The organism is Tropicibacter alexandrii, from assembly GCF_003667315.2.
In the GTDB taxonomy this organism is placed as follows: domain Bacteria; phylum Pseudomonadota; class Alphaproteobacteria; order Rhodobacterales; family Rhodobacteraceae; genus Tropicibacter; species Tropicibacter alexandrii.
In genome coordinates this window covers 224573-282243 of the sequence record NZ_RCTZ02000005.1, presented here as the reverse complement: position 1 = coordinate 282243, position 57671 = coordinate 224573, and the positions used below count along the sequence as shown (strand labels likewise).

Here is a 57671-nt window from a genome sequence, read left to right as displayed (position 1 = left end):
TCCCCACCTCGAAGTCACGGATGATGTCGCGCCCGGCGCCGACCGGGCTTTCGCTGGGTTCGTCGAAAACGAAATAGTCAACGTTGCCATCGCCGGGAAAGCTCGTGCCGCTGACGGGGCCGCCGATCAGGATGTCGCGCCCCTTGCCGCCCGCCAGCGTGTCGGACCCGGTCCCGCCGCGCAGTTGGTCGTTGTCGGACCCGCCCACCAGCACATCGTCATCAGCGCCCCCGTCCAGTACGTCGCGCCCGCCGCTGCCGCGCAAGCTGTCCTCGCCCGCGCCGCCCTGAAGATTGTCGACACCGTTGCCGCCGATCATCGTATCATCGCCGCCCAGCCCAACCGCCACGTTCGATCCCGCGCCCATCTCCAGCCGGTTGGCGCCGGTCGAACCAACAAATCGGTCGTTGAAATCCCCGCCGACGAGGTTCTCGATCCCTTGCAGGTCGTCCGTGCCGCCCGCGCCGGTATATTGCCCGCCGCTGGTGACGAGGCTGACGGTGATCCCGCCGCCGAAGCCGGTGTAATAGGCGGTATCCACTCCGTCGCCGCCGATGATCGTATCGTCGCCATAGCCGCCAGTCAGGTGATCGTTGCCAAGACCGCCTTCCAGAAGGTCCTGCGAAAAACCACCATCCAGCGTGTCGTCCCCCTCGCCCCCGGTCAGCGTATCGGCCCCGCCCTGCCCGGACAGCTCATGCCCCAGCAGCATGCCCGATGCCGTTATCGTATCGCCAAAGGCCGTTCCCAGCACGGTCTCGAAGTCATCCACACTCCCGGTAAAGCCACCTTGGCTAAAGTCTTGGTTGGCGAGATCGACCGTCACCGCACCGGTGACGTTCGAGAAATCGATCGTGTCATTGCCATGCCAGCCGTCGAACCTGGAATTGTTGGCTGAGATCGTGTCGATCACGACCAAATCGTCGCCGTCCCCAAGATTGACATAGGACCAAATATCGATCCCGGTCACGGTATCGTTTCCGCCATCCGCATATATCTCGACTCGTCCCTGCGGGAACCCGGCGACATCGACCAGATCATCAGTCTCATTGTCGAAGCTTAGAGACTGGACGAAGCTCAAAGTGAGCGCGCGTTCGTTCGTGCTCGCTGTTCCTGCGGCCAGATCGACGGTCCAGCCGCTTTCCGTCGGACTGCTGGCGATGTAGGTCGTGACAAGATAGCCGCTACCGCCGTTGATCGTGTCGTCGCCGCCATTCGCTTCGAGAAATACACGTCCCGGACTGTTGACGTTGATGATGTCGTTGCCTTCGCCGGGATAGACGAAATCATGATCCAACCCCGACCCGTTGGACACGGTGATCGTGTCATCTCCGCCCAAGCCGTTGATCGTGTCGATGCTGGTATTGTCGGACGTCAGGCTGTCATTGCCGGATGTTCCATCGATAATGGGCATGAGGAAATTCCTTTGAAAAAATCAATATAATTTGGGCTAAAAAGCGCACCAAGCCGCTGAAATTCTGCCAAAGGCACAGGGGATCGGTCAACCTCGGGTCAAAACTGCCCTTACGTCAAGCGGTCCGCCACGCGGTGGCCTTGCGCTCCCAGCGCTGCACGATCAGGTATTCGATGGCCAGCATCACGGCGGTGAAGCTCAGTGCGTAGGCCATGACCGTGGCGGTATCGAACATCTGGAAATACAGGTGAATCTGGAAACCCACACCATTGCCACGCCCGAGGAATTCCACCACCAGCACAATCTTCCAGATGACGGCGAGCCCGTTGCGGGTGCTGGCGGCCACGAACGGCCCCAGCTGCGGCCAGATCACGTGCCGCAACCGCGCCAGCCACGACATGCGATAGACCTGGGCCATATCGGCCACCTGCCGGTCAAGCGCGCGCACGCCCTCGCGGATGGTGACCGTGACCATGGCGGTCTTGTTCAGCGACACGGCGACCACCGCGGCAACCTCGTTCAGACCGATCCAAAGGTAGCACAGAACGATGATCACCAGCGCCGGCAGGTTCAGCATCACCGTGACCCAAGGGTCGGCCCACCGGTTCAGCCGTGGCGACAGGCCAAGCGCCAGTCCCAACGCGCAGCCCACCGCCATGGCCAGACAGAAGGCCAGCACGACGCGCCACAGAGTCCAGCCCATGTGGAACCACAACTTGCCGCTTGCGCTTTCGCGCAGCACCACCTGCCCCACTTCCCACGGGCCGGGCAGCACCGACGGATCATTGCCCAGCCATGCCGCAACGGTCCAAAGCGCCAGCAAGGCCAGCAGCGACAAGGCCGTGACAGGTGTCTTCATCTGCGCTCCTCCTGACGGCAGGCTAGCCGCAAACCGCGCGCGACCCAAGCGCGGCGACCTGCCACCAAGGTCGCATTTCGCGCCGGAGCATCGCTGTTAATTTGCCCAAATGAGAGCACGTTTCTTGGCCAGTTTGTGGCTCTGGCTTGCCAGTGCCGTCGGTCTTTGCGCCGAAACCATCTCGGAAGCCGAGATGGCACAACTGGTGCGCGCGCCCATGTCGCTGGGCAAGCAGATCAGCGACGACGGCGTCTACGAGTTGCTCAATTCGGGTGGCGCCCATGCGGGATACGTTTTCCAGACGGAACCGATGGCGCCCCTGCCCGGCTTTTCCGGCGCGCCGATCAACATGCTGGTGGTGCTGGATCTGGATGGACGGTTTCTGGATGTCCTTCTGCTCGACCACAACGAGCCGATCTTTGTTTCGGGGCTTGGGCAAGCGCCCTTTCATGCCTTCATGGAGCAGTATCGCGGCCATTCGATCAGTTCGCCCATGGTGGTCGGCACACCTTATGGCGGTGGCTCCGAGGGGAGCGGGCTGGTCTATCTCGACGGCGTGACGAAGGCTACCGCCAGCGTGCGCATCGCCCATGAATCGATCCTTGCCGCCGCGCTGAGCGTGGCGCGCGAAAAGATGGGGGGCGTTGCCTCCGGCCCGCCCAGCTTTCCCGATCCGGCGGTCGACGAGGCGCTGAGCTTTCAGGATTTGCGCGATCAAGGGCTTATTACGCACAAAACGCTGACAAACGCGGAAATCGATGCACGATTTGCGGGCACGACATGGGAAGATGACGATCCCGAGGCGCGCGATTATCCCGACGAGGTCTATCTCGACCTTTGGGTGGCCGATCTCGGGCCGCAGAGCATCGCCCGGGCACTGTTGTCCGAGGATACGCTGGCCGAACTGGACCGGTTCAAGGAGATCAGCACCTTCGACGAGCCTATCCTCGTGATCGAGACGGCCCGGCATGGGTTGGTTTCGCCCGATTTCGTGCGCAACACGGCGCCTGACTGGCTGGGCGCGCAACAGAACGGCTTTCCGATTGCCCTGCGCGATGCCGACCTGTTCGTCGAACTGTCCGATGACGTCCCGGAGGCCTTGCAGGACGGCGTCGCCATGATCCTGCGCACGGATCGCCGTCTGGGGTTCGATCCGGCAAGCCCTTGGACGATGACGGTGCAAGCCGTGCGCGAACACGGCATGTTCCAGCCAGAAATAGGCTCGGTCACCATCGAGGCGCAGATCAGCACCGACGAACGCTTTTTCACCCGCCCCGGAGAGGTCGAGCGTCTGACCCCGTTCGAGGAGGCGATCCGCAACCGGCAAGCCGATCTCTACGTGCTGGCGGCGTTCCTTGCGGTCCTGCTGCCCACCCTGCTCTTTGTGCAATCCCGTCTGGCCAGTCTGCCGGTCTACACGCCGGTCCGGCTTGGGATTCTGGCATTCGTGCTGGGCTTCGTGGGCTGGTGGGGACAGGGTCAGCTGTCCATCGTCACACCGCTGGCGGCCTTGCAGACCAGCCTCGCTGGGGGCAGCTTTGCCTTCCTGCTCTACGATCCGTTTTCGCTGCTGATCTGGGCGGCCGTTCTGGCAGGTTTCGTGCTATGGGGGCGCGGTTTGTTCTGCGGTTGGCTCTGCCCGTTCGGCGCATTGCAGGAGTTCGCGCATCATATCGGGCGTTTCCTGCATCTTCCGCGCATCGAGCCGTCGCGCGCTTGGGATCAACGCCTGAAGGCGGTCAAATACGTGGCGCTGGCCGGGTTGGTCGCGGTCACGGTGTTTGCGCCGCAACACATGGACAAGGCCGCCGAGATCGAGCCCTTCAAGACGGCCATCACCACCTTCTTCGTGCGCGAATGGTACTATGTCGCCTACGCGGCGCTGTGGCTGGTGCTGGGGACCATGGTCTTCAAAGGCTTCTGCCGCTACCTCTGTCCGTTGGGGGCGCTGATGGCCATTGGCGGCGCGCTGCGTCTGCGGCGCTGGATTCCGCGCCGGGTCGAATGTGGGTCACCCTGTCAACTGTGCCGGGTGAAATGCAACTACGGCGCAATCAAGCGCACTGGCGAAATCCAGTATGACGAATGTTTCCAGTGCCTTGACTGCGTGACCATCCATGATGACGAAACCCGGTGCGTGCCCTTGATCCTGAAAACCCGCGAAGGGAGCCGGGCGCGCCGCACGGGGCATCCAAACGAGGTGCCTGCCGAATGAATCGTCGCCGCTTTCTGCAACTGAGCGCCGCCTTCGCCTGCGCGCCCCACCTCGCTACCGCGTCGACATGGCGGGGCCGTGCCTTGGGCGGAGAGGTCAGTCTGACCTTGCACGGCCCAAAAGACGCCGTTGCCCCTGTTCTGGACGCCCTGCCGGACTGGCTGGATGCGTTCGAGCAGGAATTCAGCCTCTACCGCCCGGATTCTGCCCTGACGCGCCTCAACGCCATAGGGTTTCATGCGGGAACTGCCCGTTTTCATACACTCATGGATCACGTCCAGAAAGCCTATGACCTCACGGGGGGCCTGTTCGATCCGACCGTGCAACCGCTTTGGAACGCGCTTGCGCAGGGGCAAGATCCCGTTATTCCCCGAACCTTGATTGGCTGGGACAAGGTGACCCACACACCGCAAGCGATTCAGCTTGCACAGCATCAGAAGCTGACCCTCAACGGCATCGCCCAAGGCTATGCGACCGACCTTTTGCGCGGGCAGCTGATGTCCCGCGGATTTGACAAGGCCTTGATCAATATCGGGGAATTCAGTGCTTTGGGCGGGCCGTTCCGGCTCGGTATCTCGGATCCGACGCAGGGACTGGTTGGCCAGCGCAGCCTCGACAACCGCGCGATCGCAACCTCGTCGCCGGAGGCGCTGCGGCTGGGCCGAACGGGGCATATCCTGTCGCCGGACGGCCGTCCTGCCCTGTGGTCCACCGTGGCAATCGAAGCCGACACCGCCACGCTCGCCGACGCGCTTTCGACCGCCGGTGTCTTCATGTCGCTTGACGAACTCGCGACGCTCAAGTCACGGGCGAACCTCCACCGCATCACCGTCGTCGATGCGGTCGGGAACCTGCGCACGCTCTGAATTTCGACACTCCCGAAATTGGCAACAAAAAACCCCCGGCCGCCAGGACCGGGGGTCATTTCAGATGTCTTCAGTTCAGCCGTTGGCTTGCGCCACCGCCCGCTTGGTCAAGACCGCCACCAGATGAGCACGGTAAGCGCCCGAGCCATGCAGGTCGTTGATCATGCCATCGGCGGACACGGACAGGCCATCCAGCGCCTCGGGCGCGAAGTTGCCATTCAGCGCCTCTTCGGCGGCGGTCCAGCGATGCACGCCCTCTTCGGAGGCGCCGGTCACGGCGACGCGCACGCCATCGGCCCCCTTGGACACAAACACGCCAACCAGCGCAAAGCGCGAGGCGGGCTGTTCGAACTTGATATAGGCGGCCTTCTCGGGGATCGGCAGCTTGACCGAGGTGATGATCTCACCCTCGTCCAACGCAGTGGTGAACATGCCCTGGAAATAGTCGTCTGCCGCGATCTCGCGAGTGTTGGTCACGATGGTCGCGCCAGTGCCTAGCGCCGCTGCCGGGTAGCAGGCCGCCGGGTCATTGTTGGCCAGCGAGCCACCGATGGTGCCGCGATTGCGCACCGCCGGATCACCGATATTGCCCGCCAGTGCCGCCAGCGCCGGAAAGCTCTCCGCCGCCTCGCTGGCCACGGTGGCGTGGGTGGTGCCGCCGCCAATATTGACCGCGCCGTCCTCGACGCAGACACCCTTCATCTCGGCAATGCCGGACAGGCTGACCAGCACCGACGGCGAAGCCAGACGCTGTTTCAACGTGGGGATCAGGGTCTGGCCACCGCCAAGCGCCTGCGCTTCGTCCTTGCCCAGAGCCGCGACCGCATCGGCCAGCGTCGTCGGGCGTTCAAAATCGAATGCGTACATTCTCTTGTCCTCCTTGGGCCAAAGACCCGATCAGGGTTTCTTCTGGCCCCAAATACCGTGGGGGTCCGGGGGCAAAGCCCCCGAACGCGCTCTCAACTCAGCCGTTCATCGCAGCCCAGACGCGCGACGGCGACAGCGGCATGTCGATATGCTCGACCTTGTGGCCCGCGCTGTTCAGCGCGTCCAGTACCGCGTTCACCAGTGCCGGCGGCGACCCGATGGCCCCGGCCTCGCCGCAGCCCTTCACCCCAAGCGGGTTGTGGGTGCAGGGCGTCGCGTTGGAATGGTCCACCTTGTAGAAAGGCACATCCGACGCGCGCGGCATCGCGTAATCCATGTAGGACGCGCTCAGCAGCTGGCCGTTTTCATCGTAGGCGCAGTTTTCTAGCAGCGCCTGACCAATGCCCTGTGCCAGACCGCCATGGACCTGACCTTCGACGATCATCGGGTTGACCACATTGCCGAAGTCATCCGCCGCGGCGAAATCCAGCACGGTGACCTTGCCGGTCTCCGGGTCGACCTCGACCTCGCAGGCATAGGCGCCCGAGGGGTAGGTGAAGTTGGCCGGATCGTAGAATGCCGTTTCCTCCAGACCCGGCTCGATATCTTCGAGCGGGTAGTTGTGCGGCACGTAGGCGGCAAGGGTCACGTCACCCCAAGCAACCGACTTGTCGGTGCCTGCCACGCTGAACTGACCGTCCTTCAGCTCGATATCGGCTTCGGACGCTTCCAGCAGGTGGGCGGCGATCTTCTTGGACTTGTTGATGATCTTCTCGGTGGCGCGAACCATGGCAGAGCCGCAGACCGCCAGCGAGCGCGAGCCATAGGTGCCCATGCCGAAGGGGATCTTCGAGCTGTCGCCATGCACGATGTCGATCATGCTTTCGTCAATGCCCAGCATCTCCGCGACAACCTGCGGGAACACCGTCTCGTGGCCCTGACCGTGGCTGTGCGCCCCGACCATCACCGAGATCGAGCCCGTGGCGTTCACCCGGACCGTCGCCGCATCGTACAGACCGGCGCGTGCGCCGAGCTGACCGACAAGGTTCGACGGCGCGATGCCGCAGGCCTCGATATAGCAGTTCACACCCAGACCGCGCAGCTTGCCGCGCGCCTCGGACTCCTTGCGGCGCGCCTCGAACCCGTCGCGGTCGATCATCTTGACCAGCGTGTCCATCGTCGCGTCGTAATCGCCGGTGTCATATTCCACCGCGACCGGGGTCGAATAGGGGAAGGACCGGATGAAGTTCTTGCGACGCAGTTCGATCGGGTCGACGCCCAACTCGCGCGCGGCCTTGTCGATCACGCGCTCCAGCTGGAAGGTCGCCTCGGGGCGGCCCGCGCCGCGATAGGCGTCCACCGGAACGGTCGTGGTGAACACGGCCTTGACGTTCACCTGCACCGCCGGGGTGGTGTAGTTGCCCGCCATCAGCGTGCCATGCAGCCAAGTCGGAACCGAGGATGCGAAGGTCGACAGGTAGGCGCCCATATTGGCGTAGGTGTCGGTGCGCAGGCCGATGAACTTGTTATCCGCGTCCAGCGCCAATTCGATCTTGGTCACGTGATCGCGGCCATGGGCGTCAGACATGAACGCCTCGGAGCGGGACGAGGTCCACTTGACCGGGCGATTGAGCTGGCGCGAGGCAAAGGTGACGAAGGCTTCTTCGGCGTAGTGGAAGATCTTGGTGCCGAAACCGCCGCCCACATCGGGGGCCACGACGCGCAGCTTGTGCTCGGGGATACCCAGCACGAAGGCGCCCATCAGCAGGCGGATGACGTGCGGGTTCTGCGAGGTAGTATAGAGCGTCGATTCATCGTTGGCGCGGTTGTACTCGCCCACGGCGACGCGCGGCTCCATCGGGTTGGCCACGAGGCGCTGGTTCTTCAGTTCCAGCGTGGTGACATGCGCGGCCTTGGAAAACGCCTCGTCGATGGCAGCCTGATCGGACCCGAACTGCCAGTCATAGCAGAGGTTGTTGTCCAGATCGTCATGCACCTTGGCAGCGCCGGATTCCAGAGCGACCTTCATGTCGACGACGGCAGGCAGTTCCTCGATGTCCAGATCGATGGCCTCGGCGGCGTTGCGCGCCTCTTCGAGGCTTTCGGCCACGATGGCGGCAATCGGATCGCCCACATGGCGAACCTTGCCCTGTGCCAGAACCGGGTGGGCCGGCTCCTTCATCGGTTCGCCGTGCTTGTCGGTGACCTGCCACCCGCAGGGCAGACCGCCCACGCCTTCGAAATCGGCGCCGGTGAAGATGCGCACGACGCCGGGCATGTCAGCCGCGGCGGAGGTGTCGATCTTGTTGATCTTCCCGTGCGCCACGTCGGAGCGCAGGAAATAGACATAGGTCTGACCGTAGACATTGATGTCGTCGGTGTAGTTGCCGGCGCCCGTCAGAAAGCGCACGTCCTCGCGGCGCTTCGGGCTTGCGCCGATGCCATGATCCTTCGGCATTGTGTTTCCTCCCTAAGAGATTTCGTGTCAGGCGCGCGCGGCACACGCGCACCCGGTTCGTTCAATCGTCATCCTCAGCCGAACCAGTCCCCCGGTTGGCGTTTGCGAATCTTGTGCGGCATTCGGACCAAGGGCGTCCAAAGGCCGTCCACAACCACGTTGAGTTCCGGCAGCCATGTGAAATACCCGGGCACCTTCACCATTTCGCCGCCCCGGACCGATTTGTGCGTCAGCGCGGAATAGCTGAAGGCGACATAGGAACAGTCGCCGATATCCAGCGCCTTGCGTCCCCTGAGCCGGAACTCGACGCGCCCCGGGCCGGACTCCGAAAAGGTGTCGGTCATGAGGCCGGTCGCGTTGTCCATCTGCCGGTAGCGAACGCTGCCCTCGAACGAAAAGGGTTCGTTCAGGTCCAGCGTGCGCAGTGCCGACAGATCGGCATCGAAGGTCCACCAAGCGATATGGCTGCCTGCCGTTTCGACAACGACAATGCCTTGCGGCTCGAAAATGGTCTCTCGTGTTCCGTATCCGTCCGTTCCCGAGGCGCTCAGGAAGCGTGCCCCGCGCCACATGCGCTGATCCGGCAAGCGCCGGACATGGTAGGACGAATACCGCTCTTCGTCGATCAGGACGAAGCCGTGGTCCAGATCGGCACGGGTCGGGCAGTCGCCCGCCATCACCGCCCCGGAGACAAGGCCCGCCGCCACGACAAAGAAGGCACGGAACACAGAGCGCACCGGCGTTACTCGGCCGCGATGGAGCTGACGTCCTGACCGGAGGCTGCCATGATCGCCTTGACGATGTTGTGGTAGCCGGTGCAGCGGCAGATATTGCCTTCGAGGTAGTGGCGTACCTCGGCCTCGGTGGGCTTGGGGTTGTCTTTCAGCAAGGACGCCGCCGCCATCACCATGCCCGGTGTGCAGAACCCGCACTGAAGGCCGTGATGGTCCTGAAAGGCCTGCTGGATCGCGCTCAACGTGCCATCTGCGGCGGCCTGCGCCTCGATCGTGGTCACTTCGGCACCGTCGGCCTCGCCTGCGAACATGGTGCAGGCTTTGACAAGCTCACCGTTCACATGGATGTTGCATGCCCCGCATTGCGAGGTGTCGCAGCCCACATGTGTCCCGGTCAGGCGCAGCTCGTCGCGGAGGAACTCCACCATCAGCGTGTTGCCCTTGACCGACTTGGTGACGGATTTGCCGTTCACCTTCATCGTCACTTCTGCCATTTCAATCCTCCCTGGATATCACTTTGTCACCTGCCCCGGGCCTGACCCGGGGCCTCTAGCTTTGGTCCGGCCTCAGCCGGTGATCTTTTTGAACCAGCCCTTCTTCTCGGGCTCGGCCTGCGCTGTTTCAGCTTCGCCCGTCTCGGAGGGGCCTTCAACAGCTTCCTGAAAATTCTGGAAGAACTGGTCGGCCATTTTCTTGGCAAAGCCGTCGATGATGCGGCTGCCCAGCTGCGCCAGCTTGCCGCCGACCTTGGCCTCGACATCATAATGCAGCAGCGTGCCCTCTTCGGCCTCTTCGAGCCGCACCACCGCGCCGCCCTTGGCAAAGCCAGCCGCGCCGCCCTTGCCCTCGCCTTCCAGCTTGACGGTGTTGGGCGGGTCCATTTCCGACAGGGTCACCTGCCCTTTGAAGGTCGCCTTCACCGGGCCGACCTTTTGCGTCACCGTCGCCTCGAATCCCTCGTCGGCCGATCCGGACATCTCGGTGCAGCCGGGCACGCATTGCTTGAGAACCTCCGGGTCCAGGATCGCCGCAAAGACCACCTCGCGCGGGGCCTTGATCGTGCGGGAATCGCTCATCTGCATGGGTGTCGTCCTTTCCTTGATGCGCAGCCTAGGCGCGCCGCCCCCCTCGGGACTATTAGACCAATGGCGTAATTGCCGTTTGCGCCCGACCCGGCCTTACCATTGCGGCGGCGTGTGGGTCAGACCGTATGTCGCGAAGATGTCGGCGATGCGACCATCGGCCAGACCTGCCGCTATGGCATCGCCCACTTCGTAGGACAGGGGCCGGTACGCGAAATGCACCGCTGTCCCCAAGGGCCATTTCGCCCTCGCCAAGCCGGGCAGCGGCGGTTCATGGATATCCACGCCCTCGCCCGCGAAATATTCCAGCTGCGCCCTTGGCCCCATGGCAGCCATGGTTTCCCCGGCGTTCAGCGCCTCCATCGCCTGCATCATCGTCGGATACCGTCGCACACCTGCCGCCGTCTGGCCACCGGCAAAGCTGGTCAGGTAGAAATCTGACAGCGAGTCGTTCTCGACCGCAACCGTATCGAAGCGGAAATAGGCCGGAACGGGCTTTTCCTCGGGATAGGCGTCGATCCGATAGGCAATGGCGATGCGTTCCTCTTGGTATTGACCCGGAAAGACCGCCTGCTCGACCCGGCATTTGAAGCTGCTGTCATAAGGGATGCGCATCATCACGTTCGAGACGGCGCCGCCGACGACCGGACCCTTCCAAATGTTGTTGCGCAGATCAGCCTCAAGGTTCTCGCCTGCCGCGACCAGCTTGAAGCGGGCCTCGACACCGATGAACTCGGCGATCAGCCGGGCGATGTCCACATCGACACCGGTGACCTTCCCGCCCTCATCGAAGGAATAAGGCGGGAAATCCTCGTAGAGCGCGAAGGTCATGTAGCCGCGTTCGCGGATCTGGTCGATGTCCTGCCCGACGATGTCGCGCGAGGCGTTCTGCGGCTTGGGCTGCGGCACGTAATCCGCACAGGGATCCGCCGCAGCCACGGGCGAGGTCAGCGCCAAAGCCGCCGCACCCGCCACCAAGAGCGTTCGCACGCTCTTGCAAATTTCTTCGACGAAATTTGCCCGCCCGGTCATGACCGTCTCACTCCCTCTTGCGCCAAGGTCAGTGTGCAGCCGACAGGCCGATGGTCAAGGCCTCGGCCGCGTGGCGCGTGCCGTCCCCCGTCCCGTCGAGCAACGCCGCCGCGCGGCTGGCCGCCGAATCCGCCACCGGCGCACCAGAGACCGTCTCGATCCCGTCGGCGATCTCCTGAAGGCGGACCTTCAAGGCATCCACATCGCCGTCACCGGCCACCAGTTGATCGCGGATGCCCTTCAACTCGTCCGACACCTCGGCCATGCTGTCATCGTCGGGGCGGGTCTCGACATAGGTGCGGATCGCCCACGCGGCCTCCTGCCCCAGAAGCTCGCCGAAGGCCGGCATCTTGGTCGTACCGTTCTGGGTATAGCCGTGACGGAAGCGTTCGATGAACCACTCGTCACCATATTCCTCGGCCTCGAGATAGCGCAGATCGGGCGCCAACCCGCCCGAGATCACCTCGAGCCCGTGGCAGCGCGCGCAGTTCTGGTTGTAGCCGGAGGCGCCGATCTCCACCGCCGTCGCCCAGACGTCTTCACCCGCAGCCTCGGCGCGGTAGGGGTTCTCGGTCAGCCATTCCTCGCCCACCGCGGGCAGGCCGGTCGTGTCGACGGCTTGGGGCGCCACGTCGCCATGGGCCATCAGCATCACCGGCACGGCGGCCGCGAGGATCGTCAGCATCGGGGTCTTCATCACGGGGTCTCCTCCCAGTTTCGGGTGTCTGTCGCGTTGACCCTTGTCTAGGCCAATGCCGCGCCGGGGTGCCATTGGACTTTCGTGGGGAAACCGGCGGCACGAGACAGACCATGGTCGTATTGAGCGCCGCTGCCCCGCACCCCACCTTGCTGCCGGGAGGACGAAGATGCGTATACTGACGGCAGCGCTGCTGGCGGGCGTGATGGCCCTTCCCGCGGCGGCACAGGAAATCTCGGTGATCTACCTGCGGCAGGCGGTTGCGCCGCCGCCGACCCTGTCCAACCTCGACCCCGTTCCCGAAGATCTTGGCTGGCGTGGTGCCGAACTGGGTTTGGCCGACAACGCCACCACGGGGCGGTTTCTGGGCCAGACCTGGACCCTCGAAGAGGTCACCGTGCCCGAGGGCGGCGATTTTCCCGCCGCCGCCGCCCGCGCGCTCGAACGCACGCCCTATCTCGTTCTCGACGCGCCCGCGACGCTGCAAACCGCCGCCGCCGACCTGCCGCAGGCCACAGGCGCGCTGCTGTTCAACGCTTCTGCCCCGGACACCCTGCTGCGCGCCAGCGGATGCCGCGCCAACCTGCTGCACACCCTGCCGTCACGGGCGATGAAGGCGGACGCGCTCATGCAGTTCTTCACCGCCCGCCGCTGGACCGACATTGCCCTGATCGAGGGCGAGGCCGCCGATGATCGCGCCTTTGCCACGGCGCTCGACGCCTCGGCCCGCAAGTTCGGACTGAAGATCGGCGCGCGCAAGACCTGGGCCTTCGATGCCGACATGCGGCGCAACGCGTCGCAAGAGGTGCCCCTGTTCACGCAGGATCTGGGCGACTACGATGTGCTTCTGGTCGCCGACGAGGCCAACGACTTTGCTCGCTACATCCCGTTCAACACATGGCGTCCGCGCCCCGTGGCCGGGTCCGAAGGCCTGACCGCCCATGCCTGGGACCGCGTGGTCGAACAATGGGGCGCGGCGCAATTGCAATCCCGCTTCGAGGATCTGGCAGATCGCCCCATGCAGGATATCGACTACGCCGCGTGGGCCGCCCTGCGCTCCTTGGGCGAGGCCGCCACCCGCACGAAATCCGACGACCCGGCCACCCTGCGCAGCTACATCCTCGGGCCGGATTTCGAACTGGCTGGCTTCAAGGGCCGCCCCCAGACCTTCCGCAGCTGGAACGGGCAGATGCGCCAGCCGATGCCGCTCACCCATCGCGGCGCGCTGGTGGCGCAGGCCCCGCTCGAAGGCTTCCTGCACCAGCGCACCGAACTCGACACGCTCGGCCTCGACCAACCCGAAAGCGGCTGCTCGGCCTTCGAGTGACCCTTGCTTCTTTGGTCTCCAAAAACCTCGGGGAGCGCGAGGGGCTGGCCCCTCGCTCCGACATCTCAACAAGGACCGCCATCATGAAACTGACCACCGCCCTTGCCACGCTGCTGATGATGACCCCGGCCTATGCCGACGAAATCTGGGTGACGAACGAAAAGGACGACACGATCAGCGTGATCGACATCGAAACCCTCGAAGTCACCCGCACCATCCCAACCGGCGAACGCCCGCGCGGCATCACCTTTTCTAAGGACTATTCCGTCGTCTATATCTGCGCCTCCGACAGCGACGCCGTGCAGGTGATGGACCCGGTCTCGGGCGAAATCCTGCACGACCTGCCCTCTGGCGAGGACCCGGAACAATTCGTCCTGCATCCGGACAACAGGCATCTCTACATCGCCAACGAGGATGACGCGATCACCACCGTGGTCGATGTCAAAACCCGGACGGTGGTCGAACAGATCGACGTGGGCATCGAACCCGAGGGCATGGCCGTCAGCCCCGACGGCAAGATCGTCATCACCACATCCGAGACCACCAACATGGCGCATTGGATCGACACCGACGAAAAGGCGATCTTTGCCAATACGCTGGTCGATAGCCGCCCGCGCCACGCCGAATTCCTGAAGGGCGGGACGGAATTGTGGGTCAGCTCTGAGATCGGCGGCACGATCTCGGTCTTCGACGTGGAAACGCAGGCGGAAAAGGCCAAGATTTCCTTCAAGTTGCCCAATATCCACCCCGACCGCGTCCAACCGGTGGGGTTCGAACTCGGCCCCGATGAAACCCATGCCTATGTGGCGCTCGGCCCGTCCAACCATGTCGCCGTGGTCAATGCCGAGACTTTCGAGGTCGAGGACTACATCCTCGTCGGCCGTCGCGTCTGGCACATGGATTTCAATGCGGACAAGTCGCTGCTGTTCACCACGAACGGGATCTCCGGCGACGTGACGGTGATCGACACCGCCACGAACAAGCCGATCAAGAGCATCAAGGTCGGGCGCTTCCCCTGGGGCGCGGCCTTCCGCCCGACGAACTGAACGCACGAGGAGAGAGACCGATGATGAAACCCCTGATCGCCGCGATGATGATGGCCGCCCTGCCCTTTGCCGCGGTGGCCGATGACGACGACGATGCCCCGCGCTTTGGCATGGCCGGGCTGCTGTCTGCCAAGAACAAAGAAGACCTGCCGCCGGTCATCCTGTCGGCGGGCATGCCCCTGTCGGACGCCCCTTGGGTGCTGAAATCCGGCACCTATTACGAATTCGAGATACAGGGCGATGGCAGCCAGGAACTGGCGCTGATCGGCCCGGAATTCTTCCGCGCCATCTGGATCGACGAGATCGTCGTCGAGGGTCTGGAAATCCGTCCGCTGGGTCTGGATTCGGTCGAATTCGACGAGGCGGGCGAGATGGAGATCGGCTTTATCGCGCTCAAGCCGGGCAGCTACTACCTGAAGGTTCCGGGCACGACCGGCGAAACCCAGCGGCTCGACATCACCATCGAATAGCGCCGCCTGCCACGGCAGAGACAAAGGCTTTTCGAAAAGCCTTGGCCGCGAAAATGCGAATTTTCGCCTCGAAGCCGCGTCGGACAAGGCGCTTCGAAGCGACTTTTCGCCCGAACGAAAAACCGCGCCGAGGCTTGCTCGGCGCGGTTCTTCATTGGAGTAGGATGGGTGATCACCCATCCTACCCAAGATCACCCGGGACAGCGCGCGGTTTCCATGCCGGGGAAACATTCCGGCCCCATCTGCATGTCCGGGATCCACAGCGACAGCTGCGGGATATACGTGACCATGATCAGGAACACGAAAAGCACTGCAAGGAAGGGCAGCGCCGCGCGCACCACGTTCATCATCGGCATCCCCGCCACACCCGAGGTGACGAACAGGTTCAAGCCAACTGGCGGCGTGATCATCCCGATTTCCATGTTCACCACCATGATGATGCCCAGATGGATCGGGTCGATGCCCAGTTCCAGCGCGATCGGGAAGACCAGCGGTGCGACGATCACGATCAGGCCCGAGGGCTCCATGAACTGACCGCCGATCAGCAGGATCACGTTCACCACGATCAGGAACATCACCGGACCAAGCCCCGCATCCAGCATCGCCGTGGCGATCTTTTGCGGGATCTGCTCGTCGGTCAGCACGTGCTTGAGGATCAGCGCGTTGGCGATGATGAACATCAGCGTCACGGTCAGCTTGCCCGCCTCGAACAGCGTGTTCTTGGTGTCGCGGTGGAAGAAGGCCGTGACCAGCGCGATGGGCTTGTCCAGCAGGTTGATCTTGCGCCCGTTCTTTTCCTCGTTCAGCGGCCCCATGTCGCGATAGACGAAACACGCCACGAGGAACGCATAGACAGAGGCCACGGCAGCCGCTTCGGTCGGCGTGAAGATCGCGCCGGTGACACCGGGGATGCCGTAGATCCCGATCATGATGATCGCGATCAGCATCAGGCCCCAGAACGCATCGGCAAAGCTCGATGCGATCTCGCCCCAGCCCTTCCATTCGCCCTTGGGCATGCCGCGCAGATGCGCCATGACATAGATCGTCACCATCAGCATCGTGCCCGCCAGCAGGCCCGGGATGATGCCCGCAAGGAACATCCGGCCAACAGACACATCCGTGGCCGAGGCATAGACCACCATCACGATGGATGGCGGGATCAGGATTCCCAAGGTGCCCGCATTGGCTATGACGCCGGCTGCGAACTCCTTGGTATAGCCCGCCTGCCGCATGGCCGCGATCACGATCGAGCCAATGGCCACCACCGTCGCCGGAGACGAGCCCGACAGCGCGGCAAAGATCATGCAGGCAAACACGCCCGAGATCGCCAGACCGCCGCGCAGATGCCCCACGCAGGCGATGGAAAACCGGATGATCCGCTGCGCCACACCGCCCGTGGACATGAAAGACGAGGCAAGGATGAAGAACGGGATCGCCAGCAGGGTGTAATGCCCGGCCATCGCCTGAAACAGCGATTGCGCGACCGAGGCCAGCGAGGCATCCGACAGCACCAGCAGGAACAGCGTCGACGCCAGCCCAAGCGAGATCGCGATGGGCACGCCGATCAGCATCAGGCTGATGACGAGGATAAACAGGATTGCGACTTCCATGCGCTCAGTCCTCGCGGTTCATGTGCTTGACGTCATCGATGGCGTCTTCGGCTTCGTGGGAGGCGATCAGGCCTTGGGCCTCGCCGGTCCAGATGCGGATCGTGGCCTGCACCAACCGGAACAGCAACAGCGCCATGCCGATGGGCAGGATCGCATAGGGGATGAAGCGCGGGATCTTCTCGTAGTGTTCGCCCTCGTTCATCAAGGGTTCGAGAAAACGCAGCCACTCCGGCATGGGCGTTTCCAGAACCTCGTACCAGCCGCGATAGGAGGTGCGCCGCATCTCCTCGAAGCCGGTCGGGAACCAGCGCCCGGTCGTCTGTGGCAGATTGGCAAAGTTGGCCCAGTAGTCCCAGGCCCCCTTCAGCAGCAGCACCGCGTAGATCAGGCACAAAGCGGCGGCGATCAGGGCCAGCGTCTTGCGCACATGCGGCGGGAAGACGTTGACCAGTGCATCGACGCCCAGATGGGCCGTGACCTTGACAGCATAGGAGATGCCGAACAGCACCAGCCAGGCAAAGAGGAACAGCGTCACCTCCAGCCCCCAAGTGAGGCCGGTGTTGAAGCCGTAGCGCAGCACGACATTGACAAAGGTGATGATCGTCATGGCGCCGAGGATCAGCGCGATCAGGGTCTCTTCCAGCTCGTTGACCGCTTGGCCAAGCATGGATGAGGGCGGTTTCGTGGACATGTCCCCCTCCCGGGCAATGCGACCGTAGGACCGAAAGGCACGCCCTTCCGGCCCGCGGGCGCAAAAGTTTTCGAAAACTTTTGGCAAAGTCCTTCGAAGGACTTTGCACCTCGCACCCCAACGGTGCGTGCCCGGCCCCTGACAGGGACCGGGCCTCTTCAAATCAGAAGTTGGCGTTGATCGACTGCGCGGCGTCGATGTTTTCCTGACCAACGTCCTCTTTGAACTGGTCCCAGACCGGCATCATCGCATCGACCCAGGCCTGACGCTGTTCGGCGTCCAGCTCGCGGATGGTCGACCCGGCATCCAGGATCGCCTGGCGCGCATCAGAATCGACCTGGCCCACGGCGGCGTTGCGCTCGGTGGTGACCTCTTCGAGGATGGTGGCCAACTGGGTGCGCACGTCCTCGGGCAGGCTGTCCCACCAATCGACCGAGGTCACGACCATGTAGTCGATAATGCCGTGGTTGGTCTCGGTGATGCCGTCCTGCACCTCGAAGAACTTCTGGCCGTAGATGTTGGACCAGGTGTTTTCCTGACCGTCGACGACGCCGGTCTGCAGCGCGCCGTACACCTCGGAGAAGGCCATCGGCTGGGGCGACACGCCGATCGCTTCCATCTGCGCCTTGATCACGTCAGACGGCTGCACGCGGAACTTCAGACCGGCTGCATCCGACGGCGAGTTCAACGGCTTGTTGGCCGACATCTGCTTCATGCCGTTGTGCCAGAACTGCAGGCCCAGCAGACCACGACGCACCATCGATTCCTTCATCGCCTGACCGGCATCCGAGCTTTGGAACGCGTCGACCGCCTCGATGTTCTTGAACATGAACGGCAGGTCGAAGATGCGGAACTGCTTGGTGAACTGCTCGAATTTCGACAGCGAGGGCGCGGCCATCTGCACGTCGCCGTTCAGCATCGCCTCGAGCACCTGGTCATCGTTGTACAGCGTCGAGTTCGGGAAGACCTCGACACAGGCCTTGCCGTTCATCTCTTCGTTGACGCGCTCTTGGAACATCGTCGCGGCGATGCCCTTGGGGTGCTTGTCGGTGTTGGTGACGTGGCTGAACTTGATGACGATTTCGCCATCGTCGCAGGCTGCCATGGCGCCGGTTGCGCCGGTCACGGCCAGTGCTGCCGCCGCGGCGGACATCAGAAACTTGTTCATGGGTATCCTCCCAAAGATACGAGTGTTTGGCCGAGCCCCTCCTCAGGGCCCCGGATGGCGACACGAAACCGTGTGGTGAAAATTCGTTCAAGCCCTATATGACCAAAAATCAGCCATCGCATTTTATTGTTATATTGCATTGCGTTATCATGATTAACGCATCCGTCGCATGAAGCTGCGCTGCGGCATTGTGCGAAATCTCGCACGGCTGTTAGCGCCCATTGTGCGGGAATCCGCACAACGCCGTCAGGCCAGAATCCCCCGCTCTGCCAGCGCCTGTGCCAGCGCGCCGCGATAGGGCACGATCTCCAGATGGGTGTGATGGCTCTTGCGGTGCGTAGCCTCGATTTCGGCGATGCGTGCCTTTGCGTCGGCCAGCGTGGCAAAGTCATACGGCGCGCCGATCAGCGCCGGCGGCCCCGATCCCGGCACGCGCACCACCATGAACCGTTCAGCCGTCACGGCGAAAATCCTCGGGTTTCAGCCCGTATTTCGTCAGCTTGTCGTAAAACGTCTTGCGCGGCAGCTTCAGCGCGCGCGCTGCGTCCGACGCCTTGCCGTTGTGACGCCCGAGCGCGGCAGCCAACAACGACCGTTCCACCTGCGCCATCTGCTCGGCCAGCCCAAGACCGCCCTGCCGGGACAGTTCCTCTGGCATGCCAAGGACAAAGCGCATGGCCGCCGACATCAGCGACCGAGCATTGCCGGGCCAATCCTGCGCCATCAGCCCGGCCAGATGGTCGGGCGAGATTTCCGGCGGCGTGATGCCCGCCTGCTCGGCCGCCTGCGCCACGTAATGCCGGAACAGGACGGGGATATCCTCGGGCCGCTCGGCGATCGACGGGATGCGCACGCGCGCAACCTCGAGCCGGTAGAACAACTCGCTGGAAAACCGCCCGGCAGTGACCTCTTCGCCCAGATCCTGCGTGGTCCCCCCGATCAGCACGGCGCCACCGCGATCGACGCAATCGGCCAGCGCCAGCTGGCTGTCACCGGGCAGGCGCCCGATCTCGTCCAGAAACAGGGTCCCGCCCGCGCAGGCCTCCCACAGCTCATCCAGCGCCCCGCGGTCCAGCCCGCCGGCTGCGCGTTTCTCGAACGGGCCCTTGGCGCGGATGGAACTGAGGTGGATCACCTCGGCGACCTTGGAAATCCCCGAGCCCGGCGCCCCCTGCACCAGAACCTCGCTGCCGCCGCGCGCCGCCGCACGCACCCGCGCGCGCAACTCCTCTGCCTTGGCGGAGCGCCCGAACAACATGCGCGCCGCAGGATCGCCGGTTTCCAACTGCGCCTTGAGCGCGCGATTTTCCAGCACATGGCCGCGCGCCTTGAGCGCCCGGCTGATCAGCGCCGTCAGGTCCGCCGCCGCGCAGGGCTTTTCGAGAAAGCCGAAAGCCCCCTTGGTCATGGCCCGCACCGCCATCGGGATATCGCCCTCGCCGGTCAGCAGGATCACCGGCAGGTCCGGATCCACCCCGCGCGCATAGTCCAGCAGATGGAACCCGTCGCGCCCGGGCATGCGGATGTCGGACACGATCACGCCGCGAAACTCCGGCCCGATCCGATCCTTGGCCTCGACGAAGGACCCCGCCGTGACCGGCTCGTACTCGGCCAGTTCCAACGTCTGCGCCAGCGCCTCGCGCACCGCCAGATCGTCATCCACCACGAGGACCAAACCGCTCATCGCCGCGCACTCCGGGTTTCTTCTGGCTCCAAATACCGTGGGGGAGGCGCGTCAGCGCCGGGGGCAAAGCCCCCTTCCCCGCTATCCTCCCAGCGCTCCAGCTCGACCGTGAACATCGCCCCCTCGCCGGTATTGGTTCCGCGGATATTGCCGCCAAAGCTTTGCACCAGACCATAGGAAATGGAAAGGCCCAGCCCCATCCCGTCGCCCACCTGCTTGGTCGAATAGAACGGCTCGAACACCTTTTCCGGGTCCGCGATGCCCGGCCCGGTGTCGCGCACCTGCACCGTCAGCGGCACCGCGTCGTGCAGCTCGATCACGATCCGCTTGTCGTCCTGTCCGGACATCGCATCGGCGGCGTTGTTGATCAAGTTGACGAAGACCTGCCCCAGCCGCACCTCGCCCCCTTTGACGAAGACCGGCCCGGCGGGGCGGGTCCACTCGAGCAGCACGCCATCGTCGCGCAGCCGCGTCTGGGTCAGCTCGATCACCGTGTCGATCACGGCGCACAAGTCCACCCGCCCCATCGGTTCGCTTTCGTTGCGTGCAAAGGCGCGCAGGTTGCGGATGATCCGCGCCGCCCGCGCCGCCATGTCCGCGATCCGGTCCAGATTCTCGCCCGCCCGGTCGGACCTGTCGCGCAGCAGGAAGGCCCTGCCGTTCTCGGCGAATTGCTGGATCGCCATCAGCGGCTGGTTCAGCTCGTGGCTGATGCCCGCCGACATCTGCCCCAAGGCGCTCAGCTTGCCAGCCTGCACCAGATCGGCCTGCGCCCGGCGCAGCGCCGCCTCGGCCTCCTCGCGCTCCGACACCTCGTGGCGCAGGGCGGTGTTGGTGGCCTCCAACTCCACCGTGCGCTCGCGAACGCGCGCCTCCAGCCGGACATTGACCAGCGCAAGGGCGCGACGGCGCTCCATCGCGAGGAAAAGCAGCGAGCCGAAGAACAGGCACAGCGCGACCACGACCGCCGCCTGCAAACCCGCCACGCGCCGCGCCGGGCCCGCATCGATCAGCGCCTCGCCCACGAGGTCGATCACCGGCAGGGGCTGGACCAAATGCAGGGCGTCTTCGGGCACGTAGGCGCTGATCTTCTGGCGCCAGATCTCGTAGTCGCCAACGCGCCGGGAGACCTGCGTGACCGCGCCTTCGGGGCCAACCAACCCGCTGGATTCGACGCGCCAGAACAGCAGTTCCGAGCGATTGGTGATGAACACCTCGCCGGTTTCGTCGCTGAACAACACCGCCGGGCGCGAACCGCGCCAGACCCGTTCCAGCAGTTCGACATCGACGAGGATCACCACCACGCCGCGCACCGCCCCCGACGGGCCGAAAGAGGGCGTGGCATAGTAGAAGGTGCGCTTGCCAAAGACATCGTCGATGCCATGACCGACCCCCAGCGCCCCGTCGAGCGCCCTATGGAACCAAGGCTGCGCGACCAGATCGTGCGGAACCTCCTCATGCGCCGAAGCAAGGACCTGCCCCCTCCGGTCGGCATAGACCGCCGTCATCGCGCCGGTCCGGTCGGCACTGGCCAGCAGCAGCCGGTCGGCGGTGATGCGCGATCCGCCGCCATGCAGCGCCTGCAGCGCGGGATGATCCGCCAACAATACGGCAACCGAGCGATAGCGTTGCAGCCCCGTCACCAGCCGGTCCGAGGCCAGCGCAAGGTCGGCCTGCCCGCGCGCCGCCACCTGCCCCAAGGCCTGCGCCAGCCCATAGCGCCACACGCCCCAGCCAAGCGCCGCCACGAGGCACAGGAACAGCAGCACCACGGTGCCGCGACGTTGCGAAAAACCTGCCATGCGTCTTCCTAGCGCGGTCTTGCGCCCGCTGCCAAGTCGCGGCAGGGTCGCGCCATGCAACGCGTCTCACTTTCTCCGACCGATCCGGCCTTCGTTCAGGACCCTTACACGGCCTATGCCGACTGGCGAACCCATGGCGACCTCGTCTGGTGGGAGGAATACGGCATGCCCTGCGCCGTGTCGCATGGGGCGGTACATGCGTTGCTACGCGACCGGCGTTTCGGGCGCGAATGCCCGGCGGATCAGGTCCCCGCGGTGCCCGACCACCTCGCGCCCTTCTACGCCATCGAAGCCCATTCCATGCTGGAACTGGAGCCGCCCCGCCACACCCGCCTGCGCAGCCTCGTGCTGCGCGCCTTTACCTCGCGCCGCATCGCCGCGCTCGGGCCAGAGATCGCCGCGCTCAGCCACCAGTTGATCGACGCCTTCCCCGAGGGCGAGGTCGACCTGCTGCCCGCCTTCTGCCAGCCGATCCCGGTGATCGTGATCTGCCGCCTTCTGGGCGTCCCGGAGACCATGGCCGACCAGCTTTTGGCCTGGTCCAACGCCATGGTCGCCATGTATCAGGCCCGCCGCGACCGTCAGGTCGAGGACGCCGCCGCCACCGCCGCGCGCGAGTTCGGCGATTTCATCCGCGGCTATGTCGAGGAGCGGCGTCAGACCCCCGCCGATGACCTGATCACCCAACTGATCGCCGCCGAGGAAGCGGGCGAGAAACTCTCCACCGACGAGTTGATCACCACATGCATCCTGCTGCTCAATGCCGGGCACGAGGCGACCGTCCACACCATGGGCAACGGGATCAAGACCTTGCTGGAGACGGGAACACCGATCCCCCCCGAACGGGCCGAGCCCGTGACCGAGGAAATCCTGCGCTACGACCCGCCTTTGCACATGTTCACCCGCTACGCCTATGAGACGGTCGAGGCCTTCGGCCATACTTTCCAGCCCGGCGATCAGGTGGCGCTGCTGCTGGGGGCCGCCAATCGCGACCCTGCGGTCTGGCCCGATCCAGACCGCTTCGACCCCGCCCGCAAGGTCGTCCAGAACACCAGCTTCGGCGCGGGCCTGCATTTCTGCGTCGGCGCGCCTCTGGCCCGGCTGGAACTGCAGATCGCCCTGCCGATCCTCTTCGAACGCTGCCCCGACATGCGCCTGTCAGAGCCGCCGCGCTACGCCAATCTCTACCATTTCCACGGGCTCAGCCGCTTGAAGATCACCCGCTAAGCCCTTCTTCTTGGTCAAAATACCCCCGCGCGGAGCGCATCCAACCTCACAATGGCAGGGCCACGGTCGCCTTGATCTCTTCCATCGACAAAAGCGCCGTGACGTTGTGCACCTTCACCTCTGAAATCAACGCTTGGTAAAAGGCGTCATAGGCGCGGGCGTTCCTGACCCGCACCTTCAGGATATAGTCGATATCCCCTGCCAGCCGGTGCGCCTCCTGCACTTCGGGGCGCTCGCGCAGCGCCTTGAGAAAGCGGTTCTGCCACTCCGCCTCGTGTTCCGAGGTGCGGATCAGCACGAAGAAGGTCGCCTCGAATCCCAGCGCCTCGGCATCCAGCAGCACGGTCTGCGCGCCGATCACGCCCGCCTCCTTCATCTTGCGGATTCGGTTCCAGACCGGCGTCTTCGACGACCCGACCGCCTTGGCGATGTCGTCCAGCGACTGCGCCGCGTCGCGTTGCAGCTCGATAAGGATTTTCCGATCCGTGGCGTCGATCTTCACCGCTGTTCTCCTATTCCGGCAAAAGCGGAACACCCGGCCCGCTGACGTCGCCATTTAGAACATCATTCCTTATTTCCGCAAGGACCTAGCCCAGATGCGGAACAATTTCCTATATATCACTTCAGAAACGCGCCTTCGAAGGAGCCCCGCCATGATCCTGTCCCGCCTCACGGCCCGCCTTGCCCGCAAGCGCCCCGCGCGCGGCATGCATGTCTGTTTCGTGGGCTCCGGTCCCGGCGATGCCGAGTTGCTGACGCTCAAGGCGATCCGTGCGCTGGAAATTGCGCAGGTGGTGATCCATGACCGTCTCGTCAGCGACGAGATTCTCGCCCTCGCCCCGCAGGCGCGCCGGGTCGATGTGGGCAAGACCGGCTTCGGCCCGTCGGTGTCGCAGGACCAGATCAACGCGCTGATCGTCGAGCACGCCCGGACCGGCGCACGCGTCGTGCGTCTGAAGGGCGGCGACCCGACCGTCTTCGGTCGTCTGGACGAGGAAATGGATGCGCTCGACGCCGCCGGCATCCCGTTTGACATCGTCCCCGGCATCACCGCCGCCTCTGCCGCGCTGGCCGGGATCGGCCAGTCGCTGACCAAACGCGGCCGCAATGCCTCTGCCCGGATCATGACCGGCCACGACATGAAGGGCTTCGCCGACCACGACTGGCGCGCACTGGCCCGCCCGGGCGAGGTCGCCGCGATTTACATGGGCAAGAAGGCCTCGCGCTTTATCCAAGGTCGCCTCTTGATGCATGGCGCCGCCCCGGCGACCCCCGTGACCGTGGTCGAAAACGCCTCTCGCGCGGATGCCCGCCACATTGCCACTACGCTGGCCGACCTGCCCATGGCGCTTGACGTACACGAGGTTACGGGTCCCACCCTTCTGCTTCTTGGCCTCGCGCCTCGCGACGCCGTTCAATCCCAATTCCCGCGACAGGAGGTGTCCTGATGCCGAAACCCTTCACGCCCAAAGTGATCACCGCCAACGCCCTGCTTTCGGGTGAGGTCGTCTATCTGACCGCCGACGACCGCTGGTCCCCCCATCTGTCTGACGCCGACCTGCTGACCGACGAGGCCGATGCGCAGGTGCGACTGCTCGACGCCGAGAAACGCAGCCATGAGGTTGTCGGTGTCTACCTCGTCGACATGGTGCCCGGGGCCGATGGCCCGGAACCGACCCATTTCCGCGAGGCCTTCCGACGCACGGGGCCGTCCAACTACGCTCACGGCAAACAGGCCGAGCTGAAAAGGAGCGCATGATGTACAGCTATTCCGATTTCGACGCCGCCTTCGTCGCCGAGCGCAACCGCCAGTTCCGCGCGCAGGTCGAGCGCCGCATCGACGGCAGCCTGACCGAGGATGAGTTCAAGCCGCTGCGCCTGATGAACGGCCTCTACCTGCAACTGCACGCCTATATGCTGCGCGTGGCGATCCCCTATGGCACGCTGAACAGCCGCCAGATGCACAAGCTGGCCGATATTGCCGACCGCTGGGACAAGGGCTATGGCCACTTCACCACGCGCCAGAATATCCAGTACAACTGGCCGCAACTGCGCGACGTGCCCGACATGCTCGACGCGCTGGCCGAGGTGCAGATGCACGCCATCCAGACCTCGGGCAACACGATCCGCAACGTGACCGCCGACCACTTTGCCGGGGCCGCCGCCGATGAGGTCGCCGATCCGCGCCCGGTGGCCGAGCTGATCCGGCAATGGTCCACCGACCACCCGGAATTCCAGTTCCTGCCGCGCAAGTTCAAGGTCGCCGTGACCGGTTCCCCGAATGACCGCGCCGTGACCGCCGCCCATGACATCGGCCTGCGTATCGTCGAGCGTGACGGCGAGATCGGCTATGCCGTGCTGGTGGGCGGTGGCCTTGGCCGCACGCCGATGATCGGCAAGGTGCTGAATGACTTCGTGCCGCAGGCCGATTTGCTACCGTATATCGAAGCGGTCGTCTCTGTCTGGAACCTGCTGGGCCGCCGCGACAACAAGTACAAGGCGCGCATCAAGATCACGTTGCACGAACACGGCATCGACGAAATCCGCCGTCTGGTTGAGGACCGCTTTGCCGAGACGCGTCAGGCGTTCAACGGCGCGGACCTTGCCCTGTTTGATGCGATAAAGGCCCAGTTTGCTGCCCCTTCGTTCACAAAACGCCCGATTTCGGACTTCGAGCGCGCCTATGAGAGCGACCCGGTCTTCCGCTCTTGGGCCGATACTAACCTGTCCGACCATCGGGCCGAGGGCTATGCCATCACCGAGATCAGCCTCAAGGCGCATGGCGCAACACCCGGCGATGCGACCTCGGACCAGATGCGCGTGATCGCCGACATCGCCCGCGAATTCGGCCATGACGAGCTGCGCATCAGCCATGAGCAAAACATCGTCCTGCCGCATGTGCACAAGGCCGACCTGCCGGTGATCCACGCGCGCCTGAAATCGCACGGTCTGGCCACGGCGAATATCGGCCTGATCTCGGACATCATCGCCTGCCCCGGCATGGATTACTGCGCGCTGGCCACCGCGCGCTCGATCCCGATTGCGCAACAGATCGCGACCCGCTTCGACGAGTTGAAGCTGGAGCATGAGATCGGTGCGCTCAAGATCAAGATCTCGGGCTGCATCAACGCCTGCGGTCACCACCATGTGGGCCATATCGGCATCCTTGGACTTGATCGTGCGGGCGTCGAGAACTACCAGATCACGCTGGGCGGCGACCACCGCGCCGACATGGCGCTGGGGGGTCGCACCGGGCCGGGCTTTTCCGCCGAAGAGATCATCCCCGCCATCGAACGCCTGATCGGGGCCTATCTGGACGTGCGCGAGGGCAAGGACGAACCTTTCCTCGACACCTACAAGCGCGTCGGCATGGCGCCGTTCAAGACGGCGCTTTACGGCGCCGAGGACGCGAAACGGACAAAGGCCGCGTGATCCATGCAACCGCTTCTTCGTGAAGACAAACCACCCGAACGGCCCGCCCCTGATCTGGACGCCCTGCGCGCCCGTGTGGCCACGCTGAACGCGCGCTACCGGCACCACGGCGCGACCGCCGTGCTGGAAGGCGCGCTGCGTGACCCGGAGGCGGGCCGGATCGCCATGGTCTCGTCCTTCGGGGCCGAGTCCGTGGCGCTGCTGCACCTTGTCGCCATGGTCGACCGCTCCGTCCCGGTGCTGTTCATCGATACGCGCCTGCTGTTTGCCGAAACGCTGGCCTATCAACAAGAGGTGGCCGAGCGCCTGCACCTGACCGACCTGCGCATCCTGCGCACGGATGAGGCGACGCTGGCGCAGCGCGATCCTTATGGGGGGCTGCGCCTTGGCGACCCGGACGCGTGCTGTGCCCTGCGCAAGACGCTGCCGCTGGAAGCCGCGCTGGACGGGTTCGACGGCTGGATCACCGGGCGCAAACGCTATCAGGCCGCGACCCGCGCCGCGATGGAGTTTTTCGAGCTCGAAGAGGCGACGGGCCGGATTAAGGTCAACCCGTTGGCCCATTGGGGCCCCGAGGACGTGCGCACCTATATGGAGGAGAACCGCCTGCCAAAGCATCCGCTGGTGGCGCAGGGCTATCCGTCGATCGGCTGCGCGCCCTGCACGTCCAAGGTCGCCCCGGGCGAAGACCCGCGCGCCGGACGCTGGCGCGGACAGGACAAACAGGAATGCGGCATCCACTTCGTCGATGGCCGCCCCGTGCGCAACACAAAGTAGGATGGGTGATCACCCATCCTACCCCAGATCACAAAGGACCCGCCCCATGTCGATCATCGTCACCGATCAAGGCTTTGCCCCCGATACGTTCGCAGGCGCGATCCGCGACTTGCCCTCCGACACCGACCCGGCCACGCTGGACGGCCATACCAATGCCGAGATGATCCGCATTGCCTTTCCCAGCTTCGCCGATGGCCGTGGCTTTACCCTTGCGCGGCTGCTACGGCTGCGCGGCTATACGGGCCGTCTGCGGGCCGCAGGCCATGTGATCGCCGATCAATACGCCATGGCCCGCCGCGCCGGCTTCGACGAGGTCGAAATCTCGGACGAGATTGCGCAGCGCCAGCCCGAGGACCAGTGGCGCGACCGCGCCAACTGGCAGTCCCACGACTATCAGGCCCGCCTGCGGGGCTGAGTCGCGCCCCGACGCCCTTTCACCTGACACAGATCAAAGCTATGACGGAGGTGCCGGTTTAATCATATCGGCAAAGTGACATATGACAGAGATGACCCCCGTGACCGATACAGCCGCTGCCGCCCCCGCGCCGAAGAAGCTTGCCCTGCCCGACGCCCAGACCGTCACCGAGGTCAAGCATTACACCGACCGGCTGTTTTCCTTCCGCTGCACGCGGCCTGCCACGATGCGCTTCCGCTCGGGCGAATTCGTGATGATCGGCCTCATGCAGACCGATCCGAAGACCGGCAAGGAAAAGCCGCTCTTGCGCGCCTATTCCATCGCGTCGCCGTCTTGGGACGAGGAACTGGAATTCTACTCGATCAAGGTGCCCGACGGCCCGCTGACCTCGCGCCTGCAACACATCCAGCCCGGAGACGAGATCATCCTGCGCCCGAAGCCCGTCGGAACGCTGGTCCATGACGCGCTCTTGCCTGGCAAGCGCATCTGGTTCTTTGCCACCGGCACCGGCTTTGCGCCCTTCGCCAGCCTGCTGCGCGAACCGCAGACCTATCAGGATTACGACGAGGTCATCATCACCCATACCTGCCGCGAGGCGGGCGAGCTGACCTATGGGGCCGAGATCATCGAAAGCCTCAAGACCGACGAGTTGCTCAACGAGGTCATTGGCGAGGGATTCTGGAAGAAGATCAAGTATTACCCCACCACGACCCGCGAACAGTCGCCCAAGATGGGCCGCATCACCGACCTGATGCGCTCTGGCGAGGCCTTCGAGGATCTGGGCGTGCACCCGATCAATCCCGAGCATGACCGGGCGATGATCTGCGGCAACCTCGCCTTCAACCTCGAACTAAAGGCCATGCTGGAGGATTACGGACTGGAAGAAGGCGCCAATTCCGATCCGAAACAATACGTGGTGGAAAAGGCCTTCCTCGACTGAGGGCCACATCCTGGGCGACATCCCTGCCCCGGTCGCCTCTTACGAAAGAGCCCCGCGCGATCTCTCGTGCGGGGCTTTTCAATGACCTGACGGTCCAATCAGAGGTTGAGCATCTCTCTGAGTTGATCCAGCACCGCCTGCGGCGTCTCAGGATTGTCGCGCAAGGTCTCGGCCAGCTGCCGTGCGCCGGCCTTTGCGACCATGCCCAGCTCGGAATTGTCGATATATTCGACCACCTTGTCATAGTCAAAGCCATCCACCGTCAGCAATTCGGTGATGGCCGGGCTGTCTGCCGCGTCGGCCACCGCGTCGGCGGCAGGTTCGGCAGCCTCGGCGGCGGAGTCGACGGCGTCGCCCAACTGCTGGGCCATGTCGTCGATGGCCTGCTCGGCCTCTTCAACCGCCTCGGCACCGGCCTCGACCGCCTCGGCGGCTGCGGCTTCGGCTGCCTGCGCGGCTTCCTCGGCGGCGCGTGCGGCCTTTTCTGCCTCGGCTGCAGCGGCCTCTTCGGCGGCCTGCAACGCGGCGGCGGCTTCGGCCTCGGCGGCTTCGGCTGCGGCGCGGGCTTCGGCCTCTGCTGCGGCTGCGGCCTCTTGCGCTGCCTGAGCGGCGGCTTCCGCTTCGGCGGCGGCGGCTTCCTCGGCAGCCTGAAGGGCTGCTGCGGCCTCTTCGGCGGCCTTCTGGGCCGCGGCTTCCGCCTCTGCGGCAGCGGCCTCCTCTGCGGCTTTCGCTGCTGCCGCTTCTTCGGCGGCCTTCGCCGCCGCCGCTTCCTCGGCAGCCTTCGCCGCTTCCTCGGCGGCTTTTGCCTCGGCCGCGGCCTGCTGTTCGGCCACCAGCGCCGCCTCCTTGGCGGCCTGCTCGTTGCTGTACCAGAAATAGCCGCCCACGACGACGACAGCCGCCACGATGATCGCGATCGCCTTTTGCATCACTCGATCCCCCAAACCTTGAAATATCCACGAACCGGGCCAACCCCGATCCTGCGGTCAAGATGTGCGCCGCGCGCCAGCCAATCTCAAGCCCGAAAACGCCGCGATGCAGCATGAATCCCCGGTTTTGACGCTTGAAACCCGACTTTCCCCCGTTTACCTTGCGCTCTTGACGAAATTCCCAAAAGGAGCATTCCAATAGCCCGCCGTCCTCACAACGCGCCCCCCACGCGCGACACTGGCCCCCGCGTCAACGATCGCATCCGGGCCCCCGAAATCCGCCTGATCGGCGCCGAAGGTGAAAATGTCGGCGTGGTCACGCCCGCCCGCGCCATGGAACTGGCCGAGCGTGCCGGTCTCGATCTGGTCGAGATCTCGCCCAACGCCACGCCACCGGTCTGCAAGATCATGGATTTCGGCAAGTTCAAATATGAACAGCAGAAGCGTGAATCCGAGGCCCGCAAGAAGCAGAAGATCATCGAGGTCAAAGAGGTCAAGTTCCGTCCCGGCACCGACACCCACGACTACGATGTGAAGATGCGCAACGTCCTCAAGTTCCTCGAAAATGGCGACAAGGTGAAGGTCACCCTGCGTTTCCGGGGTCGCGAGATGGCGCACCAGGACCTTGGGCGCGACCTGCTGCAGCGCGTCGCCGAAGACGTCAAGGAAATCGGCAAGATCGAGAACATGCCCAAGATGGAAGGCCGCCAGATGGTCATGATGATCGGGCCGCTGCCGAACAAGTAATTCGGTCCGACAGATGTTTTTTTTCGAAACCCGCCGCAGTCCGGCGGGTTTTGTTTTGCGCCGCACAACCTATCTTTCCGGCATCAGGGAGGATGACCCATGTGGGATGAACGCTTCGGCACGAAGGAATACCTGTTCGGGACCGAACCGGCGTCCTTTTTGCGCGACAATGTCGGGCTTGTTCCCCCGGGCGCGCGGACGCTGTGCATCGCCGAGGGCGAAGGCCGCAACGCCGTCTTCCTTGCCGGTCTCGGCTGTCAGGTCACGGCCTTCGACGCCTCTGCCGTTGGTCTGGACAAGGCGCGCAAGCTGGCCGGCGCGCGCGGCGTGCAACTGGCGCTTCATCATGCCACGATCGAGGAGTGGGACTGGTCGCAGCCCTTCGACCTTGTGGTCGGGGTTTTCATCCAGTTTGTCGGCCCCGAGGGCCGGACTGCGCTGTTCGACGGCATCCGCCGGGCCTTGGGGCCGGGTGGGCGCCTGATGCTGCATGGCTACACGCCCGAGCAGGTGGCGCTTGGCACCGGCGGGCCGGGTCGGCGCGAGAACATGTATACCCAGGACATGTTGCGCGACAGCTTTGCCGATCTGCAGGTCCTGCGCCTTGCCAGCTACGAAAAGGTCCTGCGCGAAGGCACCGGTCATTCGGGCCGGTCTGCCCTGATCGATTTCATCGCCGACGCGCCCGCCTGAACCGGTTCAGCCGACCTGCAGGCGCAGGTTGCGCCGGACCGGCGAGGTGATGTCGGCAAAGGCGGCGACCCGCAGCCAGTCGGCCCCCTTCGAACCGCCCCTGCGCCGTTCGATACGGGCCTGTTCAACCAAGGCCTCGGCCTGCGCGCGTGACAGCATCGGGCGGGCCGGATCACGCGAGACCTGTCCAGCCGCCTGCCGCCCGGTGGCGCCATCTAGGGCGCGCAGCGCCATGGGTCCGGGATAGAAGCTTTCGGAGGCGACCCCTTCTGACGACAGGATCGCGTGCCGCTCCAGCAGCAGGTGGACATAGGTGACGCGCCGCAGCCCGTACATGACCCGCAGCCTCGGCAGGCCCAGCAAGCCGCAGACCGGCGCCAATTGGTCCCCCTCGGTGTCCAATGCAGGCCCGCTCAGCAAGACCCGATGCTGGGGGGACAGGATCAGGTCACGCTCTGGCACGCCGCTGCCAAAGGCATCCTTCGGACACAGGATCGGACGGGCCGGGTCATTGCGATCCTCAAGCCTGACATGGCTGTGCGCCACCCAGATCAGGGGCTGCGGCCCGTGATCGGCGGTCAGCACCAGATCGCCCGCCACGAGGCTGTCGGCGCGGCGGGCGCCTTCGGGCGTGGCAATCGAGGTCTGCGCACCAAAACAGATCACCCCGGAATAGGCGGTGTCGCTGGAAATGCCGTCACTGCTGGCCGCAGCGTCGCCATCGCGCGCCTCGACCGGGGAAAAGGTCACCCCGGCGGGGATCGCATAATACGGAACCTGTGGGGCAAAGCCGACATTCACCCCGCCGATGCGGATCACCCAGACCTCGGACCCGCCCGCATCGACAAGCGCGAATTCGTTCTCGACGATGGACCCGGCCGCGTAGGTCACGCCGGAGATCGTCACATCCTCGGCCAGCGTGGCGGGGGTGCCGGTTTCGACATAGCCGTCCTGAAACACGCCATCATCGTCGATGACCTTGATCGAGGTCGGGCTGCCGCCGAGATAGGTATAGGTGACGCCGGTCCAACTGGGCGCAGAGGGGTCGTAGCTGGGCTGCGACGGGTCGTTGCCATTGGTGTCGTTCGCGAGGTTGGCAGGCGTCAGCGCAGCCGGGGTGGAGACCTGCGTCCAGTCATAAACGGCAAGCTTGTACACGTGCGCATCCCCGTCCACCGAAAGCAGGCAGACGCTACAGGCCCCGTGTTAAACTGCGGTAAACACAAGAGATATCGTGCGGGTCAGCCTTCGCGCAGACGGCCCCGCGCGGGGATTTCCTTGAGCAGGCCGCCAACGCCCATGGCGGCAATGTCGCGCGGCGTGACAGGGACGCCGCAGAGCAGCCGTTCCAGCACCCAGTCGGCGCCGTTCAGGGCCGGGGCGCGGGCGCAACCCGGCAGACCAATCACGGGGCGCTCGCCCAGCGTGCCGTAGAACAGCAGGTTGCCGGGATCGACGGGCATGCCATAATACGTGACCTCTCCGCCCGCTTTGCGCACCGCTTCGGGCGCCACATCGTGCAGGTCGGAGGTGGCCGAGCCGGTCAGGATCAGCACGATTTCGGCTGTCGAGGCGCGGATCGCCTTGGTCAGCGGCTCAAGCCGGTGCGGCACGATATTGGGCGCGGCAAGCGCGCATCCCATGCGCGATAGGCGCGCCTCTGTCACGCGATGCCCCTTGTCGGTGAGCTTCTCGTTGTCGTCGACCGTGGTCTGGATCAGTTCGGCCTGCCTGCAGGTGACGGGCCGCAGACGCAACGCCCCCTGCCCCGCAAGACACGCAGCATCGAGCGCAGCCTCGGGCACGGCATAAGAGATGATCTTGACCGTCGCCACCATGCCGCGTGCGTCCATGCGCTGCCATTTCGGCACCGTCGCGACGGTGATCATCGGATGCAGCGCATTGAGCGCGTGGATACGGTCAGCAAGGATCTCCGCGACACCCGGCGCGGTCGCCGTGATGTTGACCCGGCCCGTTGCGGCGCGGCCCAGCTTCAGCCCGGCGCGCGCGGGGTCGGGGACCAGCGCATGGGCCAGACGCTCGGCGGCGGCGTCCTCTGCGATGTCGCCCGGTTCCAGTCGCGCGGCGATCACCTCGGCAAAGCCGGCAGCCTCCAAGGGTCCAAGGTCATCGGGCGTCAGCACCGTGCCCTTTTTCAGCCGTCCATCGGGCAGCGCGACGGAATGCGCCAGCACCGCGCCCACCGCCTGATCCAGAGGAACCGGGCCGAATTTCATGCGCCTTTCCTCAGCACGCGGGTCATTTCCGCAAGGATCGAGACGGCGATTTCCGACGGGCCGGACGCGCCGATATCAAGGCCGATGGGGCCGTGGATGCGGGCAATTTCGTCAGGCGTAAACCCGGCCTCTTCGAGGCGGGTGACGCGCTTGGCATGGGTCCGCGTCGACCCGAGCGCCCCGATATAGAACACGTCCGAGCGCAGCGCGCGCAAGAGCGCCGGGTCGTCGAGTTTCGGGTCATGGGTCAGCAGCACCAGCGCGGTGCCGGGATCGAGGCCCAGCTTGTCGATCGCCTCGTCGGGCCAGTCGTCAAGGATGGTCTCGCCGGGAAAGCGCGCAGCCGATCCGAATGTCTCGCGCGGGTCGATGATCACCGGGTCATAGCCCGCGATCCGCGCCATGGGCAGCAGGGCCTGCGCGATATGCACCGCGCCCACCACGATCAGCCGCAAGGGCGGGTTGTGGATGCAGACAAAGGTGCGCGTCTCTTCCTCGAAGCCGGAGCGGTCCATGCGGAACCGCTGCTGATAGCCGTCGCGGGCAAGGTGGCGCGCGCCGGTGTCCAGATCGACCACATAGGCCACAGCCTGCCGCTTGGCGCGGGCCTCGACCATATCGGCCAGCAGGGTCTCGGGCATCACGGCGCCCACGGGTTCGACGATCACCCGGATCGTGCCGCCACAGGCCAGCCCCACGGCAAAGGCATCCTGATCCGACACCCCGAATTCCAACTCGCGCAGCTCGCCCGCCTCCAGCGCTTCCAAAGCCTCGACGATCACCGCGCCTTCGACGCAGCCGCCGGAAACAGAGCCTTCGATCTCGGCATCGCCCGAAATCGCCAGTTGAGAGCCCACGCGGCGCGGCGCGCTGCCCCATGTCTGCACCACCGTGGCCAGAACCGCGCCCTTGCCCGCGCGGTGCCACTCCAATGCCTTTTCGGGAATCCCGTCTGCGATATCCATATCTCGCCTCCCTTTTGCGCGCACCCTAGCACGCCTGTCGGCGGTGTCTCCCCCGACTTAAGGGCGGGTCACGTCATGGGTATAGAGCCAGTCAAACTGGTGCAGCATCTTGTCCGGCGCCACGCGACCGATCAGGCCAAGACCCAGATGCGCGACGCCGCGGATCAGCGGGTTGCGCAGATGGTATTTCCACGCATTGCCATTGGCCGTCTCGATGGCACGGGACACGCGGGGGCGGCGGCGGGTCTGGTAGTCGTCCAGCCCGGCAGCACCGCTGCGCGCCAGAACATCGCCCAGCACCCACGCATCTTCGAGCGCCATATTCGCCCCCTGCGCCAGAAAGGGCAGCGTCGGATGCGCGCCATCGCCCAGCAGCGCCACGCCCTGCCCGTGCCAGACCTCGGCCACCGGATGGCGGAACAGGCCCCACAAACCCGGGTCGGAGACATGTGCCAGCAGCTCCGGCACCATGCCGCCAAAGCCCGCAAAGGCGCGGCGCAGGTTGGCCGCGTCATCGGTATGGGACCAGCCCTCGTCGACCCAGCCCTTGCGTTCCTCGACCGCGACGATGTTGACGAACTCACCGCCGCGCAGCGGATAGCTGACCATGTGGCGGCCCGGCCCCATATGAACGTGCGCCTCGTTCGGGTGGCCGACGGTGTTGCGCACCACGGCGCGCCATGCCACCTGACCGGTGAAGAACGGGTTGGCCGGGCCGTTCAGCACGGGGCGCAGGACCGAATGCAGGCCATCGGCACCGATGACCAAATCGGCATGGACGCTGTCGCCCGTGCACAGCTGGACCTCGGGGCGCGGGCCCGGCACGACGGAGCGCGCCTTTTGCAAGAGCCGGATCTGCACGCCCGCATCGCGCGCGGCCCCGGCCAGCAGGTCGATCAGGTCGGCGCGGTGCACGAAGCGGTATTCCTGCCCCGTGGCCAGCCCGCTCAGGTCCATGCGCAGCACTTCGCGCCCCGCCCGGTAATCGCGCAAGCTGACCGCCTGCCCCGGCACGGAAATCCGGCGAAAGCCCTGCCCCAGCCCCAGCGCCTCGAGCACGCGCAAGCCGTTGGGCGAAATCTGGATGCCGGCGCCGACCTCGCGGATCGCATCGGCCTGCTCCAGCACGCGCACATCCGCGCCGCGCGCCCGAAGCACCAGCGCCGCCGCCAGACCGCCGATGCCGCCGCCCAGAACGGCAATATTGAGACCATGCAACGCCATGCCGCCCTATGCGCAAAGAAAAACGCCGAAGGCAAGGCCTCCGGCGTTCCTATTTGATGCCAGCGTCGACACTCAGTCGTCGCGATGGACCTTTTCCCGGCGCTCGTGGCGTTCCTGAGCTTCGAGGCTCATGGTCGCGATCGGGCGGGCGTCCAACCGTTTCAGGCTGATCGGCTCGCCGGTCACCTCGCAATACCCGTATTCGCCCTCTTCGATGCGGCGCAGCGCGGCGTCGATCTTGGAGACCAGCTTGCGCTGGCGGTCGCGCGTGCGCAATTCGAGCGCGCGATCGGTCTCTTCGCTGGCGCGGTCGGTCACGTCGGGAATGTTCCGCGTGCCTTCCTGCAGCGTTTCGATCGTGTCGCGGCTGTCGGCAAGAATATCCTGCTTCCAAGCCAGCAACTTCCGACGGAAATATTCCGTCTGACGCTCGTTCATGAAGGGTTCGTCCTCTGCCGGTGTGTAGTCATCGGGCAGGAAGTTCTCAGGTTTCATTTCTGTTCCCTCGTGCTCGCCAATATCCATCATGTCGAAATTCCCTAGATATATGGCACCCCTAAGGGCGGCTCTTAACCCAACGATTACCCCTTGTCACTACACAATCCGGGCTGCGTCGCGGCGATTTCCCGCCATGCGTGAAACGAAATGTGACAAATGGCGCGACGCTGTCCGGTAACGACCTGTGAACGCGCCCTTGGCCACGGATTTCCGGTTCAGACAGGACGCTTGCTGGCTATCACGGCCCGCAGCGGCTGCCTTTAACCTAGATCAAATGTTTCACGCACCCTTGGCGCGGACCGTGCGCCGGTGCGCACAATATCCATATTTTGTCCAGTTTTGTTCTCATGTGCAGAACACCGTTTCGCGCGCGGCCCGCCGCCCCGACCGCCCATCCGGTGCCTGCGCGGCTTGCAATGCACGCGGGGGCGGCTTACCCCTGTGCCGCGACAGACAGGAGAGCATGCATGCGCTTTGACGGCACCGATGACTACGTTTCCACCGACGACCTGACCATGGCCGTGAACGCCGCCGTGACGCTGGAACGTCCGCTGCTGGTCAAGGGCGAGCCGGGCACGGGCAAGACCGAACTGGCGCGGCAGGTGGCCAAGGCGCTTGGCCTGCCGATGATCGAATGGAACATCAAGTCGACGACCAAGGCGCAGCAGGGGTTGTATGAATATGACGCCGTCAGCCGGTTGCGCGACAGCCAGTTGGGTGACGAACGTGTGCATGACGTCAAGAACTACATCCGCAAGGGCAAGCTGTGGCAGGCCTTCGAGGCGGATCACAAGGTCGTCCTGCTGATCGACGAGATCGACAAGGCCGATATCGAATTCCCCAACGACCTGTTGCAGGAACTCGACCGGATGGAATTCCACGTCTACGAGACGGGCGAGACGATCCGCGCGGTCAACCGCCCCATCGTCATCATCACGTCGAACAACGAAAAGGAACTGCCCGACGCCTTCCTGCGGCGGTGCTTCTTCCACTACATCAAGTTTCCCGACCCCGACACCCTGCGCAAGATCGTCGAGGTCCACCACCCCGGCATCAAGGACCAGCTTCTGACCACGGCCCTGACACAGTTCTACGAACTGCGCGAACAGCCGGGGTTGAAGAAGAAGCCGTCGACCTCGGAAGTGCTGGACTGGCTCAAGCTGCTCTTGGCCGAGGACATGGACGCCGAGGACCTCAAGCGTGACGGCGCCAGCGCCTTGCCGAAATTGCACGGCGCTTTGCTGAAGAACGAGCAGGACGTTCACCTGTTCGAGCGGCTCGCCTTCATGGCCCGGCGCGAGCGCTGAGTCACACGTTGCGCGCGGTCAGTTCCTTGCGCAACTGTCGGCGATGCCGCCACGACCGGATCTGCCGGGTCAGCACGTCTTCGCTGTCGAAGGTCAGGTTACCTTCGCTGCCGTGAATCCGATAACGTTTGTAGCCGCCCAGCAGCTTGTGTGCCTGCTGCGCGGCCACGATGACGGTGACCTCGACCTCGGAACAGTCTTCCAACTCGACGCCTTCGCCGAGGCAATGTTCGGCGCGTTGCAGGACGGTGCGGAACCCGCCGACATCGACCGCATCGCCCCCCGCCAAGGGCCCTTGCAAGGTGCGGTCGCGGAAATCCTCGTCATCGACGGGGCTGCGTTCGACCTTGTCCGTGACCGAGGCCGCCATCTGCCGGTCCCCACAGGTCAGGCGCACCTGCATCGCAAGGATGTAGACCGCCTCGCTGCCCATGTTCGATACGATCAACCGCGCGTCACGCCCGTCCTCGGCGGCGCGGCTGATATGGATGACCGCGCGGTTGGCGCGCTGGAAGGACATCCAGAACAGCTGAAGATACGCGCCCCAGACCAACAACATGACCGCGTTGAGCATCACGTTCAGCGCCGGGCCGTTCTGCTGTAGCCAGTCCCACATGACCGTTCTCCCTTCGGTCTTGGAACGCCCGTCACGACGACCCGTTCCGAGCGCGCTTGCGCCGCCCGACCGAGCGTGGTCTCTGGCAACATGCTGACGATCCTGACCCATGACATCCTGCCCGTCTTTTCCATGCTGGCGCTTGGCTTTGTCCTTGGGCGGATGGGCCGCTTCACCCGCGACGAGGCAGCAGCCGTAAACCGCGTGACGTTTCTGGTGTTGCAACCGGCGCTGATCTTTCCCCTGATCCAAGGGCTGGATTTCAGCGCCTTCCGGGCCGAGGCCATCGGCCTGTATGCCCTGTGCCAAGTCGCGACGTTCACCCTGACGCTGGGCCTCGCGCTTGGCGTGCTGAAGCGCGACCTGCCCGAGGCGTGGTTGCTGGCCATGGCGACCGTCTTCGTCAACACGCTGCTGTATATCTGGCCGATCTCGTTCCTGATCTATGGCGAGGCCGCCGCGCTGCCGATCACCGGAATCGTGGCATGGGACAGTTCGGTCACCTTCGGCTTCTTCATCGTGACGACCGGCTTGATCGCCCATCGCGGCGGGCGTCCGGGCGCGTCGCTGGCGCGCGTCGTGCAGAACCCGGTCCTGATCGCCATCGCATTGGGCGGGTTGACCCATGTGCTGCCGATCCCGGTGCCTGAACCGGTCCTGACCGCGATGCATTTCGCAGGTGCTGGCGCCGCGCCGCTGACCTTGTTCGCCCTCGGCGTGATCCTGTCGGGGCACAGCCTCGCCCCCTCGCCCACCATCGCCACCATCGCCGCGGTCAAGCTGATGGTCTTTCCGGCGCTGGTCTGGGCGGTGCTGCATATCGGCCAAAGACCCCCGGAATGGGAGACGCTGCTGGTGCTGGCAGCGGCGGGGCCATCGGGGGCCATGGCCTTTTCGCTGGCCATGCTGCACGGCATCCGCACCGACCAGATCGCCCCCGTCGTGATCTGGACATCGACCCTGTCGCTGATCTCGCTGGCGTGGCTCGCCTGAGGCCTGACGTAGGGCAAAGCGCCGCATTCACGCCACGCTTCGAGGGATTCATCAGGCGTTAATGTTTCCTAACATTGGGTAAACCCAAACAACCTTAAGATATTGTTGCATCTCGGCACCATGCAACATGTTGATTTTTAATAAAAGCTGATCGCTTTTTCCGAGTGCGGGAAAAATCTCGGCGGGCTTTGTTAACAGCTTGTCCAAAAAACTCAGTTATGCCCTATAGTGTCCTAACAGAGGACAGAAAAGCACCGGATGTTCATTCCATCCGAGTAACAACAAGCAGGCAGGCTTCTAACAGTGTCCCAAACGACGGCTCTCTCCGTGCGCGCGCTGCGTGCCGAGGATGAACAGGCATGGCGCAGGCTCTGGACGGGCTATCTGGATTTTTACGAATCCAGCGTGTCGGACGCTGTTTACACCTCGACCTTTGCGCGCCTTCTCGGCGACGACCCGCGCGACTACAACGCGCTGGTGGCCGAGTTGGACGGTCGTGTCGTGGGCCTCACCCATTACCTGTTCCACCGTCACGCCTGGAAAGTCGAAGAGGTCTGCTATCTGCAGGATCTCTACGCCGATCCGGATGTGCGGGGCATGGGTGTGGGCCGGGCGCTGATCGAAGGCGTCTATGCCGCCGCCGACTCGCATGGCGCACCGGCTGTCTACTGGTTGACTCAGGAGTTCAATGACACCGCCCGGCGGCTTTATGACCGGATCGGCGTTCTGACCCCTTTCATCAAGTACCAGAGACCGTGATGCGCAAAGCCAGACGTTACCTCTTGCCGTTCTACCTGCTGCTGGGCGCCTGCATGCCCGTCGGTCAGGGCGACACGCCGACCCGCGCCGCATCTAGCGTGGAAAGCGAGGCATCACTGCCGCCGATGAAATCCTTTTCGGTGCCGCGGCCGCAACCGCCGGTGGCGTCGAATTCCGACATGGCGCGCGATTTCCTGGATCTGGCCTTTACCTTGGAATCGGGGCGTCAATTGCCGGTCTTCACCCGGTTCGAGGGGCCGATCACGGTGCGCGTCACTGGCGAGGCGCCGGTTTCGCTGACGCCCGACCTCAAGCGTCTGTTGCATCGCCTGCGCACAGAGGCCGGCATCCAGATCGATCTGACCGGTGGGGCCAATGCCAATATCACCGTGCAGGCCGTCACCCGCTCCGAAATCCGTGACACGCTGCCCTCTGCGGCCTGTTTCGTGGTGCCCAACGTCTCGTCGCTGGCGGAATACCGCTCTGCCCGCCGCACCAAGAAGGTGTCGTGGTCGCAATTGCGCACCCGCGAACGGCTGGCGATCTTCCTGCCCAACGATTCCTCGCCGCAGGAGGTCCGCGACTGCCTGCACGAGGAACTGGCGCAGGCCATCGGGCCGCTCAACGACCTGTACCGCCTGCCCGACAGCGTGTTCAACGACGACAACGTGCATACGGTGCTGACCGGTCATGACATGACCATCCTGCGTGCCTATTATGATCCGGGCCTGCGCAACGGCATGACCCGCAACGAGGTCGCCGACCGCCTGCCCGCGATCCTTGCGCGGATCAATCCGCGCGGCGTCAATGTCGCGCCGCAGCGCCTGTCCAAGACGCCGAGGATCTGGATCGATGCGGTGCAGACCGCGCTTGGCCCCGGCGCGAACCCCGCGCAGCGCCGCAGCGCCGCAACAGAGGCGCTGAAGGTCGCCTCGGCCCTGGGCTGGACGGACCATCGCCGTGCGTTTTCGCACTACGCCATGGGACGGCTGTTGCAGGCCACCGATCCGCAGGCCGCACAGGACCATTTCGTTCTGGCGCAACGGTTTTTCGGCAAATCGCCGGACACCGCGCTGCACCGGGCCTATGTCGCCTCGCAACTGGCCGCCTATGCGATCTCGGCCGGTCGCGCCAAGGATGCGCTGGCCCTGCTGACCCCGCATCTGGACACCGCGGCGCGGCATGAAAACGCGGCCCTGCTGGCGACCTTGATGATGCTGCGCGCCGAGGCGCTGGAACTTGACGGACGTGTGACCGAGGGGCGCAAGGTGCGTCTGGACAGTCTGGGCTGGGCACGCTACGGGTTCGGCTCGGAATGGGCCGTGCGCGCCAAGCTGCGCGAGATCGGCTCGCTCAACCCCGCCAGACGGAGACGAGGCGCCCTATGATTGTCCTGACCGCTGCCCTGATCGGAGCCCTCCTTGGTGGGTTCAACGCCAAACGTCGCAAGGGCAACGGGTTGGACATCGCGCAATATGCCGCCGTCTACGCGATCGCCTTTGCCCTGCTGGGCCTGTTCGCGACGATCATCCTTGAAAAGACGCTGTGAAATCTTGGGTAGGATGGGTCTTAACCCATCCTACTTTCTTGCACCGGCCTCTTGCGGAACCTAGAACATCCCCATGTTCGTTCCCTTCTTCGAAACCCTCCGCTCCAACGGCGTGCCCGTCTCCTTGCGCGAATATCTCGCCTTTCTCGAAGGCATGAGCGCAGGCCTCGCCACCTATGACGTCGAGGCGTTCTACTTTCTCGCCCGCACGGCCATGGTCAAGGATGAACGCCATCTCGACCGCTTTGACCGGGCCTTTGCCGCCACCTTCAAGGGGCTCGACAGCATCACGCCCGAGCAGGTCCTGAACGCGCTCGACCTGCCCGAGGACTGGCTGCGCAAGATGGCCGAAAAGCACCTGTCCGAGGAAGAAAAGGCGCAGATCGAAGCCATGGGCGGCTTCGACAAGCTGATGGAGACGCTCAAGAAGCGGCTCGAGGAACAGAAAGGCCGCCATCAGGGTGGCTCGAAATGGGTGGGCACCGCGGGCACCTCGCCGTTTGGGGCCTACGGCTACAACCCCGAGGGCGTGCGCATCGGCCAGAACGAAAGCCGCCACAGGCGCGCGGTCAAGGTCTGGGACAAGCGCGAGTTCAAGAACCTCGATGACAGCGTCGAATTGGGCACCCGCAACATCAAGGTCGCACTGAAACGTCTGCGCAAATGGGCGCGCGCGGGGGCGGACGAGGAACTCGATCTGGACGGGACGATCCGCGCCACCGCTCATAACGGCTATCTCGACGTGCAGACCCGGCCGGAACGGCGCAATGCGGTCAAGGTCTTGTTGTTCCTCGACATTGGCGGCTCGATGGATCCGTATGTGAAGCTGGTCGAGGAACTGTTCTCGGCCGCGCGCGCCGAGTTCAAGCATCTCGATCACTATTACTTTCACAACTGCCTGTATGAAGGCGTCTGGAAGGACAACCGCCGCCGCTGGGATCAGCAAACCCCGACTTGGGAGGTGCTGAACACCTATGGCGCGGATTACAAATGCATTTTCGTTGGCGATGCCTCCATGTCGCCCTACGAGATCGCCTATCCCGGCGGTGCCAACGAACACTGGAACAAGGAGGCCGGACAGGTCTGGCTGGAACGGGCCCGTCGGCAATGGTCCAACCACCTTTGGTTGAACCCGGTGCCCGAACAGCACTGGCGCTATACCCAGTCGATTCAGATGATCCGCGAAATCTTCGAGGATCGCATGGTGCCGATGACCTTGGAAGGCATCGACCGGGGCATGCGCATTCTCGGGAATTGAGACGAATCCCACGTTAATCCTTTGAAAAGCTGCGTTACTTTTCCCTGACGCGTTTACCGCTGCGCAAGTCTTTCACCACATCCTGCGGGACGGGTGAAACTTGGAGCGGGTACATGTCTCTGCGGTACAGGATTATCTTTGCGATCATGGTCTGTGCCATGGTCTCGGTTGCGATGGCCACGATCCCGCTGTTTCTGGGCGCGCGCAAGCTGGCCGGCGAGGCGGCTGAACGGTCGCTGACCCAGTTCGAGGCACAGGTGCAGGAAGCCTTGGACAGCCGCGTCAACGCCGCGTTGTCCATGGCGGAAATCGTGGCAGCGATCCCGCGTGTGCAGCGTGCGGTCGAAAAAGCCGATACCAAGGGGCTGCACCGCCTCTTCGTCAAGGATTTCGAGGAATTCGCCCGCAAGACCGGTGTCGTGCATTTCGAATTCCATACGCCCGACGCGGTTTCGATCCTGCCCGTGCACGCCCCCGACCAATACGGCGATGACCTGTCGGGATCACGTCCCCTTGTGGTTGCGGCCAACCGCGACCACGCCTCGATGGCGGGGGTGCAACGCGATGCGGCAGGGCTTGGATTTCGCGGCATCGCGCCGGTCCGGGACGACGGCGAACATCTCGGCACGGTCGAGTTCGGACTGCCGCTGGACGCGGCCTTTCTGACCGAACTCGTCACCGGGACGCACCATGCGATCGAGTTGTACTTCTTGCCCGACGGGACTGCCGATGAGGCGACACGCCTGACCGTTCAATATTCAGGACCGCCTCTGATGGACCGGGGGGCGCTGGACGCGGTGCTGGGCGGCGCCACGCCGATCCGCGCCCTGACCATCGATGGCGCTCCGTTCGGCAGCAAGGGCTTCGTGGTCCGCGACTTCGCCGGTCAGCCGGTCGCCGTGGCCAATGTCATTCTCTCCGAGGCGCGCGCGCAGGCGATTTCCGACAGCATGATCCAGCGGACGGTTCTTGGCGCAGGCGGCGCGCTTGCGCTGAGCATGATCCTCGCGTGGATTTTTGGCCGCAACCTGACGGCCAAACTGCAAGGCCTGATCACGCGCATGAAACGGCTGGCCGAGGGCGAGTTGCGCCTGAACCTGACGGGAATGGACCATGAAAAGGCCGAGATCGGCGAGATGGTCCGTCATCTGCGCGTGTTCCGCGATGGCATAGATGAAACCAACCTCCTGCGCGACGAACAGGGCCGCAGCCAAGCGGCGCAGGCGCATGTGGTCGACGCGCTCGCCCGGGGCCTGCGCAAGCTGTCACATGGCGATCTGGATGCACGGATCGACGGTAGCTTCGAGCCTGCCTACACCCCCCTGATCGACGACTACAATACCGCCGTCGCGCAATTGACCGAGGTGATCGCGGCGATTTCCACGACGGCGCAGGCGGTCACCACCAGCGCCGCCGAAATCAGCCAATCCTCAGAGAACCTCTCGACCCGCACGGAAAACTCCGCCGCCACGCTGGAGCAGACCGCCGCTGCCCTGCAACAGGTGACCACCGCAATCGAGGACAGCAGCACAGGCGCGCGCGCCGCCGATGGCAGCGGGCAGGACGCCATCCGGAAAGCCCGCGCCGGGGCGGATATCGTCGCAGAAACCGTGAAGGCCATGACCGAGATCGACAATTCCGCGGGCGAGATCGCGCGGATCAGCGACATGATCGACGATATCGCGTTCCAGACCAATCTTCTGGCCTTGAATGCCGGGGTCGAGGCCGCGCGGGCTGGCCATGCGGGCAGCGGCTTTGCCGTCGTCGCAACCGAGGTCCGCTCACTCGCGCAGCGCACAACGGAGGCCGCCCGGCAGATTGGCACGCTCATCGCCACCTCGGGCGAGCGGGTCCAACACGGTGTTGCCCTTGTCGGTCAAACCGGCGGCTCCTTGTCGGAAATCCTGCAAGCGGTCGAGGATGTGACCGATCAGATACGGCGCATCGCGGAACTGTCCGCCGAGCAGGCGCAGGGACTGGGCGAGGTCAACGTCGCCGTGCGCCATCTGGATCAGGTGACGCAGGAAAACGCCGGGATGTTCGAGCAGGCCTCGGCGGCCAGTGCCGCCTTGCGTGCAGAAGGGGCCCGGCTGTCCGACTTGGTCGGGCGGTTCCGCTTGCCGGATCACGAGGCAGCGATGCCCGAACACCGCTCCGCAGTCTGAGCGACGCCCGCCCCGTTCGGGCGGGCGCCCATCCCCGGCGTGTCAGAGCACGAAGTCGGAGGTGTCCATGACCAACACGCCGTTCAGGAACACGTCGAAATCAGAATTCCCGTCGCCGTCCACATCGGCCTGCACGATGGTCGCAGCGGCGGTGGTGACGGCGCGCAACTCTCCGGCCGTGCCGCTGAAACCGGAACTGCCGATGAAGGTGAACGCATCATCGCCGGGCGTGCCCGTAATCGCGTCGATGGCCGACAGGTCCATGATGTCGAGCCCGTCCTCGAAATCGCGGATGATGTCGCGCCCGCCAGCACCGACCTGCGATTCCGTCACGTCGGTATAGACGAAGGTATCCGCCGCCCCGTCGCCGGGGAACCCACCCGCGACGAAGTCGCCGCCGATCAGGATGTCGCGCCCGACACCGCCATACAGCGTGTCCTCGCCATCGCCGCCACGCAACTGGTCGTTTTCGATCCCGCCGTCGAGGCTGTCATTCTCGGTGCCGCCCAGCAGCGCATCGCGCCCCGCGCCACCGATCAGGTGGTCCGCGCCAGAGCCGCCGACGATGTTGTCATTGCCGTCCTGCCCGTCCAGCGTATCGTCGCCGCCAAGCCCCAGCAGCGTGTCGGCGCTGTCGCCACCTTCGAGGATGCTGTCGTCGGGACGCCCGGTAAAGCGGTCGGCGTGGTCACCCCCCACGAGGTTTTCGATCCCGGTCAGGATGTCGGTGCCCGCCGCGCCGGTATACTGCGCGGTGCCATCGTTCAGGTTGACGGTGATGTTGCCGCCGAACCCGGTATAATCCGCCGTATCGCTGCCGATTCCGCCATCGATGCTGTCATCGCCATAGCCGCCAATCAACAGGTCATCGCCGCTGCCGCCTTCGAGCGTGTCGGCCGAAAAGCCGCCATTCAGCGTGTCGTTGTCATCGCCGCCTTGCAGCAGATCGTTGCCCAGATCGCCCTGCAGGGAGTCGTTGCCCGCGCCGGAAATCAACGTGTCGCTGCCAGAGCCGCCGATCACCGTGTCGTCACCCAGATCGCTTTGCAACACGTTGCCATTGCCGTCACCGGTGATGGACATGTCGAAGTCGCCTACCAGCTGGACATTCTCAATGTTGAGAAGCGTGTCGAACAGGCTGGGATCGTCCGCCGGATCGTAGAAACGCCCGGCGACCAGATCGACGATTGGCAACCACGACTGCGCCGTGAAATCGGCGGCCAGATCGCGGTAGAACGTGTCCGTCCCGGTGCCACCATCCACCGTGTCGAAGCCGCGACCATCGGTCAGCGTGTCGTCGCCAGCACCGCCATCGATCGAGTCGTTCCCGAACCCACCGTCGATGACATCGTTGTCCGCGCCACCGCTCAGGGTGTCATTGCCCTCGCCGCCAAGGAGCGTGTCGTTGCCCGCCCCGCCGATCACCGTGTCGTCGCCCAGATCGCTTTGCAACACGTTGCCATTGCCGTCACCGGTGATGGACATGTCGAAGTCCCCCACGAGCTGGACATTCTCAATGTTGAGAAGCGTGTCGAACAGGCTGGGATCGTCCGCCGGATCGTAGAAACGCCCGGCGACCAGATCGACGATCGGCAACCACGACTGCGCCGAGAAATCGGCGGCCAGATCGCGATAGAACGTGTCCGTCCCGGTGCCACCATCCACCGTGTCGAAGCCGCGACCATCGGTCAGAGTATCGTCGCCAGCACCACCATCGACCGAGTCATTGCCGGTGCCGCCATTTATGACGTCATTATCCGCGCCACCGCTCAGCGTATCGTCGTCCTCGCCGCCATAGAGCGTGTCATTGCCCACACCGCCGATCAGCGTGTCATTGCCGCCAAGGCCAGAGATCACGTCATTGCCCGCATCGCCATCGATGCTGTCGGGATTGACCGTGCCGAAGAGGTTGTCATCCCCCGTGGTCGGTGTGGTGGACTGGCCCGCATCCATCGCGGCCAATTGCTCGGTCGAAAAGGTGCCGTCGGTCAGGCGGATGAATTCGACGTCGGTCAGCGAAAACACCGCCCCGGACCCGTCACTGTTGGACACGACGACCGTATCGCCGTTCACCGAAAAATTGGTGTTGTCGAGCAGGAAGGTCGAGCTGATGCCACGGATACGCGTGCCTGTATCGTCTTCGACCCAGGTGCGGTGCAGATCGACCTGATCCTGACCGTCACCGCCAAGGAATTCCCAGAAATTCGGCAACTCGTTGAAGCGGACCCGGTCATCGGTGCTGTCGCCTTGGATCAGCACATCGCCGCCCGATTGCGTGCCGAACTCGATCGAAACGCGCTCGATCTCGACCGCCGTGATGGTGTAGTCGACCGTCGCGCTGCCGGTATGGTCGGACCGCCCGACGATCTGGACCTCGCCCGCGCCGCCATGGGTGAAATCGACGAAAAGCGCGTCTGGATTGGTCGGGTCGTAGATCACGACATCGTCGAAATCCCCCCCACCGATCACCAGCGTGCCGTCGTTGTCACCGGTCACGACGATCCAGTCCTCGCCCGCGCCGCCATCCAGCGTGTCGACGCCGCCATTGCCATAGATTTCGTCCGCGCCGGCACCGGCCCCGATGGATTCGTTGGCCGACGTACCGGGAAAGGCGTCGTTCTCGGTGCTGCTGAAATAGCTGATATCATTAACGCTGATCGCCTGCCCTTCGGCAAAGGTCGTGCCAGCCGGAATGTCCCGGACGCCGGTGATGTGGTTGTCGTTGAAGTCCTGGAACTCGGCCAGCGTATTCAAAATCGGCAGAGGATCGCCGTCGAGGAAAAAGACGTATTCGCCGCCGGTCAGGATGTCGATCTGCAAAAGCGTCGTGGTCTTGGGCGTGCCAAAATCGTCCACCCAGCTGAGTTCGACCACATAGGTGTCGTTGTTGGTCGGGTCCAGCGGCGTCGTCGCATCCAAGATCGGGGCGAACAACTGCGTCCCCTGATTGTCGAACTCGACGGTCGTGGGCGATACACCATCCGGGGCGTAGTCATAGGTGTAAGACAGGGTCGAAACACCGTCGACCAGCGTGAAGGAGAAGGTCGCGGGCTGAAACTGCGTAACCGTGTTTCCTGAGCCAAATTCGTAGTAAACCCCGGCCAGCGTATATGTCGTCACGGTTCGATCTCCTTCGTGTTTCGCCTTTCACGCGACCGGGTGATGGTCACGCAACCTGCATACTTCCTTTGCAGGACAACATGTTAAGGGTTAGCGCAGTCGCGCCATCCGAGCAAGTCGCAAGGAAGTGAACTCAGCCGAAGAGCCGTCCTCGGGCGCGCAGGAGCGCAAGGCAGACCGTCGCCAGATACGCGACATCCAGCGCCACCAGCAGGTACCACGGGCGCGAAAAGCTGAGCCCGATCGCGATCACCACCGCGAAGAAGATCACCGCGACCAGCTTGCGCGGCACTTTGACCCCCTTGGGGGACAGCGTCTTGAGCTTGGAAATCATCAGGACCGCGACGAAGGCCATCCAGAGCGAGACAAGCACCGGCGCGCTGCCCGCCTCGAACACGTCGCCCAGCGACAGAAAGACCGGAAGCAGGCCCAGCATGGCGCCCGCCGGGGCGGGCACGCCGACGAAGTGGCGCTTTGGCCCGTCGTTTTCGTCGGCCTGTCCGGACATCACGTTGAACCGCGCCAGCCGCAAGCAGCAAGCCGAGGCAAAGACCAGCGCAAAGATCCAGCCAAGCCCGCCCGCGCCCAGATGCATCTGGTAGATCAGGATCGCCGGGGCGACGCCGAAGCACAGGAAATCCGACAGGGAATCCAGTTGCGCCCCCAGCGCGCTTTCGGCGCCAAGCCTGCGCGCCATCAGCCCGTCCAGCCCGTCGACCAGCGCGGCAAGCAACAGCAGGAACACCGCCGTGCCGAACCGCCCCTCAAGGGTAAAGCGGATGGCGGTCAGGCCAAAGCTCATGCCCATCAGGGTGATCATGTTGGGCACGAGGAAAAGCAGCGAGACGGGCGGCTGGTCGCGGTCGGGCTCGGTCATGGATCAGGCCTCGGCCACGGTGCCGGTCAGGTCGGCGATCACGGTTTCGCCCGCCACCATGGTCTGGCCGATGCGCACCAGCGGCGTCACGCCTTCGGGCAGGTAGACATCGAGGCGAGAGCCGAACCGGATCAGCCCGAACCGCTCGCCCATCGTCAGGTGGTGGCCTTCCTTCGACCAGCACAGGATGCGCCGCGCGACGAGGCCTGCGATCTGCACCACCCCATAGCGGCGGCCATCCTCCAGCACCACGGTCAGGCCGTTGCGCTCGTTATCCTCGGACGCCTTGTCGAGCGAGGCATTCAGGAACTTGCCCTTGCGATAGGCGACGGTTTCGATCGTTCCGGCGGTGGGCAGGCGGTTCACATGGCAATTGAACACCGACATGAAGACCGAGATCCGCATCATCGGCTCGGTCCCCAAGCCCAGCTCGGCAGGCGGCACCGCCGGTTCGAGCAAGGACACGATCCCATCGGCAGGAGAGACCATGACGCCCGGACGCGTGGGCTGGACCCGCTCCGGATCGCGGAAGAAGTAGTAGACCCAAACCGTGAGGCCCAGACCGATCCAGCCCAGCGGCTCCCAGATCACGAAAAGCACCAGCGCGATGGCACCAGCGATGGCGACGAACTTGCGCCCCTCGGGATGCATCGGCTTGACGAAGGTGGAAAGCATGGAAACGGACATGGGACCTCGTGTCTTCTGGGTCATCCCCTCGTAGACAAACGCGCGGGGGATGCAAATCAAACCTGTATCAGCGGCAGTGGCGATCAGGCAAAGATCGCGCCGCCATGCTCTTGCATGTAGATGCGCAACCAAGGCGTGTAGCGGTCGGGATGGCTGACCAGATCGTCGCGCAGGGCATCGCGGGTCATCCAGCGCGTCTCCATCACCTCGGCGGGATCGGGGGCCAGCGGCAGGTCGCGCGCGGTCTCGACGGTGAACACGTCGACCAGTTCGTGCTCGATCAGCCCGCCGCCCACATCGGCGCGGTATTCCAGCTGCTTGCGGAACTCCGGCCCCTGCCCCTCGAGTCCCAGCTCTTGGGCAAGGCGCCGGATCGCGCAGTCGCGCGGCGCCTCGTCCCACAGAGGGTGCGTGCAGCAGGCATTCGCCCATAGCCCGGGCGTGTGGTATTTCCCCAGCGCCCGGCGCTGCAACAAGACCTCGTCACCGGACAGCACAAAGACCGACACGGCCTTGTGGCGCAGCCCCAGTTGATGGGCCCGAAGCTTGTCGAAAGGGGTCAGCACCCCGTCGACCCATGCGGGGATCATATCAGGATCGGGACCGGCCCGACCTGTGCGCGAGTCAGAAAGCGACATCCGGACATCCCGTCGTAAAGCGATTGGCGCGGCGTAGCACAGCGCGACCGGAAATCAAAGCGCAGAGCGCCCCGCGCTCACCGGTCGTCCGAGGCCGCGGTCAGCAACTGCGCCTCGTCCTGCAACATCTTGCGCAGATCGGCCAGCGTCACGGGCTTGGCAAGGTATTTGCCGACTTGGATATCGCGCGCCTGCCCGATCAGCCGCGCGGCCAGCGCATTGGACATGGAGCCCCCCGTGACGAACCGGAACCGCAGCAGATGGCCGGGATCGGCCAGCGTGCGGATCACCTCGATGCCATCGACCTCGGGCATGTTGATGTCACACAGCACGAGCGCCGGTTCATCGAGATCCGACAGCAGCGCCAGCAATTCGCGGCCATTGCTGCACAATGCGACATTCCACCCTTCGCGGCGCGCAACTTCGGCGCACATCCGGCCGAATTCGACATTGTCGTCGGCAATGAAAAGTTTCATGCCTTCTCCCATCATGTCCGCGAGGGACCGCCTGAATGTTGACCCGAACGCCTCAGGCGACGCATCCGGATCGGTCCGGGCAGCGGTAGACCACCGAGCGGCGGGGCTCAAGTCGATTTCCCGCCGCCATCGGCCAGATCGCGCTGCAAGTGCGAAAGACCACCGAGCCCGGGCGCGGGCGATGGGTAGACAAGCGGCAATCCACGCACGTATCCGTCGAAGGTAGAATGCTCGCGCCGCAGTTCAATGGTCGCTTGACGCCGTTGAGCATCTTCGCGATCAAACAGACCTGCACGCGGCCCAAATCCGGACGCCGCTTGCCTTGGCGCGCAACTCGGCTCAGGAAGGGCGCATGGCTTTCTGTTTCATTCACACCTCCGACCTGCACATCGGACGCAAGTTCGCGAATATCCCGCAGCCGGCCGATGGCAATATCCGCGGTCGCCTGATGGAGGCCCGCCACGCGGTGCTGGGCAAGCTGGCGCAGGCCGCGCGCAGCAACGGGGCCGCGCATGTGGTGCTGGCCGGGGACACGTTCGACACGGCGACGCCCTCGGCCTCGGTGGTGCGGCAGGCGCTGGCCGCCATGGGCGAGGCCGCCGACGTGACATGGTGGCTGTTGCCCGGCAACCACGACAACCTGCGCGACGCAGAGCCGCTATGGGACATGATCGCGCGCGACGCTCCGTCAAACTTGCACCTGCTGACGGACCCCCAACCGCGGGCGATGGCTGCCGGCGCGATGCTCTTGCCCTGCCCCGTGGCCTATCGCGCGGCGGCTAGCGATCCGACGGATATCCTGCGCGAGATGCAGACGCCGGACGGCATGCTGCGCATCGGGCTGGCGCATGGCGGGGTCACCGACTTCACCGATTCGGGCGATGCCATCGCCCCCGACCGCGATCAAAGCGCGCGGCTCGACTATCTCGCCTTGGGCGACTGGCATGGACGGCTGGCGGTCTCTGAGCGGGTGCACTATTGCGGCAGCCCCGAACAGGATCGGTTCAAGCATGGCCGCAGGGGTGTCTGCCTGCTGGTCAGCCTCGAGGCCCCCGGTGTCCCGCCGCGCATCGACGAGATCGAGACCGGCAGCTTTCACTGGACGGATATCCCCCTCGCGCTGACCGCCAGACAGGATGCGGCAGCCGCCCTGCGCGCCGCCCTGCCCGCCTCGGGGCGGCGCGATGTGCTGGTGCGGGTCACCGCGTCAGGCTGGCTTGGCCTGCCGGAACAGGCCGCCCTGCGCGAGACCGCCGCCCGCGAGGCCCCGGATTTCGCCCATTTCGAACTGGTCACCGACGCGCTTGGCACGCTGTACGATGCCGCCGATCTCGACGAGATCGACCGAGGCGGTGCCCTGCGCATGGCTGCGAACGACCTCTTGGCCGAGGCGCAGTCCGGGGACCTGTCGCAGGCCGACCGGGACATCGCGGGCGATGCGCTTGCCCGGCTGCACGCCTATATCCGGGAGGCATCGGAATGAAGATCCGAGGCATCACCTTGCGCAACGTGCGCCGCTTTACCGGCACCGCCCGCGTCGAGGGTATCGGCGACGGGCTCAACGTCCTGTCGGAACCCAACGAACACGGCAAGTCGACGCTGTTCGATGCGATTCAGGCGCTGTTCTTCAAGCCCCACGGATCGAAGGACAAGGACATCGCGGCGCTGCGTCCCCATGCCGGGGGCGCGCCCGAGGTCGCCGTGGATGTCGAGACCCCCGATGGCGTGTTCCGGGTAACGAAACGCTGGTTGCAAAAGCCGCTTGCCACGGTGCATCGCGGCGATGTGCTCGTGGCGCAGTCGGACGCGGCCGAGGCGTGGATTGCCGACCTGCTCGGCACGGGCACCGGCGGGCCATCTGGTCTGATCTGGGTACGGCAGGGCGTGACCGACTTGTCCGGCGGCTCGACGAAGGAAAAGCAGGCCGCGCTCGAGGCGCGCCGCGACCTGATGACCGCCGTGGGCCACGAGGTCGAGGCGATGACCGGCGGGCGGCGCATGGACATGGCGCTGGCCCGCTGCCGGGCCGAGCTGGGCGAGCTGGCGACCGGGACCGGTCGCCCCAAGGCCAACGGCCCGTGGAAGGCCGCACAGGATGCGGTCGAGGCCCTGCAGGCCGAACATAACGAGCTGTACGCCACGGCCCGGGACCTGCACGCCGCCTTGGCCGAGCGCAAGCGCGCCCGTCGCGCGCTGGGCGATCTCGATACGCCCGAGGCGGTGCAGGCCCGCAAGGATGGTCTCGACCGGGCGCGTGCCGCCCATGCCGCCGCGCTGCGCCATGCAGACCTGCTTGAAACCGAGGCGCGCAAGGTGGCCATGGCCCGCCTTACGGTCGACAGCACGACCCGACGCCTGACCGAACTGCGGGCCGCCACCGCCGAATTCGAAACCGCCTCGGGCTCGGTTGCCAAGGCCGAGATCGAGGTCGCACAGAGCCGCGCCCGCCACGATGCGGCGCTTGGGCAGCGCGACGCCGCGCAGACCGCCTTGGCCGAGGCCGAAACCGCGCTGGAGCAGGCCGACACGCTCCGCCTTGCGGCGGCCAAGGCACAAGCCGCCCGCGATGGGGCCTCGCGGCGGGCCGATCTCGAAACCCGCATTGCGCAGGCAGACGCCACCCGGCGCGACATGGAAACCGCCGCCGCGGCAGCCCGCACCGGCCCGGATGCCACCGCCCTGCGGCAGATCGAAGACATGGCCAGCGCGCTGAACGCCGCGCGCGCGGCACGGGATGCGACCGCCACGCAGGTGATCGTTCACTACGCGCCGGGTCAGGCGGGTCAGGTGCGCGCCGGAGAGGATGTGCTGCGCGACGGCGAGCCGCTTGCGCTGACCCGCGCCACGCGTCTGACGCTGGGCGGGCTTGGGAGCTTGGACCTGCGCCCCGGCGACGCGCAGCCCACTGACCAAAAGGTGGACACGGCGCGCGCCCGGCTGCGCGAGGCACTGGCGCGGCTTGGTGCCGACAGCGTCGAGGCTGCCCGCGACATGGCCGCTGCCCGCAACGCAGCCGAGCGCCGCATGAGCGAGGCCCGCGCCGTGTTGGCCAGCCTTGCCCCTGACGGGATCGAAGCGCTGCGTACGGCGCTCGAAGCCATTCCCGTGGCGCAGGATCAACCCGACCTGCCAAGCCTCGCCGACGCCGAGGCGCTGCAATCCGAGGCGCGGGGCCGCCGGGACGCCGCGCGCATCGCCCGTGACAGCGCCAATGACAGCCTTGCCGAAGCCCGCGATGCCGCCACGCGCGCAGACACCGCGCTTGGCCAGTTGCGCGACCGGCTGGCGCGCGCCAAGGACAGCCTTGCCAAATGCGGCGACGCCACTGAACCCGCCCTGATGGACGAACTGGACCAACACACCCGGCATTTGGAAACCGCCGAGGCTGCCTATGCCGACAAGCTGCGCGATGCGCCCGACCTTGCCGCGACCGCAGCCGCGCTGGCCCGCGCCGAGTCGGTCGATAACCGCGCCCGCGAAGAAATCGCCGATCTCAGGCAGATGCTTGCCCGGCTCGAGGAACGCATCGACCGCTCGGCTGGCGACGCGGTCGAGGAGCGGTTGGCCGACACCGCTGAGCGCCTCGCCGCCGCGCGCGCCGACCTTGCCCGGATCGAGCACGAGGTCGCCGTTCTGCGGCGCCTCGAACAGGCGCTGGAACTGGCGCGAAACGCCGCCCGTGATCGCTATTTCGCGCCGATTGCACAGGAATTGCGTCCGCTCTTGCAGTTGCTTTGGCCCGGCGCAGACCTGACATGGGGCGAAGAGACCCTCTTGCCCGACACGCTGATCCGCGATGGGCGTCCCGAGCCGATCGACATCCTGTCTGGCGGCACGCAGGAACAGGTTGCGCTGCTCGTGCGACTGGCCTTTGCGCGCATGCTGGCGACCAGCGGCCGGGTCGCGCCGGTGATCCTCGACGACGCGCTGGTCTACACCGATGACGACCGCATCGAACGCATGTTCGACGCGCTGCACCGGCAGGCGGGCAATCAGCAGATCATCGTGCTCAGCTGCCGCCAGCGCGCCTTTCGCGATCTGGGCGGCCATGCCTTGCGGCTTGTCGACCTGCCGGATAGCGGCGCATGACGATGCGGCGATGCACCCCTTCGGGAGGCTGGTGAAAGTTTTTCCCGGATCGGGCCGAAAAGTCGGCGCGCGGCTCTGGACGGCGCTTTTCCGAGCGGCTATAGACCGCGTCATGTTCCGGCGTAGCTCAGCGGTAGAGCAGTTGACTGTTAATCAATTGGTCGTAGGTTCGATCCCTACCGCCGGAGCCAAAGACTTCAAGGGCTTAGCGTTCATTCGCTGAGCCCTTTTTCTTTCCGGGAACAGTCCTGTCGTGGCACTTGACCCGATTGCCCCTTGAGGGGCTTCAAGGCCCTGCGGCATCTCAACCATCCGACCGCTGCCAGTGCCGCGTGCCTCTCGACAGTCGCACCCATCTGCTCATGACCGCCTATCGCACGGCGAAATCGGAAAACCGCTGTGATCCCCGTCACATCACGCGTCGAAAACTCCTGACGGGAAAAGGTTAAAACTGGTTAACACGCGCGCCGCCCCCGGCTAGGCTGCGGGGCAACAAGAACGCAACGGAACGGTCAGGGGGCGCTAGATGCTGTCATGGAAAAAGGGAAAGCACCGCTCTCCTTGGCAAGAGGACAAGCGGGTCGAGACGGGGTTGATCTCCTATACCCCCAAGGCTCTGGCGGATTTGCAGGCGGCGATCGCGGGGCATGTGACCCAGCCGGGCTTTCCGGGGTATAATGACGACCGCATGGTCTTCATGCATACCTATCAAAGCTATCCGCAGCTGATCATCTACGCCACTTGCGAGACGGACATCATCGCCGCGCTGAAATTCGCGCGCCATGAAAAGCTGAAGGTCACCTGTCGTTCGGGGGGCCATTCCACCGCTGGCTACAGTTCCAACGATCAGATCGTACTGGACACGTCCGGCATCAATTACGTGCTGGTCGATCCAGAGACCCAGACCGCGCGTGTGGGCGCGGGCACCATGTTCGGCAAGCTCAACCGTGTGCTGCATCACTACGGGCTGCACGTCCCCGGCGGCGGCTGCGAAACCGTCTGCGTGGCGGGCTATATGATGGGCGGCGGTTATGGGTTTACCTCGCGGCTCTTCGGGATGAACGTCGATTCCGTTCTGTCGCTGCGGATGATCACGCCCAAGGGCGAGATCCTGCATTGCTCCGCCGATCACAACCCGGACCTGTTCTGGGCCGCGCGTGGCGGCACCGGCAACCAGTTCGGCGTGCTGCTGGACGTGACCTATCAACTGCGCCCGCTGGGCAAGATCCGCGCCTTTGGCCTGCGCTACCCTTTGCATGACGAGGCCGGCCGCCAGACCGCCGCGCGCGTGCTGCAATGCCTTCAGGAACAATACTCCAAGGACGGGCCGCCCAAGATGGGCCATCAGTCCATGCTGATGTATATCCCTGTCGAGGATAACAAGCCCGACCAGCAAAAACCCCACCTGCTGATCCGGGGGCTGTACGACGGCAGCGAGGCCGAATGTGAGGCCGCCCTCGGCCCCCTGCTCGATTTCATCGAGGATCGCGAAAGCCAGGTCGAGATCTGGACCAAGGGCCATTACCTGCATGTGAACGAAATCCTGCTGGAAACCGCGACCGAACCCAACATGGAGATGCCCAATGTCTCCATGAACACCAAGCCTCTGGTCGATAGCCGTCTGGTCGAGGACTATTTTCACGCCGACCGCTGGCGCGAATTGATCGACCATTTCCTTGATGCGCCGGACAAGACGATCTTTGTCGCCATGGAATGGTATGGCGGCGCGATCAACGAGGTCGCCCCGGACGCCACTGCCTATCTGCACCGCACGATCAGCGTCGACCTGTTTGCATGGGCCTTCTGGACCTTCGACACGCATCGTCAGGCCTCCGAAGATTGGCTGACCCGGTTTGGCGAGATCGCCGGGGCCATGTCGAACGGCCATCGCTACCAGAACTACCCGATCCGCGGGAACGAGGGCTATTTGCGGCAGTATTTCGGCGCAAACCTCGAACGGCTGGTCGAGGTGAAGGCGAAATACGACCCCGAGAACCTGTTCGAATTCGGCCAGTCGATCCCCACCGAGTTGCCACAGGCCGCAACCACCACCACGCCGGAGGGCACATGATGCACGATTGCTGTCATTCCGGGAACGATCACGCCCCATGGTGCGGGCGCGACGCCTCCGAAGGGCGTCTACTGGGCCTGTTCTTCGACCCGCCGATGGCGATTGCCCGCGTGGGCCGATCGAAGGAGCCGATGCCCGCCTACACTTGGGTCGTGGATGAAAACCCGCATCGCGGCGTTCAGACCATGATCCAGCCCGCGCCGACCTTGGTGCCGGTGTCCGAGCATGCCAATGGCCATCACCCGTGGCGGTTGACGGTCGAGCACCCCGACCACATCACCTTCAAGGACCACAAGGGCCGCGTCAAACCCGTCGCGCCGTTCTTTGAACTTTGGGCGCGGGTGCAATTCAAAACGGGCGAGGTCGTGGCCTTTCCGGTGACCGAACCCCTGCTCAAGACCTTCGGGGCAAGCCTGCAAACACTGGAATTCACCGTGACAGCCGCCAATCGCAAGGCCGAGGCCCGCACCGGGCACGCCGAATGTGCCGCCATCGCGCGCAAGGTCTTCAAGGCGGATCACTACAAACCCCACCACCTCGACGCCATCAGCCCCCATACCGAGGATCAGACCCCGCTGGTGCGCCCCGACGCGCCGCTGCCCTTGGGCAAGGTGGTGACCTTCCTGCCCAATCACGACAACTGGTCTTGCCAGACCCGGCTGGACCAGATCCGCCTGCGCTTCACCCCCGGCAAGGGCGACGCCTTCGGCCCGCCCGAGGCGGTGCAGGCCGTCGCCTCGCCGCTGCAACCGGGGGATTTCGAACCGGCGATGCCGGAATACGGCCGCATCCACAAGATGACCCGCCCGGAAAACCGCATCCTGTCGTCCGACACGCCTTGGCTGGGCTATGCTTTTGACGCCGACAACAAGCCCAAATGGCCCACGCCGATGGACAGCTATGACGGGGCGCGCGTCGGCAATGCTCGCAGTTGGGGCCTGATCGACGACACCTGCGACC

52 protein-coding genes, 1 tRNA gene and 1 pseudogene (2 of these 54 running past the window's edge) are annotated in these 57671 nt (G+C 64.7%); 26 read left to right on the top strand and 28 right to left on the bottom strand.

Annotated features, from left to right (window positions below; all coding sequences use genetic code 11):
- Both D8Z78_RS09125 and D8Z78_RS09120 read right to left on the bottom strand, forming a co-directional pair.
- Positions 1-1414 carry the 5' portion of a calcium-binding protein gene (locus D8Z78_RS09125; protein WP_121629617.1) on the bottom strand. The gene continues 215 nt to the left of window position 1, outside the view, so only the first 1414 of its 1629 coding nucleotides appear in the window; it begins with the start codon at positions 1412-1414; its stop codon lies beyond the left edge, outside the window.
- Between the two features lie 115 nt (positions 1415-1529).
- Positions 1530-2273, bottom strand: a complete 744-nt coding sequence (locus tag D8Z78_RS09120) for an ABC transporter permease (protein ID WP_121629618.1) — start codon at positions 2271-2273, stop codon at positions 1530-1532.
- 109 nt (positions 2274-2382) lie between these two features.
- On the opposite strand from D8Z78_RS09120, the gene D8Z78_RS09115 reads away from it, so the two are divergent.
- Positions 2383-4488, top strand: a complete 2106-nt coding sequence (locus tag D8Z78_RS09115) for a 4Fe-4S binding protein (RefSeq protein WP_121629619.1) — start codon at positions 2383-2385, stop codon at positions 4486-4488.
- Complete coding sequence (locus tag D8Z78_RS09110; RefSeq protein ID WP_240672057.1) at positions 4407-5354, top strand: FAD:protein FMN transferase; 948 nt, start codon at positions 4407-4409, stop codon at positions 5352-5354. The genes D8Z78_RS09115 and D8Z78_RS09110 overlap by 82 nt, the downstream gene beginning before the upstream one ends.
- A gap of 75 nt (positions 5355-5429) precedes the next feature.
- Here D8Z78_RS09110 and D8Z78_RS09105 read toward each other — a convergent pair whose 3' ends face one another.
- The 7 genes from D8Z78_RS09105 to pedF form a co-directional block, all read right to left on the bottom strand.
- Positions 5430-6221, bottom strand: a complete 792-nt coding sequence (locus D8Z78_RS09105; RefSeq protein ID WP_121629621.1) for an FAD binding domain-containing protein — start codon at positions 6219-6221, stop codon at positions 5430-5432.
- A gap of 97 nt (positions 6222-6318) precedes the next feature.
- Positions 6319-8679 carry a xanthine dehydrogenase family protein molybdopterin-binding subunit gene (locus tag D8Z78_RS09100; protein ID WP_121629622.1) on the bottom strand — a complete coding sequence of 787 codons (2361 nt, stop codon included), beginning with the start codon at positions 8677-8679 and terminating at the stop codon, positions 6319-6321.
- 74 nt (positions 8680-8753) lie between these two features.
- Complete coding sequence (locus tag D8Z78_RS09095) at positions 8754-9407, bottom strand: hypothetical protein (protein ID WP_128910756.1); 654 nt, start codon at positions 9405-9407, stop codon at positions 8754-8756.
- A 14-nt stretch (positions 9408-9421) separates the two neighbouring features.
- Complete coding sequence (locus D8Z78_RS09090) at positions 9422-9907, bottom strand: (2Fe-2S)-binding protein (RefSeq protein WP_121629624.1); 486 nt, start codon at positions 9905-9907, stop codon at positions 9422-9424.
- 72 nt (positions 9908-9979) lie between these two features.
- Complete coding sequence (locus D8Z78_RS09085; protein ID WP_121629625.1) at positions 9980-10495, bottom strand: SRPBCC family protein; 516 nt, start codon at positions 10493-10495, stop codon at positions 9980-9982.
- 96 nt (positions 10496-10591) lie between these two features.
- On the bottom strand, positions 10592-11527 hold the full coding sequence (locus tag D8Z78_RS09080) for a substrate-binding periplasmic protein (RefSeq protein WP_121629626.1): 936 nt from the start codon (positions 11525-11527) through the stop codon (positions 10592-10594).
- Between the two features lie 28 nt (positions 11528-11555).
- Positions 11556-12224, bottom strand: a complete 669-nt coding sequence (gene pedF, locus D8Z78_RS09075) for a cytochrome c-550 PedF (protein WP_121629627.1) — start codon at positions 12222-12224, stop codon at positions 11556-11558.
- A 169-nt stretch (positions 12225-12393) separates the two neighbouring features.
- Between pedF and D8Z78_RS09070 the strand changes: the two genes are divergently transcribed.
- From D8Z78_RS09070 to D8Z78_RS09060, 3 genes are all read left to right on the top strand, one after another.
- Entirely contained in the window at positions 12394-13551 is a 1158-nt protein-coding gene (locus D8Z78_RS09070; RefSeq protein WP_121629628.1) for an ABC transporter substrate-binding protein, read from the top strand.
- Positions 13552-13634: 83 nt separating this feature from the next.
- Positions 13635-14597: a YVTN family beta-propeller repeat protein gene (locus tag D8Z78_RS09065; RefSeq protein ID WP_121629629.1), complete on the top strand. Its 963-nt coding sequence runs from the start codon at positions 13635-13637 to the stop codon at positions 14595-14597.
- A gap of 20 nt (positions 14598-14617) precedes the next feature.
- Positions 14618-15067, top strand: a complete 450-nt coding sequence (locus D8Z78_RS09060; RefSeq protein WP_121629630.1) for a hypothetical protein — start codon at positions 14618-14620, stop codon at positions 15065-15067.
- A 191-nt stretch (positions 15068-15258) separates the two neighbouring features.
- Here D8Z78_RS09060 and D8Z78_RS09055 read toward each other — a convergent pair whose 3' ends face one another.
- From D8Z78_RS09055 to D8Z78_RS09030, 6 genes are all read right to left on the bottom strand, one after another.
- Complete coding sequence (locus tag D8Z78_RS09055) at positions 15259-16677, bottom strand: TRAP transporter large permease (protein WP_121629631.1); 1419 nt, start codon at positions 16675-16677, stop codon at positions 15259-15261.
- 4 nt (positions 16678-16681) lie between these two features.
- A complete protein-coding gene (locus D8Z78_RS09050) occupies positions 16682-17368 on the bottom strand; it encodes a TRAP transporter small permease (RefSeq protein WP_121629860.1) in 687 nt (228 codons plus the stop codon).
- A 163-nt stretch (positions 17369-17531) separates the two neighbouring features.
- Positions 17532-18536 (bottom strand): TRAP transporter substrate-binding protein, encoded by a 1005-nt coding sequence (locus D8Z78_RS09045; protein WP_206169658.1) that lies wholly within the window; start codon positions 18534-18536, stop codon positions 17532-17534.
- Positions 18537-18782: 246 nt separating this feature from the next.
- Positions 18783-18998 carry a hypothetical protein gene (locus D8Z78_RS09040; RefSeq protein ID WP_121629632.1) on the bottom strand — a complete coding sequence of 72 codons (216 nt, stop codon included), beginning with the start codon at positions 18996-18998 and terminating at the stop codon, positions 18783-18785.
- Positions 18988-20220: a sigma-54-dependent transcriptional regulator gene (locus D8Z78_RS09035; protein ID WP_121629633.1), complete on the bottom strand. Its 1233-nt coding sequence runs from the start codon at positions 20218-20220 to the stop codon at positions 18988-18990. Before D8Z78_RS09035 ends, D8Z78_RS09040 begins: the two co-directional genes overlap by 11 nt.
- Positions 20217-22022, bottom strand: a complete 1806-nt coding sequence (locus tag D8Z78_RS09030; RefSeq protein WP_121629634.1) for a sensor histidine kinase — start codon at positions 22020-22022, stop codon at positions 20217-20219. Before D8Z78_RS09030 ends, D8Z78_RS09035 begins: the two co-directional genes overlap by 4 nt.
- A 54-nt stretch (positions 22023-22076) precedes the next feature.
- Between D8Z78_RS09030 and D8Z78_RS09025 the strand changes: the two genes are divergently transcribed.
- Positions 22077-23249: a cytochrome P450 gene (locus D8Z78_RS09025; protein WP_121629635.1), complete on the top strand. Its 1173-nt coding sequence runs from the start codon at positions 22077-22079 to the stop codon at positions 23247-23249.
- A 46-nt stretch (positions 23250-23295) separates the two neighbouring features.
- Here the strand turns inward: D8Z78_RS09025 and D8Z78_RS09020 are convergent, their stop codons facing one another.
- Complete coding sequence (locus D8Z78_RS09020) at positions 23296-23805, bottom strand: Lrp/AsnC family transcriptional regulator (RefSeq protein ID WP_121629636.1); 510 nt, start codon at positions 23803-23805, stop codon at positions 23296-23298.
- A 145-nt stretch (positions 23806-23950) separates the two neighbouring features.
- On the opposite strand from D8Z78_RS09020, the pseudogene cobA reads away from it, so the two are divergent.
- The 6 genes and pseudogenes from cobA to D8Z78_RS08990 all read left to right on the top strand — a co-directional run.
- Positions 23951-24697, top strand: a pseudogene (gene cobA / locus D8Z78_RS09015) (uroporphyrinogen-III C-methyltransferase); the annotation flags it as partial.
- Entirely contained in the window at positions 24697-25008 is a 312-nt protein-coding gene (locus tag D8Z78_RS09010; protein ID WP_121629638.1) for a DUF2849 domain-containing protein, read from the top strand. The pseudogene cobA and the gene D8Z78_RS09010, both read left to right, overlap by 1 nt.
- The gene (locus tag D8Z78_RS09005; RefSeq protein ID WP_121629639.1) at positions 25008-26681 is read left to right on the top strand and encodes a nitrite/sulfite reductase; all 1674 of its coding nucleotides are present in this window, start codon (positions 25008-25010) and stop codon (positions 26679-26681) included. Before D8Z78_RS09010 ends, D8Z78_RS09005 begins: the two co-directional genes overlap by 1 nt.
- Before the next feature lie 3 nt (positions 26682-26684).
- Positions 26685-27458: a phosphoadenylyl-sulfate reductase gene (locus D8Z78_RS09000; RefSeq protein WP_121629640.1), complete on the top strand. Its 774-nt coding sequence runs from the start codon at positions 26685-26687 to the stop codon at positions 27456-27458.
- Positions 27459-27504: 46 nt separating this feature from the next.
- On the top strand, positions 27505-27873 hold the full coding sequence (locus D8Z78_RS08995) for a DUF934 domain-containing protein (protein WP_121629641.1): 369 nt from the start codon (positions 27505-27507) through the stop codon (positions 27871-27873).
- A gap of 82 nt (positions 27874-27955) precedes the next feature.
- The gene (locus tag D8Z78_RS08990; protein WP_121629642.1) at positions 27956-28813 is read left to right on the top strand and encodes a ferredoxin--NADP reductase; all 858 of its coding nucleotides are present in this window, start codon (positions 27956-27958) and stop codon (positions 28811-28813) included.
- 98 nt (positions 28814-28911) lie between these two features.
- On the opposite strand, the gene D8Z78_RS08985 is transcribed toward D8Z78_RS08990, so the two are convergent.
- Complete coding sequence (locus tag D8Z78_RS08985; RefSeq protein ID WP_121629643.1) at positions 28912-29742, bottom strand: hypothetical protein; 831 nt, start codon at positions 29740-29742, stop codon at positions 28912-28914.
- Positions 29743-29919: 177 nt separating this feature from the next.
- Between D8Z78_RS08985 and infC the strand changes: the two genes are divergently transcribed.
- Together infC and D8Z78_RS08975 are read left to right on the top strand one after the other, a co-directional pair.
- On the top strand, positions 29920-30489 hold the full coding sequence (gene infC, locus D8Z78_RS08980) for a translation initiation factor IF-3 (protein WP_476718452.1): 570 nt from the start codon (positions 29920-29922) through the stop codon (positions 30487-30489).
- Between the two features lie 99 nt (positions 30490-30588).
- Positions 30589-31182, top strand: a complete 594-nt coding sequence (locus tag D8Z78_RS08975; RefSeq protein WP_121629645.1) for an SAM-dependent methyltransferase — start codon at positions 30589-30591, stop codon at positions 31180-31182.
- A gap of 6 nt (positions 31183-31188) precedes the next feature.
- Here the strand turns inward: D8Z78_RS08975 and D8Z78_RS08970 are convergent, their stop codons facing one another.
- From D8Z78_RS08970 to dksA, 5 genes are all read right to left on the bottom strand, one after another.
- Positions 31189-32340: a Hint domain-containing protein gene (locus D8Z78_RS08970; protein ID WP_164932927.1), complete on the bottom strand. Its 1152-nt coding sequence runs from the start codon at positions 32338-32340 to the stop codon at positions 31189-31191.
- Between the two features lie 83 nt (positions 32341-32423).
- Positions 32424-33419: a molybdopterin-binding protein gene (locus tag D8Z78_RS08965; protein ID WP_121629647.1), complete on the bottom strand. Its 996-nt coding sequence runs from the start codon at positions 33417-33419 to the stop codon at positions 32424-32426.
- Positions 33416-34384 (bottom strand): XdhC family protein, encoded by a 969-nt coding sequence (locus tag D8Z78_RS08960; protein WP_121629648.1) that lies wholly within the window; start codon positions 34382-34384, stop codon positions 33416-33418. The genes D8Z78_RS08965 and D8Z78_RS08960 overlap by 4 nt, the downstream gene beginning before the upstream one ends.
- Positions 34385-34441: 57 nt before the next feature.
- Positions 34442-35608, bottom strand: coding sequence for an FAD-dependent monooxygenase (locus D8Z78_RS08955; RefSeq protein WP_121629649.1), 1167 nt, complete (start codon positions 35606-35608; stop codon positions 34442-34444).
- Positions 35609-35680: 72 nt separating this feature from the next.
- Positions 35681-36103 (bottom strand): RNA polymerase-binding protein DksA, encoded by a 423-nt coding sequence (gene dksA / locus D8Z78_RS08950; protein WP_121629862.1) that lies wholly within the window; start codon positions 36101-36103, stop codon positions 35681-35683.
- 470 nt (positions 36104-36573) lie between these two features.
- Between dksA and D8Z78_RS08945 the strand changes: the two genes are divergently transcribed.
- A complete protein-coding gene (locus D8Z78_RS08945; protein WP_121629650.1) occupies positions 36574-37413 on the top strand; it encodes an AAA family ATPase in 840 nt (279 codons plus the stop codon).
- A 1-nt stretch (position 37414) separates the two neighbouring features.
- On the opposite strand, the gene D8Z78_RS08940 is transcribed toward D8Z78_RS08945, so the two are convergent.
- The gene (locus D8Z78_RS08940) at positions 37415-38029 is read right to left on the bottom strand and encodes a hypothetical protein (RefSeq protein WP_121629651.1); all 615 of its coding nucleotides are present in this window, start codon (positions 38027-38029) and stop codon (positions 37415-37417) included.
- Positions 38030-38119: 90 nt separating this feature from the next.
- On the opposite strand from D8Z78_RS08940, the gene D8Z78_RS08935 reads away from it, so the two are divergent.
- The 6 genes from D8Z78_RS08935 (at position 38120) to D8Z78_RS08910 (ending at position 44753) form a co-directional block, all read left to right on the top strand.
- Positions 38120-39022, top strand: a complete 903-nt coding sequence (locus tag D8Z78_RS08935; RefSeq protein WP_121629652.1) for an AEC family transporter — start codon at positions 38120-38122, stop codon at positions 39020-39022.
- A gap of 303 nt (positions 39023-39325) precedes the next feature.
- Positions 39326-39781: a GNAT family N-acetyltransferase gene (locus D8Z78_RS08930; RefSeq protein ID WP_121629653.1), complete on the top strand. Its 456-nt coding sequence runs from the start codon at positions 39326-39328 to the stop codon at positions 39779-39781.
- Positions 39781-41169, top strand: coding sequence for a DUF2927 domain-containing protein (locus tag D8Z78_RS08925; protein ID WP_121629654.1), 1389 nt, complete (start codon positions 39781-39783; stop codon positions 41167-41169). Before D8Z78_RS08930 ends, D8Z78_RS08925 begins: the two co-directional genes overlap by 1 nt.
- A complete protein-coding gene (locus tag D8Z78_RS08920) occupies positions 41166-41330 on the top strand; it encodes an apolipoprotein acyltransferase (RefSeq protein ID WP_121629655.1) in 165 nt (54 codons plus the stop codon). The genes D8Z78_RS08925 and D8Z78_RS08920 overlap by 4 nt, the downstream gene beginning before the upstream one ends.
- A gap of 73 nt (positions 41331-41403) precedes the next feature.
- Positions 41404-42588, top strand: a complete 1185-nt coding sequence (locus D8Z78_RS08915) for a vWA domain-containing protein (protein ID WP_121629656.1) — start codon at positions 41404-41406, stop codon at positions 42586-42588.
- Between the two features lie 113 nt (positions 42589-42701).
- Positions 42702-44753 carry a methyl-accepting chemotaxis protein gene (locus tag D8Z78_RS08910; protein ID WP_121629657.1) on the top strand — a complete coding sequence of 684 codons (2052 nt, stop codon included), beginning with the start codon at positions 42702-42704 and terminating at the stop codon, positions 44751-44753.
- Positions 44754-44795: 42 nt separating this feature from the next.
- Here D8Z78_RS08910 and D8Z78_RS08905 read toward each other — a convergent pair whose 3' ends face one another.
- The 5 genes from D8Z78_RS08905 to D8Z78_RS08885 form a co-directional block, all read right to left on the bottom strand.
- Complete coding sequence (locus D8Z78_RS08905) at positions 44796-47873, bottom strand: calcium-binding protein (protein ID WP_121629658.1); 3078 nt, start codon at positions 47871-47873, stop codon at positions 44796-44798.
- Between the two features lie 133 nt (positions 47874-48006).
- Positions 48007-48750 (bottom strand): CDP-diacylglycerol--serine O-phosphatidyltransferase, encoded by a 744-nt coding sequence (pssA, locus tag D8Z78_RS08900; protein WP_121629659.1) that lies wholly within the window; start codon positions 48748-48750, stop codon positions 48007-48009.
- 3 nt (positions 48751-48753) lie between these two features.
- Positions 48754-49437 carry a phosphatidylserine decarboxylase gene (locus D8Z78_RS08895; protein WP_121629660.1) on the bottom strand — a complete coding sequence of 228 codons (684 nt, stop codon included), beginning with the start codon at positions 49435-49437 and terminating at the stop codon, positions 48754-48756.
- 83 nt (positions 49438-49520) lie between these two features.
- Positions 49521-50075 carry an isopentenyl-diphosphate delta-isomerase gene (gene idi / locus D8Z78_RS08890; protein ID WP_121629661.1) on the bottom strand — a complete coding sequence of 185 codons (555 nt, stop codon included), beginning with the start codon at positions 50073-50075 and terminating at the stop codon, positions 49521-49523.
- Positions 50076-50152: 77 nt separating this feature from the next.
- Complete coding sequence (locus D8Z78_RS08885) at positions 50153-50551, bottom strand: response regulator (protein ID WP_164932926.1); 399 nt, start codon at positions 50549-50551, stop codon at positions 50153-50155.
- Between the two features lie 352 nt (positions 50552-50903).
- Between D8Z78_RS08885 and D8Z78_RS08880 the strand changes: the two genes are divergently transcribed.
- From D8Z78_RS08880 to D8Z78_RS08860, 5 genes are all read left to right on the top strand, one after another.
- Positions 50904-52034 (top strand): metallophosphoesterase family protein, encoded by a 1131-nt coding sequence (locus D8Z78_RS08880; RefSeq protein ID WP_121629663.1) that lies wholly within the window; start codon positions 50904-50906, stop codon positions 52032-52034.
- A complete protein-coding gene (locus D8Z78_RS08875) occupies positions 52031-54640 on the top strand; it encodes an AAA family ATPase (RefSeq protein WP_121629664.1) in 2610 nt (869 codons plus the stop codon). The genes D8Z78_RS08880 and D8Z78_RS08875 overlap by 4 nt, the downstream gene beginning before the upstream one ends.
- A 116-nt stretch (positions 54641-54756) precedes the next feature.
- Positions 54757-54831, top strand: a tRNA-Asn gene (locus D8Z78_RS08870).
- A gap of 335 nt (positions 54832-55166) precedes the next feature.
- Positions 55167-56711: an FAD-binding oxidoreductase gene (locus D8Z78_RS08865; RefSeq protein WP_121629665.1), complete on the top strand. Its 1545-nt coding sequence runs from the start codon at positions 55167-55169 to the stop codon at positions 56709-56711.
- Positions 56708-57671, top strand: the 5' portion of a protein-coding gene (locus tag D8Z78_RS08860) for a hypothetical protein (RefSeq protein ID WP_121629666.1). It continues 854 nt past the right edge of the window; 964 of the gene's 1818 nt are visible here — the first part of the coding sequence; it begins with the start codon at positions 56708-56710; its stop codon lies beyond the right edge, outside the window. Before D8Z78_RS08865 ends, D8Z78_RS08860 begins: the two co-directional genes overlap by 4 nt.

Bases quoted from the DNA above. Each gene is read 5' to 3' on its own strand.
- D8Z78_RS09120 (WP_121629618.1), bottom strand. From the start codon at position 2,273: ATGAAGACACCTGTCACGGCCTTGTCGCTGCTGGCCTTGCTGGCGCTT.
- D8Z78_RS09115 (WP_121629619.1), top strand. From the start codon at position 2,383: ATGAGAGCACGTTTCTTGGCCAGTTTGTGGCTCTGGCTTGCCAGTGCC.
- D8Z78_RS09105 (WP_121629621.1), bottom strand. From the start codon at position 6,221: ATGTACGCATTCGATTTTGAACGCCCGACGACGCTGGCCGATGCGGTC.
- D8Z78_RS09100 (WP_121629622.1), bottom strand. From the start codon at position 8,679: ATGCCGAAGGATCATGGCATCGGCGCAAGCCCGAAGCGCCGCGAGGAC.
- D8Z78_RS09090 (WP_121629624.1), bottom strand. From the start codon at position 9,907: ATGGCAGAAGTGACGATGAAGGTGAACGGCAAATCCGTCACCAAGTCG.
- D8Z78_RS09085 (WP_121629625.1), bottom strand. From the start codon at position 10,495: ATGCAGATGAGCGATTCCCGCACGATCAAGGCCCCGCGCGAGGTGGTC.
- D8Z78_RS09080 (WP_121629626.1), bottom strand. From the start codon at position 11,527: ATGACCGGGCGGGCAAATTTCGTCGAAGAAATTTGCAAGAGCGTGCGA.
- pedF (WP_121629627.1), bottom strand. From the start codon at position 12,224: ATGAAGACCCCGATGCTGACGATCCTCGCGGCCGCCGTGCCGGTGATG.
- D8Z78_RS09070 (WP_121629628.1), top strand. From the start codon at position 12,394: ATGCGTATACTGACGGCAGCGCTGCTGGCGGGCGTGATGGCCCTTCCC.
- D8Z78_RS09065 (WP_121629629.1), top strand. From the start codon at position 13,635: ATGAAACTGACCACCGCCCTTGCCACGCTGCTGATGATGACCCCGGCC.
- D8Z78_RS09060 (WP_121629630.1), top strand. From the start codon at position 14,618: ATGATGAAACCCCTGATCGCCGCGATGATGATGGCCGCCCTGCCCTTT.
- D8Z78_RS09055 (WP_121629631.1), bottom strand. From the start codon at position 16,677: ATGGAAGTCGCAATCCTGTTTATCCTCGTCATCAGCCTGATGCTGATC.
- D8Z78_RS09050 (WP_121629860.1), bottom strand. From the start codon at position 17,368: ATGTCCACGAAACCGCCCTCATCCATGCTTGGCCAAGCGGTCAACGAG.
- D8Z78_RS09045 (WP_206169658.1), bottom strand. From the start codon at position 18,536: ATGAACAAGTTTCTGATGTCCGCCGCGGCGGCAGCACTGGCCGTGACC.
- D8Z78_RS09035 (WP_121629633.1), bottom strand. From the start codon at position 20,220: ATGAGCGGTTTGGTCCTCGTGGTGGATGACGATCTGGCGGTGCGCGAG.
- D8Z78_RS09030 (WP_121629634.1), bottom strand. From the start codon at position 22,022: ATGGCAGGTTTTTCGCAACGTCGCGGCACCGTGGTGCTGCTGTTCCTG.
- D8Z78_RS09025 (WP_121629635.1), top strand. From the start codon at position 22,077: ATGCAACGCGTCTCACTTTCTCCGACCGATCCGGCCTTCGTTCAGGAC.
- D8Z78_RS09020 (WP_121629636.1), bottom strand. From the start codon at position 23,805: ATGGCGACGTCAGCGGGCCGGGTGTTCCGCTTTTGCCGGAATAGGAGA.
- D8Z78_RS09010 (WP_121629638.1), top strand. From the start codon at position 24,697: ATGCCGAAACCCTTCACGCCCAAAGTGATCACCGCCAACGCCCTGCTT.
- D8Z78_RS09005 (WP_121629639.1), top strand. From the start codon at position 25,008: ATGTACAGCTATTCCGATTTCGACGCCGCCTTCGTCGCCGAGCGCAAC.
- D8Z78_RS09000 (WP_121629640.1), top strand. From the start codon at position 26,685: ATGCAACCGCTTCTTCGTGAAGACAAACCACCCGAACGGCCCGCCCCT.
- D8Z78_RS08995 (WP_121629641.1), top strand. From the start codon at position 27,505: ATGTCGATCATCGTCACCGATCAAGGCTTTGCCCCCGATACGTTCGCA.
- D8Z78_RS08990 (WP_121629642.1), top strand. From the start codon at position 27,956: ATGACAGAGATGACCCCCGTGACCGATACAGCCGCTGCCGCCCCCGCG.
- D8Z78_RS08985 (WP_121629643.1), bottom strand. From the start codon at position 29,742: ATGCAAAAGGCGATCGCGATCATCGTGGCGGCTGTCGTCGTCGTGGGC.
- D8Z78_RS08975 (WP_121629645.1), top strand. From the start codon at position 30,589: ATGTGGGATGAACGCTTCGGCACGAAGGAATACCTGTTCGGGACCGAA.
- D8Z78_RS08965 (WP_121629647.1), bottom strand. From the start codon at position 33,419: ATGAAATTCGGCCCGGTTCCTCTGGATCAGGCGGTGGGCGCGGTGCTG.
- D8Z78_RS08960 (WP_121629648.1), bottom strand. From the start codon at position 34,384: ATGGATATCGCAGACGGGATTCCCGAAAAGGCATTGGAGTGGCACCGC.
- D8Z78_RS08955 (WP_121629649.1), bottom strand. From the start codon at position 35,608: ATGGCGTTGCATGGTCTCAATATTGCCGTTCTGGGCGGCGGCATCGGC.
- dksA (WP_121629862.1), bottom strand. From the start codon at position 36,103: ATGAAACCTGAGAACTTCCTGCCCGATGACTACACACCGGCAGAGGAC.
- D8Z78_RS08945 (WP_121629650.1), top strand. From the start codon at position 36,574: ATGCGCTTTGACGGCACCGATGACTACGTTTCCACCGACGACCTGACC.
- D8Z78_RS08940 (WP_121629651.1), bottom strand. From the start codon at position 38,029: ATGTGGGACTGGCTACAGCAGAACGGCCCGGCGCTGAACGTGATGCTC.
- D8Z78_RS08935 (WP_121629652.1), top strand. From the start codon at position 38,120: ATGCTGACGATCCTGACCCATGACATCCTGCCCGTCTTTTCCATGCTG.
- D8Z78_RS08925 (WP_121629654.1), top strand. From the start codon at position 39,781: ATGCGCAAAGCCAGACGTTACCTCTTGCCGTTCTACCTGCTGCTGGGC.
- D8Z78_RS08920 (WP_121629655.1), top strand. From the start codon at position 41,166: ATGATTGTCCTGACCGCTGCCCTGATCGGAGCCCTCCTTGGTGGGTTC.
- D8Z78_RS08915 (WP_121629656.1), top strand. From the start codon at position 41,404: ATGTTCGTTCCCTTCTTCGAAACCCTCCGCTCCAACGGCGTGCCCGTC.
- D8Z78_RS08910 (WP_121629657.1), top strand. From the start codon at position 42,702: ATGTCTCTGCGGTACAGGATTATCTTTGCGATCATGGTCTGTGCCATG.
- pssA (WP_121629659.1), bottom strand. From the start codon at position 48,750: ATGACCGAGCCCGACCGCGACCAGCCGCCCGTCTCGCTGCTTTTCCTC.
- D8Z78_RS08895 (WP_121629660.1), bottom strand. From the start codon at position 49,437: ATGTCCGTTTCCATGCTTTCCACCTTCGTCAAGCCGATGCATCCCGAG.
- idi (WP_121629661.1), bottom strand. From the start codon at position 50,075: ATGTCGCTTTCTGACTCGCGCACAGGTCGGGCCGGTCCCGATCCTGAT.
- D8Z78_RS08885 (WP_164932926.1), bottom strand. From the start codon at position 50,551: ATGAAACTTTTCATTGCCGACGACAATGTCGAATTCGGCCGGATGTGC.
- D8Z78_RS08880 (WP_121629663.1), top strand. From the start codon at position 50,904: ATGGCTTTCTGTTTCATTCACACCTCCGACCTGCACATCGGACGCAAG.
- D8Z78_RS08875 (WP_121629664.1), top strand. From the start codon at position 52,031: ATGAAGATCCGAGGCATCACCTTGCGCAACGTGCGCCGCTTTACCGGC.
- D8Z78_RS08865 (WP_121629665.1), top strand. From the start codon at position 55,167: ATGCTGTCATGGAAAAAGGGAAAGCACCGCTCTCCTTGGCAAGAGGAC.